This is a genomic window from Coprococcus sp. AF102-57 (genome assembly GCF_027686195.1).
Taxonomy (GTDB): Bacteria; Bacillota; Clostridia; order Lachnospirales; family Lachnospiraceae; genus Allocoprococcus; species Allocoprococcus comes.
On sequence record NZ_JAQCSY010000008.1, the window covers coordinates 57,672 to 115,342 of the forward strand.

48 protein-coding genes, 2 pseudogenes and 2 riboswitches (2 of these 52 cut by a window edge) are annotated in these 57,671 nt (G+C 42.4%); of the genes and pseudogenes, 49 read left to right on the plus strand and 1 reads right to left on the minus strand.

The genetic code is table 11. From position 1 onward, the window contains the following. From PGZ10_RS07065 to PGZ10_RS07150, 18 genes are all read left to right on the plus strand, one after another. On the plus strand, positions 1–97 hold the end of the coding sequence (locus PGZ10_RS07065; RefSeq protein WP_118217602.1) for a tyrosine-type recombinase/integrase. The gene continues 743 nt to the left of window position 1, outside the view; the window shows 97 of its 840 coding nt (coding positions 744–840); its start codon lies off the left edge, out of view; it ends in the stop codon at positions 95–97. A 234-nt stretch (positions 98–331) separates the two neighbouring features. Further along, entirely contained in the window at positions 332–532 is a 201-nt protein-coding gene (locus PGZ10_RS07070; RefSeq protein ID WP_055158251.1) for a hypothetical protein, read from the plus strand. A gap of 218 nt (positions 533–750) precedes the next feature. Continuing rightward, on the plus strand, positions 751–2,004 hold the full coding sequence (locus PGZ10_RS07075; protein WP_055158263.1) for a Y-family DNA polymerase: 1,254 nt from the start codon (positions 751–753) through the stop codon (positions 2,002–2,004). A gap of 125 nt (positions 2,005–2,129) precedes the next feature. Continuing rightward, the gene (locus tag PGZ10_RS07080) at positions 2,130–3,341 is read left to right on the plus strand and encodes a carboxylate--amine ligase (RefSeq protein WP_055297612.1); all 1,212 of its coding nucleotides are present in this window, start codon (positions 2,130–2,132) and stop codon (positions 3,339–3,341) included. A 25-nt stretch (positions 3,342–3,366) separates the two neighbouring features. Further along, positions 3,367–4,071, plus strand: a complete 705-nt coding sequence (locus tag PGZ10_RS07085; protein WP_008370818.1) for an aspartate/glutamate racemase family protein — start codon at positions 3,367–3,369, stop codon at positions 4,069–4,071. A gap of 33 nt (positions 4,072–4,104) precedes the next feature. After that, complete coding sequence (locus PGZ10_RS07090) at positions 4,105–5,622, plus strand: Mur ligase family protein (protein ID WP_008370817.1); 1,518 nt, start codon at positions 4,105–4,107, stop codon at positions 5,620–5,622. A gap of 153 nt (positions 5,623–5,775) precedes the next feature. After that, positions 5,776–7,332 (plus strand): UDP-N-acetylmuramoyl-L-alanyl-D-glutamate--2,6-diaminopimelate ligase, encoded by a 1,557-nt coding sequence (locus tag PGZ10_RS07095; protein ID WP_270540984.1) that lies wholly within the window; start codon positions 5,776–5,778, stop codon positions 7,330–7,332. Then, a complete protein-coding gene (gene priA, locus PGZ10_RS07100) occupies positions 7,311–9,539 on the plus strand; it encodes a replication restart helicase PriA (RefSeq protein WP_270540985.1) in 2,229 nt (742 codons plus the stop codon). Before PGZ10_RS07095 ends, priA begins: the two co-directional genes overlap by 22 nt. Before the next feature lie 24 nt (positions 9,540–9,563). Continuing rightward, positions 9,564–10,034 carry a peptide deformylase gene (gene def / locus PGZ10_RS07105; protein ID WP_008370813.1) on the plus strand — a complete coding sequence of 157 codons (471 nt, stop codon included), beginning with the start codon at positions 9,564–9,566 and terminating at the stop codon, positions 10,032–10,034. 25 nt (positions 10,035–10,059) lie between these two features. Continuing rightward, the gene (gene fmt, locus PGZ10_RS07110) at positions 10,060–10,998 is read left to right on the plus strand and encodes a methionyl-tRNA formyltransferase (RefSeq protein ID WP_270540986.1); all 939 of its coding nucleotides are present in this window, start codon (positions 10,060–10,062) and stop codon (positions 10,996–10,998) included. Between the two features lie 337 nt (positions 10,999–11,335). Then, on the plus strand, positions 11,336–12,046 hold the full coding sequence (locus tag PGZ10_RS07115) for a zinc metallopeptidase (protein WP_008372155.1): 711 nt from the start codon (positions 11,336–11,338) through the stop codon (positions 12,044–12,046). After that, the gene (gene rsmB / locus PGZ10_RS07120) at positions 12,033–13,337 is read left to right on the plus strand and encodes a 16S rRNA (cytosine(967)-C(5))-methyltransferase RsmB (protein WP_270540987.1); all 1,305 of its coding nucleotides are present in this window, start codon (positions 12,033–12,035) and stop codon (positions 13,335–13,337) included. Before PGZ10_RS07115 ends, rsmB begins: the two co-directional genes overlap by 14 nt. Then, positions 13,337–14,374, plus strand: coding sequence for a 23S rRNA (adenine(2503)-C(2))-methyltransferase RlmN (rlmN, locus tag PGZ10_RS07125; RefSeq protein WP_055157425.1), 1,038 nt, complete (start codon positions 13,337–13,339; stop codon positions 14,372–14,374). The genes rsmB and rlmN overlap by 1 nt, the downstream gene beginning before the upstream one ends. A 3-nt stretch (positions 14,375–14,377) precedes the next feature. After that, positions 14,378–15,121: a Stp1/IreP family PP2C-type Ser/Thr phosphatase gene (locus PGZ10_RS07130; RefSeq protein ID WP_117822698.1), complete on the plus strand. Its 744-nt coding sequence runs from the start codon at positions 14,378–14,380 to the stop codon at positions 15,119–15,121. Continuing rightward, positions 15,115–17,217, plus strand: a complete 2,103-nt coding sequence (pknB, locus tag PGZ10_RS07135) for a Stk1 family PASTA domain-containing Ser/Thr kinase (RefSeq protein WP_117822700.1) — start codon at positions 15,115–15,117, stop codon at positions 17,215–17,217. Before PGZ10_RS07130 ends, pknB begins: the two co-directional genes overlap by 7 nt. Before the next feature lie 12 nt (positions 17,218–17,229). Then, positions 17,230–18,117, plus strand: coding sequence for a ribosome small subunit-dependent GTPase A (rsgA, locus tag PGZ10_RS07140; protein ID WP_008372146.1), 888 nt, complete (start codon positions 17,230–17,232; stop codon positions 18,115–18,117). A 1-nt stretch (position 18,118) separates the two neighbouring features. After that, positions 18,119–18,781, plus strand: a complete 663-nt coding sequence (rpe, locus tag PGZ10_RS07145) for a ribulose-phosphate 3-epimerase (protein ID WP_173826088.1) — start codon at positions 18,119–18,121, stop codon at positions 18,779–18,781. Continuing rightward, complete coding sequence (locus tag PGZ10_RS07150) at positions 18,774–19,424, plus strand: thiamine diphosphokinase (protein ID WP_008372144.1); 651 nt, start codon at positions 18,774–18,776, stop codon at positions 19,422–19,424. The genes rpe and PGZ10_RS07150 overlap by 8 nt, the downstream gene beginning before the upstream one ends. Before the next feature lie 223 nt (positions 19,425–19,647). Here PGZ10_RS07150 and PGZ10_RS16805 read toward each other — a convergent pair. Next, positions 19,648–19,857 (minus strand): annotated as a pseudogene (locus PGZ10_RS16805) (helix-turn-helix domain-containing protein); the annotation flags it as partial. Between PGZ10_RS16805 and PGZ10_RS07160 the strand changes: the two are divergent. The 31 genes and pseudogenes from PGZ10_RS07160 to PGZ10_RS07310 all read left to right on the plus strand — a co-directional run. After that, positions 19,857–20,099: pseudogene (locus PGZ10_RS07160) on the plus strand (helix-turn-helix transcriptional regulator); the annotation flags it as partial. The pseudogenes PGZ10_RS16805 and PGZ10_RS07160 sit on opposite strands and share 1 nt — an antisense overlap. 636 nt (positions 20,100–20,735) lie before the next feature. Then, positions 20,736–21,647: an ABC transporter ATP-binding protein gene (locus PGZ10_RS07165; RefSeq protein ID WP_270540988.1), complete on the plus strand. Its 912-nt coding sequence runs from the start codon at positions 20,736–20,738 to the stop codon at positions 21,645–21,647. Beyond that, positions 21,647–22,549, plus strand: coding sequence for an ABC transporter permease (locus PGZ10_RS07170; protein ID WP_117822708.1), 903 nt, complete (start codon positions 21,647–21,649; stop codon positions 22,547–22,549). Before PGZ10_RS07165 ends, PGZ10_RS07170 begins: the two co-directional genes overlap by 1 nt. 137 nt (positions 22,550–22,686) lie before the next feature. Then, positions 22,687–23,301: a TetR/AcrR family transcriptional regulator gene (locus PGZ10_RS07175; protein WP_270540990.1), complete on the plus strand. Its 615-nt coding sequence runs from the start codon at positions 22,687–22,689 to the stop codon at positions 23,299–23,301. A gap of 97 nt (positions 23,302–23,398) precedes the next feature. Beyond that, a complete protein-coding gene (locus tag PGZ10_RS07180; RefSeq protein WP_270205306.1) occupies positions 23,399–23,524 on the plus strand; it encodes a hypothetical protein in 126 nt (41 codons plus the stop codon). Between the two features lie 194 nt (positions 23,525–23,718). After that, positions 23,719–24,372 carry a response regulator transcription factor gene (locus tag PGZ10_RS07185; RefSeq protein ID WP_270540992.1) on the plus strand — a complete coding sequence of 218 codons (654 nt, stop codon included), beginning with the start codon at positions 23,719–23,721 and terminating at the stop codon, positions 24,370–24,372. Position 24,373: 1 nt separating this feature from the next. Further along, the gene (locus PGZ10_RS07190) at positions 24,374–25,294 is read left to right on the plus strand and encodes a sensor histidine kinase (RefSeq protein WP_270540993.1); all 921 of its coding nucleotides are present in this window, start codon (positions 24,374–24,376) and stop codon (positions 25,292–25,294) included. Positions 25,295–25,394: 100 nt separating this feature from the next. Beyond that, positions 25,395–26,078: an ABC transporter ATP-binding protein gene (locus tag PGZ10_RS07195; protein ID WP_117835562.1), complete on the plus strand. Its 684-nt coding sequence runs from the start codon at positions 25,395–25,397 to the stop codon at positions 26,076–26,078. Continuing rightward, positions 26,072–28,831, plus strand: coding sequence for an ABC transporter permease (locus PGZ10_RS07200; RefSeq protein WP_270540994.1), 2,760 nt, complete (start codon positions 26,072–26,074; stop codon positions 28,829–28,831). Before PGZ10_RS07195 ends, PGZ10_RS07200 begins: the two co-directional genes overlap by 7 nt. Positions 28,832–29,332: 501 nt before the next feature. Beyond that, a complete protein-coding gene (gene ychF / locus PGZ10_RS07205; RefSeq protein WP_022220674.1) occupies positions 29,333–30,433 on the plus strand; it encodes a redox-regulated ATPase YchF in 1,101 nt (366 codons plus the stop codon). Positions 30,434–30,697: 264 nt separating this feature from the next. Then, complete coding sequence (gene nifJ / locus PGZ10_RS07210; RefSeq protein ID WP_270246011.1) at positions 30,698–34,237, plus strand: pyruvate:ferredoxin (flavodoxin) oxidoreductase; 3,540 nt, start codon at positions 30,698–30,700, stop codon at positions 34,235–34,237. Positions 34,238–34,330: 93 nt separating this feature from the next. After that, entirely contained in the window at positions 34,331–34,504 is a 174-nt protein-coding gene (locus tag PGZ10_RS16810; RefSeq protein ID WP_334304019.1) for a hypothetical protein, read from the plus strand. Between the two features lie 62 nt (positions 34,505–34,566). Further along, positions 34,567–34,734, plus strand: a riboswitch (Lysine riboswitch). A 139-nt stretch (positions 34,735–34,873) separates the two neighbouring features. Further along, positions 34,874–36,472, plus strand: coding sequence for a Na+/H+ antiporter NhaC family protein (locus PGZ10_RS07220; protein ID WP_442872450.1), 1,599 nt, complete (start codon positions 34,874–34,876; stop codon positions 36,470–36,472). Positions 36,473–36,746: 274 nt separating this feature from the next. Continuing rightward, positions 36,747–39,671: an insulinase family protein gene (locus PGZ10_RS07225; RefSeq protein ID WP_270540995.1), complete on the plus strand. Its 2,925-nt coding sequence runs from the start codon at positions 36,747–36,749 to the stop codon at positions 39,669–39,671. A gap of 11 nt (positions 39,672–39,682) precedes the next feature. Further along, positions 39,683–40,579: a GTPase Era gene (era, locus tag PGZ10_RS07230; protein ID WP_117555625.1), complete on the plus strand. Its 897-nt coding sequence runs from the start codon at positions 39,683–39,685 to the stop codon at positions 40,577–40,579. Positions 40,580–40,695: 116 nt separating this feature from the next. Next, positions 40,696–40,866: a hypothetical protein gene (locus PGZ10_RS07235; RefSeq protein ID WP_173699385.1), complete on the plus strand. Its 171-nt coding sequence runs from the start codon at positions 40,696–40,698 to the stop codon at positions 40,864–40,866. After that, positions 40,811–41,563, plus strand: coding sequence for a DNA repair protein RecO (gene recO, locus PGZ10_RS07240; RefSeq protein WP_270540996.1), 753 nt, complete (start codon positions 40,811–40,813; stop codon positions 41,561–41,563). The genes PGZ10_RS07235 and recO overlap by 56 nt, the downstream gene beginning before the upstream one ends. A 178-nt stretch (positions 41,564–41,741) precedes the next feature. Then, a complete protein-coding gene (locus PGZ10_RS07245) occupies positions 41,742–43,133 on the plus strand; it encodes a glycine--tRNA ligase (protein WP_118217585.1) in 1,392 nt (463 codons plus the stop codon). Positions 43,134–43,626: 493 nt separating this feature from the next. Beyond that, a riboswitch (glycine riboswitch) is annotated at positions 43,627–43,739 on the plus strand. Positions 43,740–44,003: 264 nt separating this feature from the next. Continuing rightward, a complete protein-coding gene (gene glyA, locus PGZ10_RS07250; protein ID WP_270540998.1) occupies positions 44,004–45,251 on the plus strand; it encodes a serine hydroxymethyltransferase in 1,248 nt (415 codons plus the stop codon). Positions 45,252–45,266: 15 nt separating this feature from the next. Further along, positions 45,267–46,355, plus strand: a complete 1,089-nt coding sequence (gene gcvT / locus PGZ10_RS07255) for a glycine cleavage system aminomethyltransferase GcvT (protein ID WP_270540999.1) — start codon at positions 45,267–45,269, stop codon at positions 46,353–46,355. Between the two features lie 256 nt (positions 46,356–46,611). Beyond that, positions 46,612–46,989 carry a glycine cleavage system protein GcvH gene (gene gcvH, locus PGZ10_RS07260; RefSeq protein WP_117555635.1) on the plus strand — a complete coding sequence of 126 codons (378 nt, stop codon included), beginning with the start codon at positions 46,612–46,614 and terminating at the stop codon, positions 46,987–46,989. A 24-nt stretch (positions 46,990–47,013) separates the two neighbouring features. Further along, positions 47,014–48,327: an aminomethyl-transferring glycine dehydrogenase subunit GcvPA gene (gene gcvPA, locus PGZ10_RS07265; RefSeq protein WP_270541000.1), complete on the plus strand. Its 1,314-nt coding sequence runs from the start codon at positions 47,014–47,016 to the stop codon at positions 48,325–48,327. Next, positions 48,327–49,757, plus strand: coding sequence for an aminomethyl-transferring glycine dehydrogenase subunit GcvPB (gcvPB, locus tag PGZ10_RS07270; RefSeq protein ID WP_270541001.1), 1,431 nt, complete (start codon positions 48,327–48,329; stop codon positions 49,755–49,757). Before gcvPA ends, gcvPB begins: the two co-directional genes overlap by 1 nt. Before the next feature lie 30 nt (positions 49,758–49,787). Next, positions 49,788–50,786 carry a lipoate--protein ligase gene (locus PGZ10_RS07275; protein WP_270541004.1) on the plus strand — a complete coding sequence of 333 codons (999 nt, stop codon included), beginning with the start codon at positions 49,788–49,790 and terminating at the stop codon, positions 50,784–50,786. 14 nt (positions 50,787–50,800) lie between these two features. Continuing rightward, positions 50,801–52,204: a dihydrolipoyl dehydrogenase gene (gene lpdA, locus PGZ10_RS07280; RefSeq protein ID WP_270541005.1), complete on the plus strand. Its 1,404-nt coding sequence runs from the start codon at positions 50,801–50,803 to the stop codon at positions 52,202–52,204. 80 nt (positions 52,205–52,284) lie between these two features. Then, positions 52,285–53,610 carry a bifunctional folylpolyglutamate synthase/dihydrofolate synthase gene (locus PGZ10_RS07285; protein ID WP_270541006.1) on the plus strand — a complete coding sequence of 442 codons (1,326 nt, stop codon included), beginning with the start codon at positions 52,285–52,287 and terminating at the stop codon, positions 53,608–53,610. Beyond that, the gene (gene folE / locus PGZ10_RS07290; protein ID WP_008372045.1) at positions 53,604–54,158 is read left to right on the plus strand and encodes a GTP cyclohydrolase I FolE; all 555 of its coding nucleotides are present in this window, start codon (positions 53,604–53,606) and stop codon (positions 54,156–54,158) included. The genes PGZ10_RS07285 and folE overlap by 7 nt, the downstream gene beginning before the upstream one ends. A 4-nt stretch (positions 54,159–54,162) precedes the next feature. Continuing rightward, positions 54,163–54,699 (plus strand): HD domain-containing protein, encoded by a 537-nt coding sequence (locus PGZ10_RS07295; protein ID WP_227084685.1) that lies wholly within the window; start codon positions 54,163–54,165, stop codon positions 54,697–54,699. Between the two features lie 16 nt (positions 54,700–54,715). Next, entirely contained in the window at positions 54,716–55,525 is an 810-nt protein-coding gene (gene folP, locus PGZ10_RS07300) for a dihydropteroate synthase (protein ID WP_173699319.1), read from the plus strand. A gap of 13 nt (positions 55,526–55,538) precedes the next feature. Continuing rightward, positions 55,539–56,360, plus strand: a complete 822-nt coding sequence (folK, locus tag PGZ10_RS07305) for a 2-amino-4-hydroxy-6-hydroxymethyldihydropteridine diphosphokinase (protein ID WP_008372039.1) — start codon at positions 55,539–55,541, stop codon at positions 56,358–56,360. Between the two features lie 71 nt (positions 56,361–56,431). Further along, positions 56,432–57,671: the 5' portion of an aminopeptidase gene (locus PGZ10_RS07310; protein ID WP_022220665.1), read on the plus strand. It continues 161 nt past the right edge of the window; 1,240 of the gene's 1,401 nt are visible here — the first part of the coding sequence; its start codon is at positions 56,432–56,434; its stop codon lies beyond the right edge, outside the window.

Here is a 57,671-nt window from a genome sequence, read left to right on the forward strand (position 1 = left end):
GGGACACAGCAGTATCGAGGTGACAAGGATTTATGCTTCGGATGGAATTATGGAATGGAAAAAGAGCATGGAAATGTTAGAGATGCTTGTAGAATGACGACATAATGTTAATTATGTTGTAGTTTTCGATATAGGTATTTTGACTCGAAAATATGAAAATAAAAAGGAAAAAATAAATGTTTTACATAATTAAAGTGAAAGGACTGTTTTGTATTTTTGTAACGATTTTTAATGTTGACAGTCTTTGTAATACAGACTAGAATATAGTTGGACTGAGTTTGGACGATTTATATTACAACATAATTAACATTATGTAGAAAAGAGGGAACATATGGAAAGAGATATATTTGATGATATGATAAAGAGAGTGGAATGTTCATATGTATCCGATCTGAGATACAACAAAAAAATAGTAGAATCCAAGCTGAAAACGATGGATTTAAGTTTATATGATGAGAAGCAGCTGGAAGAATTTGCACAATATGTATTTAACTGTGGATGGAGTGAAATTGGCGGTAAGCTTGATAAATAAAAGATAAAATAATGAAAATGGATGCGGGATATGATAAAATGAATATCATATTCCGTATTTTTTGTGTATACGATGAGCCAAGTGCAGATTTGTGCTTGCACAAGGATCTGCATTTGTCGAATGTACATCACCTGGCTGTTAAGCGAGATGGTGTACAAAGTATACAAATCGAGCAGGAGTCAGCCTGCTCGATTATTTAGAGAGAGGAGACAGCAGGAATGTCACACATCATTTTCCATATAGATGTCAATTCAGCCTACCTTAGTTGGACGGCAGTAGAACAACTGAAAAATGGTGCCGATGTGGACATCCGTACGATTCCCGCGATCATCGGCGGTGACAGAGAATCACGCCATGGGATCGTATTGGCGAAATCTCCTTCGGCAAAGAAATTCGGCATCCGGACGGGAGAGCCGGTGGTAAATGCGTTCCGCAAGTGTCCGAATCTTCATATGGATCCGCCAAATCACAGGATGTACAGGGAGTATAGCCGGAGACTGATGGATTTCCTGAAAACCTATACACCGGAAATCGAGCAGGTCAGTGTGGACGAGTGCTATATGGATTTTACCGGAATCGCACAGCGTTTTTCTTCGCCGGTGGAGGCTGCGTATGAAATCAAAGCCCGGGTTTATGAAAAGTTTGGGTTTACCGTGAATGTGGGAATTTCGACAAACAAGCTTCTGGCAAAAATGGCATCAGACTTTGAAAAACCAAACCGTGTCCACACTCTTTTCCCGGAAGAGGTCAAGGAAAAAATGTGGCCGCTTCCGGTGAGTGAGCTTTTTATGGCAGGGAAGTCCAGTGTGGCGATTCTGGAAAAGCTGGAAATCCGGACAATTGGTGAGCTTGCGCAGACAGATCCGAAGCTTCTGGAATTCCATTTGAAAAGTCATGGGAGAACGCTGTGGGAATTTGCGAATGGAATCGGTGATGCAAAGGTGCAATCCGAGGAGACCGCAGCAAAGGGTGTCGGTAATTCCACCACACTTCCAAAAGATGTGGAAAAGGCAGAGGATGCAAAAAAGGTTCTATTTTCTCTGGCAGAAAGTGTGGGAAAGAGACTAAGGAAAGCAGGGCAGAAAGCCAATATGGTTAGTGTGGAAATCCGCTACAGTGATTTTCAGAATGTATCTCACCAGAAGCAGCTTGGCAGAGCATCCGGTGCAGATCAGGTGATCTACGAGGCGGCCTGCAGTCTGTTCGATGAGTTGTGGAACGGTGAGCCGATCAGATTGCTTGGTGTTCGCACAGCGAAGCTTGTGGATGAAGATGAACCGGAGCAGTTAAGCCTGTTTGACCTGCAATTCGAGGTGAAATCTGAGAAGCCGAAGAAGAGCATGGAAAAGCTGAAAAAGCTCAGTGCGGCAATGGGAGAGATCCGCGGAAAGTATGGGGCGGATGCGGTGATACGAGGCAGTGTTCTGGAGCAGAGAGAAAAAGAGAAGAAATATGAAAAGAAACAGTTCTGAAAATTTTCCGGGAAACTTTCAGAGCTTTCAGAGCTGTTTCCGTGTCTTGACACCTAAAGAATCCCTGGAGTATAATGAGATGATATGTAGAAATATAAGGGGATAGAAAGGAGCTTCTTTAAACAATGGAATTTAAAGACAGAGAATTTATTCCGGTACTGCTTGGTGGAGATATCAATACTTACAGTGTTGCCCGCGCATTTTATGAGCAGTATCAGGTGAAGACATATATATTTGGAAAGTTTGCAACAGGACCGAGTTACGGAAGTAAGATCATCGAATATCATCCGAATCCGAAGATTGATACGGACGATTATTTTCTTCAGACAGTCAATGGATTTGCAAAAAAGCATAAAGACAAAAAGATTATGCTCATCGGATGTGGTGACAGTTATGTGGCGCTGATCAGTAAGCATAAGGCAGAGCTTGAGAAAAATATTATCGCACCATATATCGATTTTGATCTGATGAACAGTCTGCAGCAGAAAGAGACTTTCTACAAGTTGTGCGAAAAGCATGGGGTAGATTATCCGGGAACGATTATTTACGATCAGTCCATGGGACTGGATTTTGAGATGAATTTCCCGTACCCGGTAATTTTAAAGCCGTCTGACAGTATTTCTTACTGGGAGCATCCGTTTGCAACCCAGAATAAGATCTACACGATCAAGGACAGAAAAGAACTGGAAAAAGTAATTCGGGATATCTATGGGGCAGGTTATACAGATAAACTGATCATCCAAGATATGATTCCGGGAAATGATGAATATATGCGTGTTCTGACTTCTTATTCTGACCGGAATGGAAAAGTTAAAATGATGTGTCTGGGACATGTACTCCTGGAAGAACACACACCACACGGACTTGGAAATCATGCAGTTATCATCACAGAGCCAAACGAAGAGCTGATGATGAAGGTGAAGAATCTGCTGGAAGATTTGCACTATGTAGGATTCTCCAACTTTGATATCAAGTATGACAGGCGTGATGGCAAATACCGTTTCTTCGAGATCAACACCCGCCAGGGACGAAGTAATTATTATGTGACAGGATCTGGATTCAATGTTGCAAAATATGTAGTAGAAGAATATGTTTACGGAAAAGAACTGCCGCTTGAATTTGCAAAAGAAGAACATCTCTGGATGACAGTACCGAAGGCAGTTGCTTTCAAATATATCAAAGAAGAAGCAAACCGTGAGAAGATGAGACGCCTTCTTAAGGAAAAGAAGATGGTCAATCCGGTATTTAAGAGAGGTGATTTTAAACCAAGACGTTATCTTGCTATGGTGAAGAATCATCTCAGACAGTTTGGTAACTTTAAGAAATATTACAGCTAAGAGAAGCTGAAACAGGGAGAATGATATGCTGAAAAAATTAGGTGTTATCGGCGGAATGGGACCGGAGGCGACAAGTTTTTATTATGCAAGAGTGATCGCGAGGACAAAGGCGGAGAGTGATCAGGAGCATATCAACATGATCATTTTAAGTCATGCGACAATGCCGGACAGGACACAGGCAATCCTTACAGGAAATAAGCTTCCGTTTCTGAAAGCAATCACACAGGACGCAAGAGATCTGGAGATGCTGGGAGTGGAAAATATTGCGATTCCGTGCAATACCTCGCACTATTTCCTGGAAGATATCCAGAAATCTACAAGTGTTCCGATCATCAATATGGTAGAGGAGAGTGTCAGATATGTAGTAGAGGCTCATCCAAAAGTGAAGAAGATCGGGATCATGGGAACAGATGGAACGATGCAGGCAAAGACTTACCACCGAGCCTGCGAAAAATTTGGAATCACACCGGTAGTTCCGGGAGAAGCCTGCCAGAAAGATGTGATGTCGCTGATCTATGATGATATCAAAAAAGGAAAGCCGGGAGACAAGAACAAATTTGACCGTGCCTATAATGATCTGAAGGCAAAAGGCTGTGATGCAGTAATTCTTGCATGCACAGAGATTTCGGTATTCAAAGAATATTATCAGGTACCGGCAGACTGCATGGATGCAATGGATGTTCTGGTAAGAGAATCCATCATCAGATCCGGCGCAGAGTACCGGGAATAATACCGGAAAGAATATAAGGGAGATAAATACCAGATGGAAAAATACACATTACAGGAGTACGCAAATCTGTTACAGAACCTGCGTATGATGAAAGAATTTTATTCAAATGGGGAAGAAGAAAAAAACGTAGGATATCTGACCTATGATTCCAGAGAGGTGACGGAAGGGACATTGTTTATTTGTAAAGGTGCGGCATTTAAGGCTGAGTATCTGGATGCAGCGATCGAAAAAGGTGCGATTGCTTATGTCAGCGAAGTAAAATATGAAACGAAAGAAGATGTTCCATATTTTCTGGTAGACGATATCCGTAAGGCGATGCCTCCACTTGCAGAGAAGTTCAATAATGCACCGTGGAAGAAACTGACGATCACCGGAATCGGCGGAACAAAAGGAAAATCCACTTCTGCTTACTATATGAAAGCAATCGTGGATGATTATATGGAAGCAACCGGTGGAAAGGAAAGTGCAGTCCTTTCTTCAATCGATATTTATGACGGAGTGATCAAGAAAGAATCCCATATTACTACGCCGGAGTCGGTAGAATTGCAGGAGCATCTGCGCCATGCCGTAGAAAGTGGTATTACATTTGCCGAGATGGAAGTATCTTCACAGGCGTTAAAATACAATCGTGTCGATAACATGCAGTTTGATGTGGGAATTTTTCTGAATATTTCAGAGGACCATATCAGTCCGATCGAGCATCCGGATTTTGAAGACTATTTTTCGTCTAAACTGAAAATTTTCGGAAAATCACGTTACGGAGTTGTGAACATGGATGCAGATTTTGCAGACCGTATTCTGAAAGAGTCAAAGGTCTGTGAGAAGGTGCTGACGTTCAGTACAAAGAATCCGGAAGCGGATGTTTATGGTTATGAGATCCAGAAAGACGGACATGAAACGGTATTTATGGTAAAGACAGAGCTGTTTGATGAAGAATTCCGTCTGACGATGCCGGGACTTTTCAATGTGGAAAATGCACTGGCTGTCATTGCGGCATCCATTCTTCTTGAAATCCCGAAGGAGTATATGCACAGCGGTCTTTTGAGGGCAAGATCCAGCGGACGTATGGAGCTTTATGGAAGTGCAGATAAGAATCTGATCGCTGTTGTGGATTATGCACACAACAAGCTTAGTTTTGAAAAGCTGTTCTCTTCAATAAAAGATGAATATCCGGATTATAATATCGTATCGATCTTCGGATGCCCCGGAAAGAAAGCATTTATCCGGAGAAGAGACCTTGGAACGGTAGCGGGTCAGTATGCGAAAAAGGTTTATCTGACAGCGGAAGATCCGGGATATGAGCCGGTAGAGCAGATTTCCAAAGAAATCGCACAGTATGTGGAAGCACAAAACTGTCCGTATGCCATGATCGAGGATCGGGGAGAAGCAATCAAAGCAGCGATGGATGAAGCAGAGGGAAAGACTATTTTCCTGATTACCGGAAAAGGAAATGAGACAAGACAGAAATATGGCTGTGAGTATCTGGACTGCAAATCAGATACACAGTATGTTAAAGAATATCTTGCCGAGTATGATAAAAAGCATCAATAGAAACTGAGAGATGGGTGGGGGTTCCTGCAAACGCACAGGATGCGTGAAAACGAAAGCAGGAAATCCACCCATTTTATATATTTTCATATCCGGTGTGACGTTTGAGGGGAAACAGCATATTCTGAAAACAAAGAGTCCAAAAAGAGGAGCCTTATGAAGCTTTCGGTTCTGTTTAAAAGGATTCAGCATGCGGTGATCCAAATGCCGGAATTAGAAGAAGAGATGGAAATCCGGGGGATTACCTGTAATTCCCAAAAGGCAGAAGAAGACAGTCTGTTTGTCTGCATTCAGGGAAACCAGGCAGATGGACATGATTATATAGAAGAAGCCTGCAACCTTGGGGCATCCTGCATTCTGATAGAAAAACTGGTATCTGGGGGAAGGATGCTGAAGTTTCCGGAAAATATTGCCGTCGTTCTGGTAAAAGATACACGGGAAGCTCTTGCCGGGATCAGTAGGATCTGGTTTGGAAGTCCTGCTGATAAGTTGAAAGTGATTGGCGTGACCGGCACAAAGGGGAAAAGTACGGTGGCAGTGATGATCCGGGAGATGCTGGAAAGTCTTGGTCAAAAATGCGGACTGATCGGTACGATCGGTCACCATCTTGGAAATGAAGTGGTAACTTCGCAAAATACGACCCCGGATGCCTTTACCATTCAGTCGTATTTTGCTAAAATGGTAGAAGCAGGTTGCCACTATGCGGTGATGGAGGTATCTTCACAGGGAATAAAGCAGCATCGGATCGATGGAATCTGGTTTGAAATTGCGGTATTCACTAATTTCGGGGAGGATCACATCGGACCAGGCGAGCATGCAAGTCTTGGGGAATACCGATATTACAAATCATGTCTTTTTGAACAGTGCAGGATTGGAATAGGGAATCTGGATGATGCACAGTGCAGCTATATGTTCCAGAGAAAATGTTGCACGAAATACGGATTTACCTGTCGGGAAGAAGAAGGGCAGGAAAGAGGATTTAGAAACAGTCATGTACTGACGGCAGAAAAAATCAGTTTTCTGATGGAAGGTGGAGAACTTAAAACGGTATTTTATGCAGATGATAGAAAATATGAGCTTGCCCTTCCTGGAAAATTTAATGTGTACAATGCACTGGCTGCTTTACAGACAGTGAGCTGTCTTGGATTTGAAAGAGAAGAAGCAGGAGACGTGTTAAAGCATCTGGTGGTAAGAGGCAGGATGGAACGGGTAGATGCAGGAGAAAATATCCTGTGTTACATTGATTACGCGCATAATGCCATGAGTCTTGCAAAAGTGCTTAAAATGCTGAGAATTTACGAACCAGAACGTATTTTACTGGTGTTTGGATGTGGAGGCAACCGTGCCGGAAGCAGAAGAAGCGGGATGGGAAGAGTGGCAGGAGAGCTTGCGAATCTGACGATCATCACTTCAGATAATCCGAGATGGGAAGAGCCGGCAAAGATTATGGCAGACGTTGAAGAAGGCATCAAAGAAACTTCCGGAGCCTATCGGATGATCCAGGATCGGGAAGAGGCAGTATTCTTTGCGGTAGAAATGGCAAGACAAGGGGATATCCTTCTGATTGCGGGAAAGGGACATGAAAATTACCAGGAGATCCAGGGAGTCAGGTATCCGATGGATGACCGGGAACTGGTGCGAAAAGCCGTCAGGCTGGCTGCACAAAAGAGACAGAAAAAGGAACAGACAGAATGTACGCAGACATTATTATAGATATTACACATGAAAAACTGGATAAAGTATTTCAGTACCGTGTACCGGAAGAACTGGAAGGAGATTTACGGACCGGTGCAGGCGTCATTGTGCCGTTTGGACGTGGCAACCGGGAAACGAAAGGGTACATTGTCGGTTTTTCGGAAACATGTGATTATGATGCGGAAAAAATAAAAAATATTCTGCGCACGGATACATCGAGTGTGATGATTGAGGCAAGGCTGGTCGCACTTGCTGCGTGGATGAAAGAAAATTATGGCGGTACGATGATCCAGGCATTGAAGACGGTGCTTCCGATCAAGCGTACCGAGCAGCAGAAGAAACAGCGGATTTTAAAAAGATGTATTTCCAGAGAAGCAGGCGAAAAGAAGCTGGAAGAATATCTTCACAAGAACCAGAAAGCGCGGGCAAGACTGATGGCAGCACTTTTGGATGATGAAGAGGTAGAATATTCCCTGATCAGTCAGAAGCTGAATATCACGCTGACGGTGGTGAGAGCGCTTGAAGAGCAGGGGGTTCTGAAAATTAAAAATCATAAGATTTACCGGAATCCGGTTAAAGAAAAAGAGCAGCAGCGGCATTTTATTACTTACACGGAGGAGCAGGAAAGAGCAATCCGGACGTTTGAAAACGATTATAAAAAAGGAATCCGAAAGACCTATCTTTTATACGGTGTGACCGGAAGCGGCAAGACAGAAGTCTATATGGAAATGATCCGGCAGGTGGTAAAGGAAAAGCGGCAGGCAATCGTGCTGATCCCGGAGATCGCATTGACTTACCAGACGGTGATGCGCTTTTACAGGACATTTGGGGAACGCGTTTCCATCATGAATTCCAGACTTTCAGCGGGAGAGCGGTATGACCAGATGATGCGGGCGAAAAAAGGAGAGATTGATGTGATGATCGGTCCAAGATCTGCGCTTTTTACCCCGTTTCCGAGTCTTGGACTGATCGTGATCGATGAGGAACATGAGGCAGCTTATAAAAGTGAACAGGTTCCCCGGTATCATGCGCGGGAGACGGCAATCGAACGCGCAAGCCTGGAAGGGGCAAGTGTGGTACTGGGATCGGCAACCCCTTCCATGGAAGCATTTTACCGGTGCGAGTTGGGAGAGTATACGTTGCTGGAATTAAAGAGGCGGACTGCAAAAGCAGAGCTCCCGGAGGTCTACACGGTGGATATGCGTGAAGAACTGCAAAAAGGGAACCGTTCTATTTTAAGTGACAGGCTCCATGAGCTGATGGAAGACCGTCTGAAAAAGAAAGAACAGATCATTTTGTTTCTGAATCGAAGAGGGTATGCCGGATTCCTTTCTTGCAGGTCCTGCGGATATGTAGTAAAATGTCCTCATTGTGATGTTTCACTGGCAGCGCACAATAATGGGAAAATGGTGTGCCACTACTGTGGCTACGAAGAAACGGTTGCAAAAAAATGCCCGTCCTGTGGCTCCCCTCATATCGGAGGTTTCCGCGCAGGAACACAGCAGATTGAAGAACTGGTAAAAAAGGAATTTCCGCAGGCAAGGGTACTTCGGATGGATCTGGATACTACAAGATCCAAAGAAGGACATGAAAAGATTTTATCTGCATTTGCAAATGAAGAGGCAGATATTCTTGTCGGAACGCAGATGATCGTAAAAGGACATGATTTTCCAAATGTGACCCTGGTTGGCGTGCTTGCTGCGGATATGTCCTTATACTCGGATGATTTCCGGTCAGCAGAGAGGACATTCGAGCTTCTGACGCAGGCTGCGGGAAGGGCCGGAAGAGGGGCAAAAAAAGGAGAAGTCGTGATTCAGACCTACAGCCCGGAGCATTATAGTATCCAGACGGCAGCACGTCAGGATTATCAGGCATTTTATACAGAAGAGATGAATTACAGGGAACTGATGGGGTATCCGCCGGCAGAGCATCTGATGGCGGTACTGGTAGCCTGTGAGGATGAAGCACTTCTGGAAAAAGGAATGCATTATCTCAAATTATATGCAATGCGGATCACGAAGAACCGCAAGGTACAGGTGATCGGTCCGGCAGCTCCGGCAGTCGGAAAGGTCAAGGATGTGTACCGGAAAGTTTTGTATCTGAAGCAGGAATCCTATGAGATCCTGATTGAAATGAAAGATAAAATGGAACAATATATTGAATTGAACCGGGGATTTGCAAAGATGCGGATTCAGTTTGATTTTGATCCGATGAGTGGATTTTAAAAGAAAAGGCAGGAGGAAGAACAAATGGCAATTAGAAAAATCAGAGAAATAGGCGATGAAGTACTGACAAAGGTGTGTAAGGAAGTAACAAAGATGACACCAAGAACAACAGAACTGATCGATGATATGTTAGAGACCATGTACGAGGCAATGGGGGTAGGTCTTGCTGCACCACAGGTTGGAATTCTCAAAAGAATCGTTGTTATCGATATCGGAGAAGGTCCGGTTGTCATGATCAACCCACGCATCGTAGAGAGCAGCGGAGAACAGACCGGGGAAGAAGGATGCCTTAGTGTACCAGGTAAATCCGGTATTGTTACCCGTCCGAATTATGTAAAAGCAGTAGCACTTGATGAAGATATGAAAGAATACGAGATCGAAGGCGAAGGACTGATGGCAAGAGCAATCTGTCACGAACTGGAGCATCTGGACGGTCATCTTTATGTAGAAAAAGTAGAAGGCGAACTTCACAGCACAGAATACGAAGAAGCCTAGGCTGGAAGCGGGAGGTTAAGATAAGATGAAGATAATATTTATGGGAACTCCTGATTTCTCAGTCGGAACACTGGAAGCACTGGTAGAAGCAGGACATGAAGTAGTGCTCGCTGTCACACAGCCGGACAAGCCAAAGGGCAGAGGCAAAGAAATGCAGTTCACTCCGGTAAAAGAATGTGCACTTGCACATAATATTCCGGTCTATCAGCCAAAGAAGATCCGGGAACCTGAATGTATCGAAGAATTGAAAAAATATCAGGCAGATGTCTGCGTAGTCGTGGCATTTGGACAGATCCTTCCAAAAGAGATTCTGGAAATGACACCGTACGGATGTATCAATGTCCATGCATCCCTTCTGCCGAAATACCGCGGTGCTGCACCGATCCAATGGGCGGTCATCAATGGAGAAAAAGTATCCGGTGTCACAACGATGCAGATGGATGAAGGACTTGACACGGGTGATATGCTGGAAAAAGTAGAAATCACATTAGATAAAAAAGAAACAGGAGGAAGCCTTTTCGATAAACTTTCCGCAAAAGGAGCCGCACTCTGCGTCCATACCCTTGCAGAACTGGAAAAAGGAACTATTACTCCACAAAAACAGGGCGAAAGCACCACCGAATACGCAAAAATGCTCAACAAAAAATCCGGTGAGATCGACTGGACGAAAACAGCAGTAGAAATCGAACGCCTAATCCGCGGCTTAAATCCATGGCCAAGTGCCTACACCCAGTGGCAGGGCAAAATCATGAAAATCTGGGAAGCAGAAGTAGAAGATGTGGTAGAAACCATAGATACTCATGAGTCCGGAACGATCACAGAAGTCACAAAACACGGCTTCAAAGTTCAGACCGGCAAAGGCAGACTAGCCATCAAGTCCCTCCAGATCCCAGGCAAAAAACGCATGGAAGCCGATGCCTTCCTACGCGGATACCACATAGAAACAGGAACAAAATTAGGCTAGAGTTTACTTTTAGAATTTGAGCTTTGCAAATTTAACAAATATTTTTCAACCTAACATATCTGGCGCAAAAAAACGCAAAGCGTTTTTCGCGCCCTTTGGCGCATTTGTCCCATCGTGCACCGCACGATAGGACAAACAGCCGACACCCATTGAAAAATGTAGCCCGGAAGCGAAAGATATTCGCTAAGCAGGTCATCGAAAACGTCGGCACTTAATAAGGCTGAGCGTTAGCGAAAGCCGAATTTAGTACCGCTACGTTTCCGGACTAAGCGCGAGCGGGCCTGCGTGCGAATATCTTTCGCTTCCGGGCGGACCCTTATTCAACAAGGAGGCAAACATGTACTACCCATATTATTTTGATCCAACTTATTTCCTTGTCATCATCGGCGTCATCATCTGCGCCCTTGCATCCGCCAAAGTGAATTCCACCTACGCCAGGTACGATCAGGTCCGCAACCACGCCGGGATCACCGGTGCGATGGCTGCGGAGCAGATTCTCAGGATGGAAGGGATTTATGATGTACAGGTGATGAGAGTAAGTGGAAAACTGACCGATCATTACGATCCGGCGAACCATGTACTGCGGCTTTCAGATTCCACCTACGGTTCGACATCGGTTGCGGCACTTGGAGTTGCAGCACATGAATGTGGACACGCGATCCAGCATGCAAGGCATTATGTACCGCTGACAATACGCGGAGCACTTGTTCCGGTGGCGAATTTTGGATCCGGGATTTCATGGCCGCTGATCATAATGGGATTATTTATTAGAGGAGAAATGTCTACATTGTTTATCAATCTTGGGATCCTGATGTTTTCATTGGCAGTGCTGTTCCAGATCATCACGCTTCCGGTAGAGTTTAATGCATCGGGAAGAGCACTTAAAATCCTGAAAAATTCAGGCATGCTATATGAATCAGAAGTACGTGAGGCAAGAAGTGTTCTTACAGCGGCAGCGCTTACCTATGTGGCGAGTGCAGCATCTGCACTTCTGCAGCTTTTAAGAATACTGATCCTGACAGGAGGAAGAAGAAATGACGACGAATAACCAGGGAGTAGGTACAAGAGAACTTGCACTGATGATCCTGCTGGAAATCGAGCGTGGAGAGAAAAGTCATATTGTGCTCAGACAGGTGCTGGAAAAATATCAGTATCTGTCCAAGCAGGACCGTGCATTTCTGACCAGGCTTGCAGAAGGGACAACAGAGCGGAGGATAGAACTGGACTATATTATCAACCAGTTTTCAAAAGTAAAGACAGAAAAAATGAAACCGGTGATCCGCAATATCCTGCGCTGTGCGGTCTATCAGATCAAATACATGGATCAGGTTCCGGATTCGGCAGCATGCAATGAAGCAGTCAACCTTGCTATCCGGAAAGGCTTTAAGAATCTGCGGGGATTTGTAAATGGGGTACTCAGAAATATCGCGCGAAACATTGATAAGATTGCGTATCCGGAGAATGCAGAAGAATTTCTGTCAGTAAAGTATTCTATGCCACAGTGGATCATCCGTATGTGGGTGAGAGATTATGGAGAAGAGAAGACGAAAGAAATCCTGGAAGGTTTTTATAAAGAACGTGCAACAACAATCCGGATCAATGGAAATGCAACCACCAAAAAAGAGCTGATCAGAGAACTGACAGGAGAAGGCATTCAGGTAAAAGAACATCCGCTTCTTGCGTCTGCGCTCCTGATCTCAGGCTATGATTATCTGGCAGCAATTCCGGCGTTCCGGGAAGGAAAATTCCAGGTACAGGATGCAGCTTCGATCATGGTAGCGGAGCAGGCAGGAATCAAAGAAGGAGATTACATACTGGATGTGTGTGCGGCACCGGGAGGAAAAGCGCTCCATGCGGCACAGATCCTGAACGGGACAGGTATGGTAGAGGCAAGGGATCTGACAGAGATGAAGGTAGAGCTGATTCGGGAAAATATTTCACGGATGGGATTTGAAAATATCCGTGCAGTGCAGCAGGATGCAACCTGCTTCGATGCGGACTCTGAGGAAAAAGCAGATGTTCTGATCGCGGATCTTCCGTGTTCCGGCCTTGGTGTTCTTGCGAAGAAGACCGATCTGAAGTATAAGATGAACCCGGAGACGGAGAATGAAGTTGCAGCACTTCAGAGAGAGATCCTGGATGCGGTTTGCCGATATGTGAAGCCGGAGGGAACACTGATGTACAGCACCTGTACGATCAGCAGGACAGAGAACGAGGAAAACGCCGGATGGTTTGCCGAAAAACATCCGGAATTTGACATGGAATGGGAGAAACAGATTTTCCCGTCTGATATAACCGATGGTTTCTATATTGCTAAATTTATCCGGAGGGGCAGATAATGGAAAAAAAAGATATCGCTTCGTATTCATTTGAAGAGTTACAGGAAGAAATGCTGGCGATTGGAGAAAAAGGATTCCGCAGTCGACAGATTTATTCCTGGATCCATGAAAAGCTGGTGGATGATTTTGAAGAAATGACCAATCTTCCAAAAACTTTACGCCAGAAACTGGAAGCAGCATACGAAATACGAAGAGTCGAAATGGAAAAAAGACAGATTTCAAAGATTGATGGGACCAATAAATTCCTGTTTTGTCTGAAAGACGGGAATATGGTAGAAAGTGTTTTGATGAAATATAAACATGGCAATTCGGTATGCATATCCTCGCAGGTTGGCTGCCGGATGGGATGCCGTTTCTGTGCATCAACACTGGACGGGCTGGAACGAAACCTGACACCGTCAGAGATGTTAAGACAGGTTTACCAGATCCAGAAGATCACTGGCGAGAGAGTTTCTAATATTGTGATCATGGGAACCGGAGAACCGCTGGATAATTATGACAATTTTCTGAAATTTATTCACATGGTCAGTGATGAGCACGGGCTCAATATCAGCCAGAGAAATATCACGGCGTCTACCTGTGGAATTGTACCGAACATCCGGAGACTTGCAGAAGAAAAGCTGCAGATCACGCTGGCACTTTCCCTGCACGGTTCCAACCAGGAAAAGAGAAGATCGCTGATGCCGGTGGCAAATAAATACGAGCTTCATGAGGTCCTGGAAGCGTGTGATTATTACTTTGAAAAAACCGGACGGAGGATCACTTTTGAGTACAGTCTGGTTCACGGCGTAAACGATACACCGGAGGATGCAAAAGAGCTGATGGGAATCTTAAAAGACAGAAACTGCCATTTAAACCTGATTCCGGTGAACCCGATCAAGGAGAGAAACTACGAAAAACCGGACAAAAAAAGTGCCGAGAATTTCAAAAATAAACTTGAAAAAAACGGGATAAATGTTACTATAAGAAGAGAAATGGGCTCAGATATAGACGGAGCCTGTGGACAGTTACGGCGCAAGACGATGCAAGGAGTATAAAATATGAAAATATTTTCTATGACAGATGTTGGAAGAAAACGTGAAATGAACCAGGATTACGTGTTTGCCACAGATGAGTCACTAGGTACGCTGCCGAATCTTCTGGTAGTAGCCGATGGAATGGGTGGACACAAGGCAGGCGATTTTGCGTCAAAATATACGGTGGAAGTTCTGAAAGAAGAACTGAAGCATACATTAAAGGATGGACCGGAAGAGATTTTAAAAGATGCGGCTCAGACAGCGAACCACAAGCTGATCGAGAAAGCAGATGAAGACATTAATCTGGAGGGGATGGGAACCACTCTGGTTGCGGCAACTGTGATCGATCATACACTTTATTTTATAAATGTAGGTGACAGCCGTCTGTATCTTCTGAATAAGGATATCAGGCAGCTTTCCAGAGACCATTCCCTGGTAGAAGAGATGGTTCGTCTGGGAGGAATCAATGAGGAAGAGGCAAGACATCATCCAGATAAGAATATCATTACCAGAGCAATTGGAGTAAAAGAGGATGTAGAGGCGGATTTTTATGAATTCAGCCTCAAAAAGGGAGATATCATCCTGATGTGTTCCGATGGACTCAGTAATATGATAGAGGATGAAGAAATTTTTGCGATAGTTAAAGGGGCAAGAGATATCGTAGAAGCCGGTCAGAATCTGATTGACCGGGCGAATGAGAACGGGGGCAATGACAATATCAGTGTTGTTCTTGCAGAACCGTTTTCTGATGAGGTGAGTATATGGTAAAAGACGGGATTTATTTAAGTGGCCGTTATCAGGTTCTGAGCAAGATCGGAGCCGGTGGAATGGCGGATGTATATAAGGCGAAGGACTGTATGCTGAACAGATATGTCGCAGTGAAAGTCCTGAAAAAAGAATACAGGGAAGATGAAAACTTTGTAAAGAAATTCCGGTCAGAAGCACAGGCAGCAGCAGGGCTTCTGAACCCGAATATTGTCAATGTATATGATGTAGGGGAGGATCGAGGACTCTATTATATGGTCATGGAGCTGGTAGAAGGAATCACTCTGAAAGAATATGTGCATAAAAAAGGAAAGCTTTCTTCCAAGGAAGCGATCAGTATTGCAATTCAGATGTGTACCGGTATTGAGGCAGCTCACAATCATCACATCATACACAGAGATATCAAACCGCAGAATATTATCATTTCCAAAGAAGGAAAGGTAAAGGTTACGGATTTTGGTATTGCAAAGGCGACAACATCGCAGACAGTCAGCACCAGTGCAATGGGATCGGTACACTATGTATCTCCGGAGCAGGCACGGGGTGGCTATTGTGATGAGAAGAGTGATATCTATTCTGCAGGTATCACCATGTATGAGATGGTGACCGGAAGGGTTCCTTTCGATGGCGATTCTACTGTTTCGGTTGCAATGAAGCATTTACAGGAGAATATTACCCCGCCTTCTGAGTATACACCGGATTTATATCCGGCGCTGGAGAAGATTATTCTCAAGTGTACACAGAAGAGCGCGGAAAGACGTTACCAGAGTGCCGGAGAACTGATCCAGGATCTGAAGAGGGCGTTGGTCGATCCGAGTGGCGAATTTGTAGATATGGTTCCGATCCGGAGTATGGGAGATACGGTGATGATCTCGCCGGAGCGGATGGCACGTATGAAAAAGCGTCAGGGCGATGGTTATGATGACGAAGAGTATGATGATGGCTATGACGATGAAGAATATGACGAAAATGATGACTATGATGAGGATGACGAAGAGGATAATTATAACGGGGGCAGACGCGGTAACAGTAAAAATGGCGTAGATCCGAAGATGAACAAGATGATGAAGATCCTCATGGTTGCAGTTGCAGTGATCGTTGCATTTGCACTGATTTTCCTGATCGGCAAAGCAGCAGGCGTGTTTGGTAAGCGTTCAGACAGTCAGATTTCAGTTTCCAATGAGATTGAAGTGCCAAATCTGGTCGGACAGCCGCAGAATGTTGCAGAGACGATGTGCGAAAAGAAGCAGCTGAAGCTGGAAGTAGAATCCGAGAAAGCATCAGATAAGGCAGCAGGTACGATTGTTGAGCAGAAGACAAAAGCAGGAAAGAAAGTCAAGAAAAATACGGTGATCAAGGTTGTAATAAGTTCAGGACCGGAAAAGATCACGATCCAGAGTGTAGAGGGAATGGATGAAGATGCAGCCAAGAAAGCACTGATCAAACAGGGCTTTACGAGCAAGAACATTACTGTTACCAGTGAATACAGCAGTGATGTTGAAAGTGGAAAAGCAACAAGGACTGATCCGGCAGAGGGAACAGAGGTATCTGCTGACTCTAAAATCACACTGTACATCAGTAAAGGTGAAAAACAGCCGGATAAGGTATCAGTTCCGCCAATTGTGGGAATGTATGTAAATGATGCGGTATCTACACTGAACGCAAACAGACTGTCCGATGGCGGAACGAGCAGTGAAGAATATTCGGATGATTATGCAGAAGGTATGATTATTCGTCAGAGCAAAGATGCCGGAACGAAGGTGAATGAAGGAACAAGTATAAGTTATGTTGTCAGCAAAGGACCAAAGCCTGCAGATCAGGTGAAGGTACCAACTCTGACAGGAAAGACACTAGGAGATGCAATTTCAGCACTGAATGCCAGAAATCTGACTTATACAGAAGTTGATATTGACAGTGCAGAACCATCTGGAAAAGTTGTAAAAGTTGATCCGGGAGAAGGTACATCGGTAGATGTAGGAACTGCGATCACACTGTATGTAAGCAATGGCTCACAGGCAAGCAGTGGATCCGACAGTAACAATTCGGGCAGCAATAATTCCGGTAACAACTCAAATAACGGCAACAATACAGGAAATTAAAAGGACTGTTTTATGCAGGGAAGAATTATAAAAGGGATTGCAGGATTCTACTACGTTTATGACGTAGTAGAATCTGTCATTTATGAATGTAAAGCAAAAGGAATTTTCCGTAAGGAGAAGATTAAACCACTGGTCGGAGATCTGGTAGAATATGAGATCTTAGATGCAGAAGAGAAGACCGGTAATATCATCCGGATCCTTCCAAGGAAGAATGAACTGATCAGACCGGCAGTGGCAAATATTGATCAGGCACTGGTTGTATTTGCAGTGAAGAAGCCGGATCCGCATTTTAATCTGCTGGACAGGTTTCTGGTTATGATGGAGCGGCAGGAGATTCCGGTTATTATCTGTTTCAACAAGAAGGATATTGCAGATGAGCCGGAAATCGAGTCTCTGGAGAAGACTTATGAGGCTTGTGGGTACCGTGTGATCTTTGCAAGTGCCAGAGAAGGAGAAAATATTCTGGAGATTAAAGAGGCACTAAAAGGAAAGACAACAACTGTTGCCGGACCTTCAGGAGTTGGAAAATCCTCTCTGATCAACTGTCTTCAGGAAAATGTCAATATGGAGACCGGAAGTATCAGCAGAAAGATCGAGCGGGGAAAACATACTACCCGCCATTCAGAACTGATCCCGATCGACGAGGATTCCTATATCATGGATACACCGGGATTTTCGTCACTGTATACCAATGATTTTGGCAAGGAAGAATTGAAATATTATTTTCCGGAGTTTGATCAGTATCAGGGAGGCTGCAGGTTTCAGGGGTGTAATCACATCAGTGAACCGGGGTGTCTGGTAAAAGAGGCTCTGGAAGAGGGAAAAGTGCATCCGGTGCGGTATGAAGATTATTGTGAGATGTATCGGGAACTAGAACAGAAGGAAAAAAGGAGGTACTAAAATGGAATATAAATTATCACCATCTATTTTATCGGCAGATTTTTGTAATCTGGAAGAAGGTATTCGCCAGACAGAGGAAAATGGAGCGGTATATTTACATTTTGATGTGATGGATGGCGTGTTCGTACCGAGTATTTCTTTTGGAATGCCTGTGCTTGCATCAATCAAACCGGCGGTAAAGCAGGTGATAGATACGCATCTGATGATCACGGAACCAATCCGTTATGTGGAAGCATTTGCAGAGGCAGGAGCGGATATTCTTACTGTACATTATGAAGCATGTAAGGATATACGTGCGACTCTGGACAAGATCAAAGCGTGTGGCATGAAGACAGGACTGGCAATTTCACCGGATACACCGGTGGAGGTCCTGAAGGAATTCCTTGGTGAAGTGGATATGTTCCTTGTGATGACAGTCCATCCGGGATTTGGCGGACAAAAGCTGATTTCTGAGACGCTGGATAAGGTCAGAACACTTAGGGCAATGCTGAATGAACGTGGACTTGAGACTGATATCCAGGTTGACGGAGGAATTTATGCATTCAATGTGAAAGAAGCACTGGATGCGGGAGCAAATGTGATTGTTGCGGGATCAGCTGTATTCAAAGGGAATGCAGGAGAAAACACAAGAGAATTGATGGAGATTTTAAAGAATTATGAGTAAGACAGTCATTATCAGTGGGGGAATGCTTGACGAGGGATTTGCAGAGAAGGTTCTTGAAGCAAATCCGGAGGCTTATATTATCGCAGTAGATAAGGGGCTTGAGTATCTGTATAACCATAAGATTGAGCCTCAGTATATTGTTGGGGATTTTGACAGTATTGATCCAAAGGTGATTGATTACTATCGCAAGGAGACGAATATTCCGATCCGGGAATATAATCCGGTTAAGGATGCGACGGATACAGAGATTGCTCTTCGGCTGGGAATTACACTGGGAAGCAAAGAGATGATCCTTCTTGGGGCAACCGGTGGAAGAATCGATCATTTGTGGGCGAATGTCCAGACACTTAGTGTGGCATGTGATGCCGGAGTAAATGCCTGCATTCTGGATGAGAAAAATAAAATCTGGGTAACGAATAAATCCTGTGTGCTGAAAAAGTCAGAAGCATACGGACCATATCTTTCTGTATTTTCTTTGGAAGGCGAGATTTATGATTTCAGTTTGGAGGGTACGAAATGGCCGCTCAATCATCATGATCTGATGCCGTGCGACAGTCTGACGGTGAGCAACCAGTTTGTGGATGATGAAGTGAAGATCAGTTTTGTAAATGGTCGGATTGTTATTATGGAAACGAAAGACTGATAAGAGATGTATAAGAAGAGAAAAGCCAGATATCACTCGAAAATGATATCTGGTTTTTTTGCGTAAAAGGTACTAGGTGTCTGAGATGAGTACTTTTTTGATTATAAAGCCGGATTTTGAAAAAAATCACGAATCTGAAAAAGGGTTGGACACAATCCGGCAACATGCTGCAGGGAGTGCATCCTCTTTTGGAGGGGAAACTGGATTTATGATATTGTGGATTTTAGAACTTGTTTCTTATCTTTCGGTACTCTCTTGGGGAATATCCTTTCAGCTTGTGGAAAAGCCGGCTGAAATAAAGCTGATTATCATACCCGACGATTTTAGAAATTTCATTGATGGAATAGGTTGTTGTTTCAAGTAACATCTGGGCATTGTTAATTCGGATTCCCACAATAAACTGCATTGGTGTAGAACCTGTGTATTTTTTGAAGCAAATATGTTTTATCCAGACTCTTTTCCAAAACATTCCATAGAAACTTTAATCAATCTCTTAACGATGTAAGGCTGAACTATGCATGCCAGCGTTTGGAAAATACGAGTGATTCTATTACAAACATTTGTCTGGATAGTGGATTTGAAAGTCAGAGAACATTTAACCGAGTATTTAAAGAAAGATATAAAATATCACCGAGTGACTACCGGAGTACATGTCTGAAAGATATGTTGTCATAACATATAGATTAATAAATTCAATAAAAATCTGATTATCAGTCTGAAATAAGTATCTCTGGGTGGTATTTATAATATGGGGTAGTGGTTAATTATTATGTCATATGCTTCTAAATGTAATGTTTTGAGGGGAGACATGAGCAATAGGAGAAGTGGTATTTGCATCAATGGATCCAACAAAAAGAATTAAACAATAAGAATGAACAAAGTGTTGTAATCATCATACTGGTTGCAACACTTTGTTTTCGACATTTTTTGAGAATTGTGGGATACCACATATCCGGTCACCGCCATGCTCCGATTTGATTTCTATACCAAAAATCAGATCGGAGGAAAGATAATGGCTTATAACAAAACAAGTGAAGAACGAAAACGGCAAGCGAAAAAATTATATTTTTTATTCATATGATCCGATGATTTATGTTTCGGATGCTCATCCGATAGAAGTGATAGAAGATTAGAAAAAGATTGACAAGTTACCAATTGGTTACTACAATATAAGTAACCGAATGGTAACTACCAAGGGGCATGGACAATTTTTGCATTCATATTACTTTTTAATATATGGATTTTAACAAAAAAGATAAATCCAACATATGCTGTAGCATTTAAGGAAAAATGAAAATATAAGGAGAAGATATGGAATCAGATATCATTAAAATCAGCCACTTGAATAAAAGCTTTGGTGAAGTAAAAGCGGTAAATGATTTGAGCTTTCGTGTGAAAAAAGGAGAATTGTTTGCATTTCTAGGAGTAAACGGTGCAGGGAAAAGTACAACCATTTCTATTCTTTGTGGACTGCTGAAAAAAGACAGTGGAACGGTTCAGGTAAACGGAATAGAAACTGACAAAGCCGGCGCACAGATAAAAAGGATGCTTGGTGTTGTATTTCAGGATAGCGTACTTGATAAACCACTTACGGTGAAAGAGAACCTAATGAGCAGAGCTGCTTTGTACGGCATTACAGGAAATGCCTTTGATAAGAGATTACAGGAGCTGGTCGAGATTTTGGATTTTGACGAGTTTTTAAACAGACCTGTAGGTAAGCTGTCGGGAGGGCAGAGAAGGAGGATTGATATTGCCCGTGCATTATTGCACAGACCGGAAATTTTGATTCTTGACGAGCCTACAACAGGGCTTGATCCACAGACAAGGCAATTAATCTGGAATGTTATCGAGAAGCTTCAGAAAAATGAAAATATGACAGTATTTCTAACCACCCATTATATGGAAGAGGCTGCTAATGCCGGGTATGTTGTGATTCTCGACAAAGGAAGTATCGCAGCGGAAGGTACACCGTTTGAACTTAAAAATGATTATGTACAGGATATAGTATCTGTTTATGGTGTTTCCGAAGATGAAATAAAGTCATTGAACAGAGAATATAAAAAAATACGTGACGGATATCAGATAAAAGTAAGAAATACGAAGGAAGCTACGGAGCTTATTGTAGAACATCAGGACCTATTCAGGGATTATGAAGTAGTAAAAGGCGGAATGGATGATGTATTTCTTGCAGTCACAGGGAAAAAGCTAGGAGGTGAGCATTGATGAGAACAGTATTGGCATTAATGAACAGGAACAGGAAACTGTTTTTTAAAGATAAAGGTATGTTGTTTACATCAATGATCACCCCCGTCATTCTGATTGTTCTGTATGCTACGTTTCTTGCAAAAGTTTTCAGAGATTCTTTTACAGCAGCGATTCCGGATATGATCACGATTTCGGATAAGCTCATTAATGGAACCGTGGCAGCACAACTGACAGCATCACTTATGGCAGTGAGCTGTATCACTGTAACATTTTGTGTGAATCTGACTATGGTGCAGGACAAGGCAAATGGAACCAGGAAGGATTTTAATGTTTCGCCTGTCAGCAAGGGAAAAATATATTTGGGATATTTTCTGTCAACAGTAGCTAATTCATTGATGGTCAATGCACTTGCGTTTGTATTATGTCTGGGATATCTGCTTAAAATGGGATGGTATCTGAATGCAGTAGATGTATTATGGGTTTTATTTGATATGATATTGCTCGTCCTGTTTGGAAGTACGCTTTCAAGTATCATTAGCTTTCCGTTGACAACACAGGGACAGCTTTCGGCTGTAGGTACAATTGTCAGCGCAGGATATGGTTTTATATGTGGTGCTTATATGCCGATTTCAAATTTTGGATCAGGTCTTCAGAAGGCACTGTCTTATCTCCCGAGTACATATGCCACTTCATTGATTAAGAATCATATGCTTCACGGAGTATTCATGGAGATGGAGAGAAAACATTATCCGGATGAAATGGTTGAAGCGATAAGAGCCACTCTTGATTGCAATCCGGTATTTCATGGAAATGTGGTAGGTGTAAATCAGATGATCGGTATTATGATGGGAAGTATAGCTGTATTCGGAATTATTTATTATTTTGTTACATTGCTGCCAGATGGTGAAGGCGGACGATAGAAAATATTATTTTCGGCAGATAGACAAAGCCTTTTTCATTTCACCAATCGTTGATATGGAAAAAAACACTAATTTATAATTTACTTGACAAGTTACCAAAAGGTAACTTAATAACAGATTTAAATTAGGAGATAGACATGGAAAGCAAAGAAAAGAACACAAAGGAAAAAATATTGGAAGAAGCTTTGAAGTTATTTGCACAGAGTGGATATATAGGAACATCCATGAATGATATTGCTTCAAAACTTGGAGTAACCAAGGCTGCATTGTATAAGCATTATAAAAGCAAGCAGGAGATATTGGACAGTATTATTGAAAAAATGAATGAATTGGATATTGAGAGAGTAAAGCAGTATGAAATGCCGGAGGGTGAGCTGGAAAAGGTTACAGCCGAGTATAAAGAAACGGCATTTGATAAGATTAAGCAGTTCACAAAGGTGCAGTTTCTTCATTGGACGGAGGAAGAATTTTCAAGCTGTTTTCGTAAGATGTTGGCATTGGAACAGTACAGGGAGCCACAGATGGCACAGCTATATCAGAATTATCTTGCAAGCGGACCATTAACTTATATGGAAGCTTTGTTTTCAGGAATGCTGGGCAAAGAAGGAAAAGCCAGACAGACAGCACTTGATTTTTATGGACCTATTTTTTTGCTTTATAGCATATATGATGGAGCAGAAGACAAAAGTCAAGTGATAAAGTTACTGGAAGAGCATATGGATCATTTCTTACAGGAAATGCAGATAAGTTGAAAGGGTGAAACGATTTGAACGATGAATCAGAGCGTCAGGAATGGATTGTAGCGTTACAGTTTTGCACTGCGTCGTTTATATGGAGGAGGAAAAAAGGATGAAACTTATTGCACCAATAGCAAAGTCACAGCATATGCGTGAGATATGGTTTCATGTGATGTCTGGTGGAGTGATGCTAAAGATTGTAGTTATGGAGATCGCAAGAATTACACAGATGTTTTAGTAGAAAACATATTGACTTTGTGAATGAAATTGGGTAATATATGCACATAGAACAAAAACTTTCGAGGTTTTTATCAGAAATGGTGCTTGCACCAAGTCTGGGTTTGAAAAAAGTCCGTTACAATATGCAGAGGTGTTATGTATATTGTAATGGGCTTTTTTTGTATTATATTCTAGAAAAATCAGGAGGTGTGTATGGTAATAGGAATTATAGAAGATGACAATTTGTTGAGAAAAGCTTTGGAGACATCTTTGCAAAATCAAGGTTATACAACGATTCTTGCTGGTTCAAGAAAAGAAGCAATTAAAAATATAGATAGATCTGTAGATTTGTTGATCGTAGATATTGGATTACCGGATGGAGATGGAATAAGTCTATATCAAGAGCTTCAAAAAAATGGAAGAATCCCAGCAATTTTTTTAACTGCAAAAGATGATGAAAAAGATATGTTAAAAGCATTTGATATAGGAGCAGATGATTATGTGGTGAAACCATTTTCAATAAAAGTATTGTTAAAACGTATTGAAGTTGTTTTGAAGAGAAAGTCAAATGAAAATACTTTTATGTGCGGACAAGTCATTTTGTATTCTGATAGAAAACAGGTTTTTGTTGGAGAGACGGAAATATTTTTGACGGTCAAAGAGTATCAGCTTTTAGAATATCTTATTATGAATCAGAATCAGGTTCTTACAAAAGAGATGATAATGGAAAATATATGGGGGATTGATAGTGAATTTATTGATTCCAATACAATAAGCGTCATGATCAGCAGATTGAAAAAGAAACTAAATGATTCATCGAATGTTATCAGTAATGTATTTGGAATGGGATATAGAATGGGTGAGTAGCATGGCTGTAGTAATTTTCACAGTACTTTTAGTAGGTTTCATACTTGGAGGAAGCACTGTATATTTAGTTGAAAATCATTTTAGAACAAAGGAAATGAACAAAATATATAAACTGACCGAATCTTTAATAAATGGCAATGACTTAGATGATTCTGATATAGGGAAGGAAACGCTTTATTCTAAAACAGCCAATCAGTTAATCCGTTTACAGGAAATGTTAGAAGGAAGAAGAAAAGAGGCCGAAAAAAGTCGATATGAGATACAAAAATTGATTTCTGAGATTGCGCATCAACTACGGACACCGCTGTCAAATATAAAAAATTATACAGAATTGCTGCAAGAATCATTGAATGAAACGCAAGAAGTATTGAATGCAGAATACATGAAAGACTTGCGAGCGAGTGAAGAACAATTATGTTTTTTAGTGGAGAGCTTTATAAAAACTGCTCGATTAGAGCAAGGAATCATACAAGTTCACATGCAAAAAGAAAATCTTGTCGAAACAATTCTAAATGCATTAGGGCAAATACAAAAAAAGGCAGAAGATAAAGGTATTTTTTTTCATGTAGAATTGCCAGAGAAAATCATTTGCGAACATGATAAAAACTGGATGTGTGAGGCGTTTTATAATGTATTTGATAATGCAGTCAAATATAGCAAAAGCAACAGTACGATCGATATCACAATGAAACAAACGGAAATGTTTTATAAGATCCAAATAAGAGATTATGGAATCGGGATAAAAGACGGAGAAGAAAACAAAATTTTCCAAAGATTTTATCGAGGCGAACAGGCAAGAGGTCAGGAAGGATGCGGAATTGGTTTGTATCTTTCCAGAGAGATTGTTCTATTGCAAAAAGGAATTATGAAAGCAACACAAATGAAGCCCGGGTTGCTCATAGAAGTGAATCTTCCGGTATAGATATTTCATATGCAGTCTGTAAGAAGTTTGTAAGATGTACCATGTAAAATAGATTATGGCTGATTTAGAGGTAGCATCTGCGAAAGGAGTTTATAGAAAAATGGATATGATCAAAGCCGTGAATCTAAAAAAATATTATACATCCGATACATATGAAGTGCGTGCTTTAGATGGTGTGTCGTTGACTGTGGAGGATGGTGAATTTATAGCAGTTGTCGGTACGTCCGGATGCGGAAAGACAACACTTATGAACATCTTAGGAGGTCTTGATACTCCGGATTTTGGAGGTGTCTGGATCAGAAATACAAGTTTAAAAGATCTTAACAAGGAAGAAAGAACGATATTCAGAAGAAGAAATATCGGATTTGTATTTCAACAATATAATTTGATACCTTCTCTTAGTATACGTGAAAATATTGTCCTCCCAATGAGACTGGATGGCAAGGAAATCGATGTGGATTTTTTCAATGAGATTGTAGAATCGCTTGGATTAAAAGATAAATTAGAACGTTTTCCATCAACACTGTCCGGCGGGCAGCAACAGCGAGTTTCTATAGCGCGGGCATTATTAACGAAACCGGCAATTGTCCTGGCGGATGAACCGACCGGAAATCTGGATTCTGTTACAAGTATGGAAGTCGTAGAATTATTGAAATCCTGTGCCGCCAGATTCCATCAGACGACATTGATCGTGACTCATCAAGAGGAAGTAGCACAGATGGCAGACAGAGTAATACGTATGTCCGATGGAAAAATCTATACAAGAGATTGTAACGATTGTTAGGAGGTATCACTATGTTTCGTAAGAACATTCCAAATAACAATAAAGACATAATCCGATTCCTGGCTAAAAATTTTGCAGGCACAAAAAAGATAAGAAATACGATTTTATTTTGCTCAGTAGTAATCGGTATTGTTGCTATAACCATGGTCTTCGGAATCTCCTTTGGGAAAATACAGGCAGAAGAAATAAGATTAACCAGAGAAAATGGAACTGCTTCTTCGGGCAGAATAGAAGATGGAACAGAAGAACAATATGCAAAATTAAAACAACTGGATTATATAAAACAGGTTGGGAAAAGCATTTTTGTAGGTGAAGCTACAGACATTTCAGAGGATAATGCAAAAACGATATGCAACGTAGTATGGGCTGACTCAGAAAGCTGGAACAATTTTTTGAAGCCTGCATATACCAATGTGATTGGAAGCTACCCACAGAAAAAGGATGAAATTCTATTGTCGGAGCGGGCATTGAAAAAACTTGGTATTTCTGAACCAGACCAGGGAATGGAAATAAACTTAGATGTATACAAAGGTGTGTTCGAACATTCGAAAGAAACATTCAAACTATGTGGCTGGTATACGGACTCTGGAAATGAACTGGCAACCGGATATATTTCACATGACAAAATTAATGAGTTAAACCTGGAAAAGGGTTCCTATACTTTACTTTTCAGTCAGAGCAATCATTTAAGCAGAAGCAAAATAGAAGAAAAATTATATCAGACATTACCGATGAAGAGCGCAGAACAGAAGATATACGTTTCTGATACAGCACAATATACTGCTGTTTCTAAATTATCAGGTGGATATGAGCTGGTGATATTGGGAACGCTAGGTATTTTGTGTGGAATATATTTTCTTGTGCGTAATGTTCTTTGGATATCCATGAGTGAAGATATTCAAAATCTCGGACTGCTTCACACAATTGGAGCTACAGAAAGACAAATCACGAAAATTTACCGGAAGCAAATGAGGTCACTTATGTTAAAAGGTTCTGTCTTGGGAAGCTTGCTCTCTGTAGTGATTTTAGTCTTAATGATACCGGAAATATTAGGGGTTCATTTTTATCAGGAAATGGGAGGAAACACAATACTTTCCTTTTTCAGACCGTGGATTCTTTTGCTTTCTGTTGTATTTGTAAATGGAATTTTGTGGATGGCATCAGAAGAAATTATTAGAAAAATAACGAAGCTGTCTTGTATTGAGAGTGCCACTTATGATGGAAATATGGGTGACAGAAAAGAAAAACATCCTGGAAAACTGGTGTTGAAACGTTCTGAGGCAGGAGAAATGTTTTATATTGCATGGGAAAATATAACACGATATAAAGTACGATTTATAATTACAAGTCTTTCTATATTTTTGGGAGTCCTGTCTTTTATTTTAATGAACGTACTTACAAATGGATGTGATTATAAGTATCTGCTCGAGAAACGTCCTGATTTTTTGCTGGCAGGAGAGTTTAGCGAATTCGGGAAAAGCCAGGGGTGTGGGGAAGAATATAAAACCAGAGAAATCGATGTGGATCCTTTGTTAACACAGGGAGACGGTGTAGAACTGTTGTATGACAATGATTATGATGAATTTGCACCAATTTCTCAAGAGTTAGAGAAAAAACTACACAAGATAGATGGTATCGATTGGGAGAACTCCAATCTGATTGAAGGAGCCTATGTAACTACGGTTATATCTAAGAAGGGAATTCGTCCTTATGACGAGGGGCTTTCGAATCTTACAGATGACAATATGGTGGAAGGATTTAGCTGGGACACTGTACAAGTTATAGATGAAAATCAAATCTTGTCACTTAAGAAATACGTGCAGGATAATCAACTCAATATTGATATGGAATCTTTGGAAGAGGGAAATGGCGTGCTGATCATACATGATCATATGCTGACTCCGGAACAGCAAAAACTTGCAGATGAAGCAATTGGTGAACCGGTATATTTTAAAACTTTGATTTCAAGGGAAGATGCGATTCGTAGAAAAGAACTAAGCAATTTCAAGAGCGAAGAGGAACAAGAGAAAGACGAATTTCCTCAAAAAGAATCAGAAACATTTACCCTATGTGGGTATTTAGACCGGCAGAGCGATAATTTTCCGGAAATACATCAATCCTGGCATGGAGAAGGCAGCTTATATTATTTTATCAGCGAGAAAGGTTTTCAAAAGATACCGACTGAGAAAAAGATATTAACAATGGAATTAACTGCTGATCCGGAAAAAGAACCTTATGTGAAAGCACAGATTGGCGAGCTGATATCTGAGGAAAATAAGAAACGATCCGAAATGACAGAAGTATCAATGGATGAAGGAACCGGCGAAGCAGGAGTTTTTGTCATCTGCAAATCAGATCTGATGCAGCAAAAAGAAACATATATGAGAGGAAATAGAATTCTCTTAGGTGCTGTAAGTATCATATTATTCATTGCGGGATTGACCAATTATTGTAATGTTGTATTTACCGGGATGTACGCACGGAGAAAAGAATTTGATATTATGAAAAGTATTGGGATGACCGATAAGCAAATGAAATTAATGTTCTTTGGAGAAGGCGGTTATTATTTTATGTGTGTGATGGGAATGTTGCTTACTGCAGGAATGGCCACTTTGGTTGGAGTAAAGATTTATATGGAAAATAAATTGTCATATTTTACATTTCATTGGCCGATTCATGTTACGGTAGGTGTAACGTTTTCTTTAGTGCTTATTAATGTTATGGTTACACATTTTATATACAAGAAGAGATAGAAGTGACACGGTGACTATTTATGAACTATGACAGGTCTTGGAATACAGTATTGTCATTTTGACAATTTTGTATTACTTACGAGTAGCAGACTTGATACAAAGAATGAGCGTGTGTATTGCGGATAGAAGTGTATGCTACGCACGTTAAACCATAAGGAAAGGATTTTATGAACAAACAGGAGATGAGATGAAAATGAATATTCACAAAAATAAGATGCTATGGTATAATACAAGGTACTGTATTAGGGTTTCTTATGAGAGAAGCTGAAATATGGGGAAAAATTTAAAAGGCAAAGAACCTGGCAAGGGAATATCCCAAGAAAGTACGGGATTGTATTCAGCCAGATTTGTAGAATTCAGATTCGCAGAAGTAAAGAAAAGAATAAGAGGATTTCAGAAATTTCAACAGAATGGGAAGAATTGATGTTACTGGCCCACTTGCAAAAATAAGTATGCTGAAATCCCTTGAAATTAAAGGATTTATAGGAGGAATATAGAAAAATGAAACTTGGTATCGTAGGATTACCTAATGTGGGAAAAAGTACTTTATTTAATTCACTGACAAAAGCAGGAGCAGAATCAGCCAACTACCCATTCTGTACCATTGATCCAAATGTGGGTGTTGTTACTGTACCGGATGAACGTCTGAATGTGCTTGGTGAGATGTATCACACCAAAAAGATCATCCCAGCAGCGATTGAGTTTGTAGATATCGCAGGTCTTGTAAAAGGTGCATCCAAAGGAGAAGGTCTTGGAAACCAGTTTCTTGCAAATATCCGTGAGGTTGATGCAATTGTTCATGTAGTACGTTGTTTCGAGGACAGCAATATTGTCCATGTAGACGGAAGTATCGATCCGCTGCGTGACATTGAGACGATCAATCTGGAGCTGATCTTTTCAGACCTTGAGATCCTGGAAAGAAGAATTTCCAAAGCAGTCAGAGCAGCAAGAAATGACAAGACGATCGCAAAAGAACTGGCACTGATGGAAAGAATTAAAGCCCATCTGGAAGATGGAAAGATGGCAAAGAGCTTTGATGATATCAATGACGAAGATGAGCAGCAGTGGCTGGAAAGCTATAATCTTCTGACCTACAAACCGGTTATTTTTGCTGCAAATGTGGCAGAAGATGATCTTGCAGATGACGGTGCAAGTAATGCAGGAGTACAGGCAGTCCGTGAGTATGCAAAAAGAGAGGACTGCGAAGTATTCGTTGTATGTGCGGAAATTGAGCAGGAGATCGCGGAACTTGATGATGATGAAAAGAGCATGTTCCTGGAAGAACTGGGACTTAAGGAATCTGGTCTTGAAAAGCTGATCAAGGCAAGTTACAGCCTTCTTGGACTGATCAGTTACCTGACAGCAGGAGAACCGGAAGTCCGTGCATGGACAATCAAAAAAGGAACGAAAGCACCACAGGCAGCAGGAAAGATCCATTCTGATTTTGAAAGAGGATTCATCCGCGCTGAAATCGTATCCTATGATGACTTGATGGCATGTGGCACTTATAACGCTGCAAAAGAAAAAGGTCTGGTAAGACTGGAAGGTAAGGATTATGTTGTACAGGACGGAGATATTATCCTGTTTAGATTTAACGTATAATATTTGTTAAAAAAGTAATTGATAATGTATGGCGAGAGACGGACAGATGTCCGTCTCTTTTATGAAACGAGATAGCTTAACCTTACTACAGTTTGCATAAAATAACCTCTTGAAATGCAGGGTTTGTACGTCAAAAGGAACAATCAGAACAGTAAAATGACTGGACTTTTCATATATGAACAGCTATAATAATATCGAACGAAAGTGTAGAAAAATTTTAACACAAGTAAAAGTTTTGACACAATCTAAGGAGGAACAAAGAAAATGGCAAGATCAATGAAGACCATGGATGGTAACCATGCAGCTGCTCATGCTTCTTATGCTTATACAGAAGTTGCTGCTATTTACCCGATCACACCTTCATCTGTAATGGCTGAAGCCACAGACGAATGGGCAACACAAGGAAGAAAGAATATTTTTGGTCAGACTGTTCAGGTAACAGAAATGCAGTCTGAAGCAGGTGCAGCAGGTACTGTACACGGCTCACTGTCAGCAGGTGCGCTTACTACTACTTACACAGCTTCCCAGGGCTTACTTCTTATGATTCCTAACTTATATAAAATTGCTGGTGAACAGCTTCCGGGTGTATTCAACGTATCTGCCCGTGCAGTAGCTTCACACGCTCTTAATATTTTTGGTGATCATTCAGATGTTTACGCCTGTCGTCAGACTGGATGCGCAATGCTCTGTGAATCCAGCGTACAGGAAGTTATGGACCTGACACCGGTTGCACACTGTGCAGCACTGAAAGGTAAGATTCCATTCATTAACTTCTTCGATGGTTTCCGTACATCACACGAAATCCAGAAGATCGAAACATGGGATTACGAAGATCTGGAAGATCTCGTAGACAAGGATGCAATCAAGGAATTCCGTGCACATGCACTGAACCCGAACCATCCATGTGAAAGAGGATCAGCTCAGAACCCGGATACATTCTTCCAGGCTCGTGAAGCATGTAACCCATACTACGATGCTATGCCGGCAATCGTACAGGAATACATGGACAAAGTTAACGCTAAGATCGGAACAAACTACAAACTGTTCAACTACCATGGTGCAGAGGACGCTGAAAGCGTAATCATCGCTATGGGATCTGTTTGCGACACAATCGATGAAACAATCGATTACTTACTTGCTCAGGGCAAGAAGGTTGGTGTTGTTAAAGTTCGCCTTTACAGACCATTCTGCGCACAGGCACTTGTAGATGCAATTCCGGATTCCGTTAAGTACATTAACGTTCTTGACAGAACAAAAGAACCAGGATCTCTTGGAGAACCTCTGTACCTTGACGTTGTTGCAGCTCTTAAAGGAACAAAATTCGATGCTGTTAAGATCAACTCAGGACGTTACGGACTTGGTTCTAAAGATACAACACCGGCTCAGGTTGTTGCTGTATTTGAAAATGAAGCAAAAGCTAAATTCACAATCGGTATCGTTGATGATGTAACAGGACTTTCTCTTGAAGTAGGTGCTCCACTGGTTACAACACCGGAAGGAACAATCAACTGTAAGTTCTGGGGACTTGGAGCTGACGGAACAGTCGGAGCTAACAAGAACTCTATCAAGATCATCGGTGATAACACAGATATGTATGCACAGGCTTACTTTGATTATGACTCAAAGAAATCCGGTGGTGTTACAATGTCTCACCTCCGTTTCGGTAAGAAACCAATTAAATCTACTTACCTGATTCACAAAGCAAACTTTGTTGCATGCCATAACCCGTCATATATCAACAAATACAACATGGTTCAGGAACTTGTAGATGGTGGTACATTCCTTCTTAACTGCCCATGGACAGTAGAAGAACTGGACAAACATCTTCCAGGACAGGTAAAAGCATTCATCGCTAACCATGACATCAAATTCTACACAATCGATGGTATCAAGATTGGTAAAGAAATCGGACTTGGCGGACGTATCAATACAGTTCTTCAGTCTGCATTCTTCAAACTGGCTAACATCATTCCGGAAGAAGAAGCTATCGACCTTATGAAGAAAGCTGCAAAAGCTACATACGGCAAGAAGGGTGATAAGATCGTACAGATGAACTACGATGCTATCGATGCCGGAGCTAAACAGGTTAACGCTGTTGAAGTACCGGAAAGCTGGAAGAACTGCGAAGACGAAGGTCTGTTCACACCAGAAGTTAAGGGTGGAAGAGAAGATGCAGTAGCATTCGTTAAGAACATCCAGTCTAAAGTTAATGCTCAGGAAGGTAACACACTGCCTGTATCTGCATTCAAAGACTATGTAGATGGATCTACACCGTCAGGAACAGCTGCATACGAAAAACGTGGTATCGCTGTAGATATCCCGATCTGGCAGTCAGAGACATGTATCCAGTGTAACCGTTGTGCATATGTATGTCCGCACGCTGCAATCCGTCCGGTAGCTCTTACAGAAGAAGAACTTGCAAAAGCACCAGAAGGACTGAAAGCAATCGACATGATCGGTATGCCGGGAATGAAGTTCACAATGACTGTATCAGCTTATGACTGTACAGGATGTGGTTCTTGTGCAAATGTCTGCCCAGGTAAGAAGGGTGAAAAAGCTCTTGTTATGGGTAACATGGAAGAGAACGCAGGAGAACAGGTATACTTTGACTTTGGTACAGAAATCGAAGTAAAACCAGAAGTTGTTGCTAAATTTAAAGAAAATACAGTAAAAGGATCTCAGTTCAAACAGCCACTGCTTGAGTTCTCAGGAGCTTGTGCTGGATGTGGAGAGACTCCATACGCTAAACTTATCACACAGTTATTCGGTGACAGAATGTACATCGCTAATGCAACAGGTTGCTCATCTATCTGGGGTAACTCATCACCGTCTACACCTTACACAGTAAACTCTAAGGGACAGGGACCGGCTTGGTCTAACTCACTGTTCGAAGATGCTGCTGAGTTCGGTTATGGTATGTTACTTGCTCAGAAAGCAATCAGAGAAGGTCTGAAAGCGAAAGTAGAAGAAGTTGCTGCATCAGATAAAGCCAGCGAAGAAGCAAAAGCTGCTTGCAACGAATGGCTTGAAACATACGGATGCGGAGCTACTAACGGAACAGCTACAGACAAACTTGTTGCTGCATTAGAAGGATGCGAGTGCCCGACATGCAAAGATATCGTAGAAAAGAAAGACTTCCTTGCTAAGAAATCCCAGTGGATCTTCGGTGGTGACGGATGGGCTTACGATATCGGATTCGGTGGTGTTGACCACGTACTTGCAAGTGGAAAAGACATCAACGTAATGGTATTCGATACAGAAGTTTACTCTAATACAGGTGGACAGTCTTCTAAGTCTACTAAGACTGGTGCTATCGCTCAGTTCGCAGCAGGCGGAAAAGAAACTAAGAAGAAAGACCTTGCTTCTATCGCAATGAGCTACGGTTACGTATACGTTGCACAGATCGCTATGGGTGCTGACTTCAACCAGACTGTAAAAGCTATCGCAGAAGCTGAAGCATATCCGGGACCATCCCTGATCATCGCTTACGCTCCATGTATCAACCATGGTATCAAGAAAGGTATGAGCAAAGCTCAGACAGAAGAACAGCTTGCAGTTGAATGTGGATACTGGAACAACTTCCGTTTCAATCCAGAAGCAGAAGGATCTAAGTTCACTCTTGACAGCAAGGCACCAGATCTTGCCGGATACGAAGAATTCCTTAACGGTGAAGTTCGTTACAACGCTCTTGCCAGATTCAATCCTGAAAAGGCTAAAGTTCTGTTTGCTAAGAACGAAGAAGAAGCAAAAGCTAGATATGCATATCTGCAGAAACTCGTTACACTGTACGGTTCTGAAGAATAAGATTGACTTTAATGAGGAGTCAGGGACGAAAGTCTCTGGCTCCTTTTTGGTTTTGGGGATTCAAAAGGGGACGCGTACACAAAAGAACTTGCGCTGCACACCGCCTGCAAATGTGTTGTAGGTCCACAGAATGTCAAAGACTATCTTGCATTTGACAAGGTACTCGCATGCGGCGGAACCTGGATGGTAAAGGATGCTCTGATAAATGGCGGAGAATTTGAAAAGATCAAAGAAATGACAAAAGAAGCGGTAGATATTGTAAAATAGAAATTATCTCTTGCAAAAATGAAAATTTTGTAGTATGGTTGATAAAGAAAATGATGAATATTCAGCTTGATAGAGGCGCGGGATTTATCAGTACCTTCTGAAAGATGCGGCAGGGAAGCCGACAGAAGAGAAAGGAAATACCGCCGAAGGAGCCGGAACCCCAACCCCGGTTTCTGGGACGATGCAGAAGATGCAGCGTACTGTCACACACGTGGAGCGCTATCGGAAGAACATTTAAGGAAGACTTTACATGCCATGAATGCGTTTTGCCGGTGCAAGCGTTATTCATGGCATTTTTATGTTTTAAAACAGGAGGTATTTTAATTGAGAGAAAAAATGAGAAAGTTAAGCAGTCTGCTCGCAGCTGTAATGATCTGCGTAATGGCAAGTCCCCTTGTCACCTTTGCAGCAGACGCGGAGGAGTATGTACCGAAGATGTACGCCAGCATCTGGTCACTGGTTCCACCGGTGGTTGCGATTGCACTGGCACTGATCACAAAAGAAGTGTACAGCTCATTATTTGTAGGAATTTTAGTAGGTGGAATATTCTATTCCGGATTTTCCTTTGAAGGAACCATCACCCATATTTTTCAGGAAGGGATCGTAGCTGTTCTTTCTGACAGCTATAATGTGGGAATCCTGATCTTCCTGGTTATCTTAGGAACCATGGTCTGCCTGATGAATAAGGCAGGAGGATCTGCCGCATTTGGTGAATGGGCAAGTACCCATATCAAGAGCCGTGTAGGTGCACAGCTGGCAACAATCATTCTTGGTGTGCTGATCTTTATCGATGACTATTTTAACTGTCTGACAGTCGGAAGCGTGATGCGTCCGGTAACGGATGCGCAGAATGTTTCCAGAGCAAAGCTTGCGTATCTGATCGATGCGACAGCAGCTCCGGTATGTATCATTGCACCGATTTCATCCTGGGCAGCAGCCGTTACGGGTTTTGTAGAAGGTGAAGATGGATTTTCAATATTTATCCGTGCAATTCCATATAACTTCTATGCAATCCTTACCATCCTGATGATGATCGCAATGGTTGTGATGAAGGTTGAGTATGGTCCGATGAAGGTTCATGAAGATAATGCGAAAAAAGGTGATATTTACACCACACCGGACAGACCGTATGCAAATACGGAGGAAGAGGCAGTGGATAACTGTAAAGGAAAAGTAATGGATCTTCTGATCCCGATCATTTCACTGATCATCTGCTGTGTGATCGGAATGATCTACACCGGTGGGTTCTTTGACGGAGTTGGTTTTGTAGAAGCATTTTCTGGAAGTGATGCTTCCCAGGGACTGGTGTATGGAAGCTTCTTTGCTTTTGTGATCACAATCGTGCTGTATCTGGTAAGACGTGTGCTGAAATTCGATGAGTGTATGGCATGTCTCCCGGACGGATTTAAGGCGATGGTTCCGGCAATCCTGATTCTTGTTTTTGCATGGACGCTGAAATCTATGACCGACAGTCTTGGAGCGGCAGAATATGTAGCAGGCATTGTAGCCGGAAGTGCGGAAGGTATGGTAAATCTTCTTCCGGCAATCATCTTCCTTGTGGGATGCTTTCTTGCATTTGCAACCGGTACAAGTTGGGGAACATTCGGAATCCTGATCCCGATCGTGGTACATGCATTTGAAGGAAAGAATGAGACGATGATGATCATTGCTATCTCCGCATGTATGGCCGGAGCAGTTTGTGGTGACCACTGTTCACCGATTTCGGATACAACGATCATGGCATCTGCTGGTGCACAGTGCAATCATATTAATCATGTCAATACACAGCTTCCATATGCGGCAAGCTGCGCGGCGATTTCGTTTATCACTTATATTATTGCCGGATTCGTACAGAGTGCATGGATCGCACTTCCGGCAGGAATCATCATGATGCTTGTCTTTGTGACATTCATGAAATTTTCACAGAAAGAGCAGACAACAGCTTTTTCACAGAAGAAAGAAGCATAACAGAGAAAATGAGGAATGGCTTTCGTAGCTGTTCCTTATTTTATTTACGCGAGCAACGAATCAAAGTCCGTGCTTGCACGAGACCTTGGCGACTGCCGCGATAACTTGAGAAACTCGCGGAGCGTGTTTCTAATAGTTGACGGAAAAATCATAAAGAACTGGGAAGGTACATCGGATTATGGAAAACATTTCCCACCAAGACCTTGTATCAAATCAAAGAAATGTGTACAATGTTATTTATGAGACTAACTACAGAACTTGGAGGAAATCATATATGGATTTAACAAAGCTTACAGCATATGAGATCATTGAGCACAGACCTCTTCCGGATCTGAAATCGGAAGGAGCGCTTTTAAGACATAAAAAGAGCGGTGCGAGGGTGCTTCTGATCTCCAATGATGATGAAAATAAAGTATTTAATATCGGATTCCGCACACCGACCACGAACAGTACCGGAGTGCCACATATCATGGAACATACTGTTCTGTGTGGCTCGGAAAAGTTTCCGACCAAGGATCCGTTTGTGGAACTGGTAAAAGGATCTTTGAACACCTTTTTGAATGCGATGACTTATCCGGACAAGACCGTATATCCGGTTGCAAGCTGTAATGAAAAGGATTTTCAGAATCTGATGGACGTGTATATGGACGCAGTCCTGCATCCGAATATTTACAAACACGAAGAGATTTTCCGGCAGGAGGGCTGGAACTATCATCTGGAGGAAGCAGACGGGGAGCTTTCTTATAACGGAGTTGTTTATAATGAGATGAAGGGGGCTTTTTCTTCACCGGATGGTGTTCTGGACCGTATGATCCTGAATTCTCTGTTCCCGGATACGACTTATGCAAATGAGTCCGGCGGAGATCCGGATGTGATTCCGGAACTGACTTATGAAGAATATCTGAATTTCCATAGAACCTATTATCATCCGTCCAACAGTTATATTTACCTCTATGGCAATATGGATATGGAAGAGAAATTAAACTGGCTGGATCAGGAATATCTGTCTGCTTACGATAAAAAAGAAGTAGATTCCGAGATCCATCTGCAGAAGCCGTTTGAAAAAATGCATGATATCACAAAGCCGTATTCGATCGCAAGTAATGAATCGACAGAAGATAATACCTATCTTTCCTACAATAAGATCATTGGGACTTCTCTGGATGAAAAGCTGTATCTGGCATTCCAGATCCTGGATTATGCACTGCTTTCTGCTCCGGGAGCACCGATCACAAAAGCACTTCTGGAAGCAGGAATCGGAAAAGACATCAGCGGATCTTATGACAGCAGCACCTATCAGCCGATTTTCTCGATCGTGGCAAAGAATGCGAATGAAGAGCAGAAGGCAGAATTTGTAAAAGTGATCGAAGATACATTAAAAGGTATTGTAGAAAACGGAATGGACAAAAAGGCACTGGAAGCGGGAATCAATTACCATGAATTCCGTTACCGTGAAGCAGACTTCGGAGGCTATCCGAAGGGACTGATGTACGGTCTGCAGATATTTGACAGCTGGCTTTATGATGAAACAAAGCCGTTTATCCATGTGGAGGCGCTGGGCACCTTTGCATTCTTAAAAGAGCAGATCAGTACCGGGTATTTTGAAAAGCTGATTCAGACATACCTTTTGGATAATCAGCATGGAGCACTGGTTACGATCGTGCCGGAACCGGGACGTACAGCCAGACTGGATGCAGAATTAAAAGAAAAACTGCAGGCATACAAAGAAAGCCTTAGCAGGGAAGAAATCGAAAAGCTGGTTACAGATACGAAGCATTTACAGGAGTATCAGGAAGAACCGTCAAGTCAGGAGGATTTGGAGAAGATTCCGATGCTGACAAGGGAGGATATTTCCAGAGAGATCGCACCGATTTACAATGAAGAGATGAAGATTGCAGATATCCCGACTGTCTTCCATGAGATTGAAACGAACGGAATCGGTTATCTGGATCTGATGTTTGACCTTTCCGATGTGCCGGAGAAAGATCTCCCGATGGTAGGACTTCTGCAGGCAGTTCTCGGAATCATTGACACCGAGCATTATGAATATGGAGAACTTTTCAACGAGATCAACAGACATACCGGAGGAATCGGAACTTCACTGGAGCTTTATCCGGATGTGACGAAGGTCAAAGAAAAAGAATTCAGGGCAACTTTTGAAATCAAGGCAAAAGCGCTTTACGGACAGATTCCATTTGCCATCCGTATGATGAAAGAGATCCTGACAGCTTCGAAGCTGGACGATGAAAAACGTCTGAAAGAAATCCTTTCTATGACAAAGACCAGATTGCAGGATCGTTTCCTGTCTGCAGGACATTCTGCAGCAGCACTCCGGGCAATGTCTTATAAGTCACCGATTTCAAAATTCAAAGATACGACGAATGGAATCGGATATTATCAGAACATCCGTGAGATGGAAGAACATTTCGAGGAGAAGAAGGAAGAGATTACAAATGGATTAAAAGCTTTATCTGAACTGCTTTTTAGAAAAGGCAATATGATGATCAGTTACACAGCCTCAAGAGAGGGACTTGCCGTTTTGGAAGAGGAGATCGGAAGCTTAAAAGAAGTCCTTTATCCGGAGAGGATGCCACAGAGCCGGTGCATCCTGCACTGTGAGAAGAAGAATGAAGGCTTTAAGACTTCTTCAAAAGTACAGTTTGCGGCAAAGGCAGGCAACTTTATTGATGCAGGAGAAGAATATAACGGGGCACTGCAGATCCTGAAAGTGATCATGAGTTATGAGTATCTCTGGATCAATATCCGCGTAAAAGGTGGTGCGTATGGCTGCATGAGTAACTTCAACCGCATTGGTGAGGGCTATTTTGTATCTTACCGTGACCCGAATCTTGGAAGAACCCTGGAAATCTATGACGGAGTTCCGGAATATCTGGAGAACTTCACGGTCAGCGAACGCGATATGACAAAATATATTATCGGAACGATCAGCAACATTGATCAGCCGATGACTCCGGCAACCAAGGGAGACCGTTCCATGAACCTTTATATGAATCATGTCAGTGCAGAGATGATCAGAAAAGAAAGAGAACAGATCCTTACAGCAAACCAGGAGGATATCCGCGCACTTGCAGGTGTGGCACGTGCAGTGCTTGCAAATGATCAGATCTGTGTGATCGGAAATGAAGCAAAGATAGAAGAAGAAAAAGAACTGTTTATGACAGTTGAGAATTTATTTTAGAAGGAGAATGCATGAGAGCAGATTTTAAATCAGGATTTGTAACGTTGATCGGCAGGCCGAATGTGGGGAAATCCACACTTATGAATTATCTGATCGGTCAGAAGATCGCTATTACATCGAATAAACCACAGACCACCAGAAACCGGATCCAGACGGTACTTACGACCGATGAAGGACAGATTGTATTTGTTGATACACCGGGAATCCATAAGGCGAAAAACAAGCTTGGGACCTACATGGTAAATGTGGCAGAGCGCACCTTAAATGAAGTGGATGTGGTACTGTGGCTGGTTGAACCAAGTACCTTTATAGGAGCCGGAGAGCAGCACATTGTGCAGCAGCTTGGGAAGGTGACGACACCGGTCGTGCTGGTCATCAACAAGGCAGATACCGTGAAGAAGGAAGACATTCTTCCGTGTATTGCAAAATACAACGAAGTATACCAGTTTGCAGATATCGTTCCGGTATCTGCAAGAACCGGTGAAAATACAGACGAGCTTTTAAAGGTCATCATGAAATATCTTCCGTATGGACCGCAGTTTTATGATGAAGATACCATTACCGACCAGCCGGAAAGGCAGATCGTGGCAGAGCTGATCCGTGAGAAAGCACTACACTGCCTGAATGAGGAGATTCCACATGGAATTGCGGTATCGATCGAGAAGATGAAAGCACGCAAAAAAGTGATGGATATTGAGGCAACGATCATCTGTGAACGTGATTCCCATAAAGGAATCATCATTGGCAAGCAGGGATCCATGCTGAAAAAGATCGGCAGTACGGCGAGATATGAGATCGAGCAGATGCTCGGATGTAAGGTAAATCTCCAACTTTGGGTAAAAGTAAAGAAAGACTGGAGAGACAGTGATTTCCTGATCAAGAACTTCGGATACCGAGAAGACGAGTAAAAAATGTCAAGGTGTTTCTCTGAAAAACAGCTGGCAGATATTACGCAGTATAGCATCTGAAAATATGGGAGAACCTAATCTTAAAAGGCATAAGAAAAAGATGAGGTGACCGAAGGATGAATCAGGAATACTGGGATCAGTTTGCAAGGACAGGACGGGTGGAGGATTATCTCTCCTACCGGGAAAAGGAAGTCTGTAAAGCGAAAACGGAGAAATACGGGGACAAATGCAGTGAATCAGTTAACAACAATGACAGGGATGATTCTGTCGGCAGCACCGATCGGTGAATATGATAAAAGAGTCGTGATCCTGACAAAAGAAAAAGGAAAAATATCAGCGTTTGCAAAAGGGGCAAGACGACCGAACAGTCCGCTTGCAGGGGCATGTACGCCTTGTAATTTCGGAAAATTCATGCTGTATGAGGGAAGAAATTCCAACACTCTCCAGTCGGCAGAGATCGAGAATTATTTTGCAGAGCTCCGAACGGATGTGGAAGCGGCATACTATGCATTTTATTTTCTCGAATTTGCAGATTTTTATACAAGGGAAGCCAATGACGAGCGGGAAATGCTGAAGCTTCTTTATCAGACGATGCGCGTGCTGACGAAAAAGATCATTCCATTTGAGCTGGTACGCTACATATTTGAACTGAAGGCACTCAGTGTCAGCGGGGAAGGACCGCAGGTATTTCAGTGTGTCAGATGCGGGAACAGGGAACGTCCCTGTGTGTTCAGTGTGAAGGAGGGCGGTCTGGTCTGCAGTGAATGCGGTCAGAATATCTATGACGGAATGCGGCTGAATACGTCTACCCTTTATGCCATGCAGTTCATTGTCGGGACACCGGTGGAAAAGCTCTATACCTTTACCTTAAGCGATGAGGTTTTAAAGGAACTGGGAAAGGTAATGGAGCGTTATCTGGATGTATACGTGGATCACAGATTCAAGTCGCTTGAGATTCTGGAGCAGCTCACAGGGCTGAAATAACCGGAAAATTGTATATTAGATTAGAAAATAAAGACAAATCTGGCGAAAATTAGCAGGATAAGCTTGCAAAACCTATATGCAATAGGTATAATAGGTGAATCAGAGAGGAATAAATGTTATCGCGATAAGTAGCTTTGTTCTTCTAACGAAAAATAAAAAGAATGCGAGGATTAGTGTTATGGTAGAAAAGACAATGGACAAAATTGTAGCTTTGGCAAAATCAAGAGGCTTTGTATATCCGGGGTCTGAAATCTACGGTGGGCTTGCAAATACATGGGATTATGGTAACCTGGGTGTTGAACTTAAGAACAACGTAAAGAGAGCATGGTGGAAGAAATTTGTACAGGAGAACCCGTACAACGTAGGTGTTGACTGTGCAATCCTGATGAATCCGCAGACATGGATCGCTTCCGGACATCTGGGAGGATTCAGTGATCCGCTGATGGACTGTAAGGAATGTCACGAACGTTTCCGTGCAGATAAGATCATTGAAGATTATGCACATGAGCATGGAATTGATATTCCGGACAGCATTGACGGATGGTCACATGAAGAGATGGAAGGATTTATTAAAGAACATGAAGTTCCGTGCCCGACTTGTGGAAAACATAATTTCACAGAGATCCGTGAATTTAACCTGATGTTCAAAACTTTCCAGGGTGTAACAGAAGATGCAAAGAACGTTGTTTACCTTCGTCCTGAGACTGCACAGGGAATCTTCGTAAACTTTAAGAATGTACAGAGAACTTCAAGAAAGAAACTTCCATTTGGTATTGGTCAGATCGGTAAATCATTCCGTAACGAGATCACACCGGGTAACTTTACATTCCGTACCCGTGAGTTCGAACAGATGGAACTTGAATTCTTCTGCAAACCGGATACAGACCTTGAATGGTTTGCTTACTGGAAGAAATTCTGCCTCGACTGGCTGTTCTCTCTTGGCCTTAAGGATGAGGAAATACGTTACAGAGATCATGACAAAGAAGAGCTTTCTTTCTACAGCAAGGCTACAACAGACGTAGAATTCCTCTTCCCGTTTGGATGGGGCGAGCTGTGGGGAATCGCAGACAGAACAGATTATGACCTGACACAGCATCAGAATGTATCAGGACAGGATCTGACTTACTTTGATGATGAGACTAATGAAAAATATATCCCATACGTAATCGAACCATCACTTGGAGCTGACCGTGTGGTACTTGCGTTCCTTTGCGCAGCATATGATGAGGAAGAACTGGAAGATGGTTCTACACGTACTGTGATGCATTTCCATCCGGAACTTGCACCAGTTAAGATTGGTGTGCTTCCGCTTTCCAAGAAGCTGAACGAAGGCGCTGAGAAGGTTTATGCTATGCTTAGCAAATACTACAACTGCGAATTCGATGACAGAGGAAATATCGGTAAGAGATATCGCCGTCAGGATGAGATCGGAACACCGTTCTGTGTAACTTATGACTTCGATTCGGAAGAAGACGGAGCAGTTACTGTTCGTGACCGTGATACGATGCAGCAGGAAAGAATTAAAATTGAAGATCTCAAAGCATACTTTGAGAAGAAATTTGAGTGGTAGAGATTTGAAAAGATCCGGATTTCCCATGTTTGGGAAGTCCGGATCTTTTTGTGCAAAAAAGTTTGTTGGGGAAGTTGTGAGACAAATGGGACAAATATAAGTGCTCAAATTCCGTTGTGCCAACCATTTTGAGGAGCCTCTGAAAGCGAAAAATATGTCAGCAGAGGCTTCCATAATTTCTGAGTCTCCTCGCCATGGCACAACAATCGAATTTGAACACTTATATTTGTCCCATTTGTCATTCAACTTTACTAGTGGAAACTATTTTGTGGCAGAGGAAATGCTGGCAAGTGTGATGGGATTCTGAGAAAAAATTTGATTTGTGAAATTAGACAAAGAAAATCGATGATATAGTTAAAAAATAGTCAATAAAAACAATGCCTATAGGGAAAAACTATTAAATATTCTGACAAATAATAAACAATAAAGAAAATTATTTAACGCTTGACTAATTGTGAAGACAATTATATAATGAGATTAACGTTAAGGTTGGAAGATGAATATGTGAGATACTTGTTGTACAGACGGCGCGCACCGTTATTTAATGTATAGCATGAGCCGAAGGGGCAGGCAGAAACTCTCAGGCAAAAGGAACATATTCGGACAACACTCTGGAGAACAATATATATGTATTGTACCGAAGAAGTAGTCTGGACTATATAGCGCAAAAGTCTGGGTGATCTTTCAGGTGAACGGACAGAGGCAGACAAAAAAGATTTCAATGACGAAAACTTTTTTGCCTGTTTTTTTTGTACCCTAAAAAGTGGAATATTCGGAAAAATACAGATATAAACGATAAAATTCTGAATTTAGCACACCGAAAAGGGAGCAAAAAAGACAAGGTAGTTGGTTCTAAGGAGGTAAAAGAGAATGAACAGAATTGAAGATGTAACAAATTACATTACTGAATGTGATGAAGAAGTAGGGAAAGCGCTGCAGGTAGAACTTGGCCGTCAGCGTAGAAACCTTGAACTGATCGCATCAGAGAATATCGTAAGCCCAGCAGTTATGCTTGCGATGGGAACTGTACCGACAAACAAGTATGCAGAAGGTTATCCGGGAAAACGTTATTATGGCGGATGCGAGGATGTAGATATTCTTGAAAATCTTGCAATCGAACGTGCAAAGAAATTATTTGGATGTGACCATGTATGTGTACAGCCACATTCAGGAGCAAATGCGAATACAGCTGTATATCAGGCGCTGATCAAACCAGGCGATACAGTTATGGGACTGAACCTGGCACACGGCGGACATCTTACACATGGTTCACCGGTAAACCTTTCCGGTATCCTTTACAATTTCGTACCTTACAATGTCAATGATGACGGTGTTCTGGATTACGATGAGATCAGAAAGCTTGCACATGAATGCAAACCGAAGATGATCGTAGCAGGAGCTTCGGCTTATCCGAGAGAGATCCGTTTTGATATTTTTGCAGATATCGCAAAAGAAGTTGGAGCTTATCTTTTCGTAGATATGGCACACATTGCAGGTCTTGTTGCAGCAGGACTTCACCAGAGCCCGGTTCCTTATGCTGATGTAGTTACAACAACAACACATAAGACACTCAGAGGACCTCGTGGTGGAATGATCATGTGCAAAGAAGAATATGCAAAAGCGATCAACAAAGCAATCTTCCCGGGAACACAGGGCGGACCTCTGATGCACATTATCGTAGCAAAAGCTGTATGCTTTGGAGAAGCATTAAAACCGGAATTCAAAACCTATCAGGAACAGGTTGTCAAGAATGCAAAAGCACTTGCAGAAGCCATGGTTGAAGAAGGATTCAACCTTGTCAGTGGTGGAACAGACAACCATCTGATTTTGGTAGATCTTCAGAACATGAACATCACAGGAAAAGAACTTCAGAACAGACTGGATGAAGTTTACATCACAGTTAATAAGAATGCAGTTCCGAATGATCCTGCAAGCCCGTTTGTGACCAGTGGAGTTCGTATCGGAACACCGGCTGTTACAACAAGAGGTCTGAAAGAAGAAGATATGAAGACCATCGCAAAACTGATCAAGATGACGATTACAGACTTTGATACCAAAGCAGATGAAATCCGTGCCGAAGTTACAAAGATCTGCGATAAATATCCACTTTATGAATAACAGGAGGAAAAAATAATGGAATTAAAAACACCCCTTTATGACGCTCATGTAAAAGCAGGTGGAAAGATCGTGCCGTTTGCCGGATACCTTCTTCCGGTTCAGTATGAGACAGGCGTGATCAAAGAGCATATGGCAGTACGTACACAGGCAGGACTTTTTGATGTATCTCATATGGGCGAAATCCTTTGTGAAGGAAAAGATGCTCTTGTCAATCTGCAGCACATCCTTACAAACGATTTTACAAATATGGTAGACGGACAGGCAAGATACAGCCTGATGTGTAACGAGAACGGTGGAACTGTAGATGACCTGATCGTATACAAAAGATCAGATGATCACTATTTTATCGTAGTAAATGCAGCAAACAAGGATAAGGATTATCAGTGGATGCTCGCACATCAGTCAGGAGAGGTTACATTTACAGATGTATCCGACCAGTATGGACAGATCGCTCTTCAGGGACCGAAGGCGATGGAAATCTTAAGAAAACTTACAACAGAAGAAAATATTCCAAAGAAATATTATCATGCAGTATTTGGCGCAGAAGTTGCCGGAATGCCTTGCATCGTATCCAAGACAGGATATACCGGTGAAAATGGTGTAGAGATCTACCTGGCAAGTGATCTGGCAGAAAAGATGTGGGAGACACTTCTTGAAGCAGGAAAAGAAGAGGGACTAATCCCTTGTGGACTTGGTGCTCGTGATACACTTCGTATGGAAGCAGCAATGCCTCTTTACGGACATGAGATGGATGATGAAGTATCACCTCTTGAAACAGGTCTGAACTTCGGTGTTAAGATGAAGAAAGACGAATTCATCGGAAAGAAAGCCATGGAAGACAGAGGAACACCAAAGATCGAAAGAATTGGTCTTAAAGTAACAGGAAGAGGAATCATCCGTGAACATCAGGATCTGTATGCTGGAGATCAGAAGATCGGACATACAACATCCGGAACGCATTGCCCTTATCTTGGATATCCGATCGCCATGGCACTTGTTGATGCCGGAAGCGTAGCAATTGGCGACAAGGTAGAAGCAGATGTACGTGGAAGAAGAGTGGAAGCAGAAGTTGTGCAGCTTCCGTTCTATAAGAGAGCAAAATAAAAGAAAATGTAACTGTTCAGAGCCAAGCAAAATTTCATAAAACAGGTGTAAAATGCTTGCATTTGTAAGACTGCTTTTGAAATTTTATTTGGCGGATACGCCACACCGACGAAATGCGTAGCATTTTGGAGGTTGGCTCTGAACAGTTACAAGAAAATAATAACGAAAATAGATTAACAGTCCGGTCGCAGAAAAAAGCGATAGAGAGTGTTTGGAAAAGGCGACCGGCAGTTGAAAAGAAAAGGAGATTAAAATCATGGAAGTAAGAGCAGAATTAAAATATACAAAATCACACGAATGGGTAAAAGAAGAAGGCGGAGTCTGGACAATTGGTCTTACGGATTATGCACAGTCAGCACTCGGTGATCTCGTATTTGTAAATCTTCCGGAAGCCGGAGACAGTGTAGAGGCAGGAGAAGTATTTGGAGATGTTGAATCTGTAAAAGCGGTATCAGATGTATATTCACCGGTAACTGGAGAAGTTGAAGAAATCAACGAAGAACTTCTTGACGCACCAGAAACGATCAATAGCGCTCCGTATGATGCATGGTTTATCAAAGTAAAAGATGTATCCGGAACAGAGGAACTTCTTTCAGCAGAAGAATATGAGGCATTTGTAGCAAGCGAAGAATAATCAGGGAAAGGCGGTGAACCATTCATGGGAAGCTATGTACCGAATACAAAAGAACAGCGTCAGGAAATGCTGAAAGAAATCGGTTTTCAGACAATTGATGATCTGTTCGCACATATTCCGGCAGAAGTAAAGATCCAGGGCGGTCTTAATATTCCGGAAGGAAAAACAGAATTAGAAGTACGTCGTGATATGGAAAATATTGCTGCAAAGAATCAGGTCTTTAAGACGATTTTCCGCGGTGCAGGCGCTTACCGGCATTTTATTCCGGCAACAGTAAAGAGCGTGATTTCAAAAGAAAATTTGTTAACTGCATATACTCCTTATCAGGCAGAGATCAGCCAGGGAATCCTGCAGTCGATCTTTGAATATCAGACCATGATCTGTGATCTGACAGGAATGGATATTTCCAATGCCTGCGTATACGATGGCGCAGAAGCATCCGCAGAAGGTGTGGCAATGTGCCGTGACAGAAAACGCAGCAAAGCACTTGTTTCAGCTACCGTGAATCCATATGTCCTTGAGACGATCAAAACATACTGCTTCGGAAATGAAATGGAAGTAGAAGTAATTCCGGAAAAAGACGGACTTACAGATATTGAATATCTGAAGGAACATGTAGATGCACAGACAGTATGTGTACTGATCCAGCATCCGAACTATTACGGTAATCTGGAAGAAGCAGCCGAGATTGGTGAGATCACACATGGAGCCGGTGCGAAATATGTGATGAATGTCAATCCGATTTCTCTCGGTGTAGTAAAGACACCGGCAGAATATGGAGCTGATGTGGCAGTTGGCGAAGGACAGCCACTTGGACTTTCTATTGCATTCGGCGGACCATATCTTGGATTTATGGCTGCAACACAGAAGATGATGAGAAATCTTCCGGGACGTATCGTCGGACAGACAGAAGACCACAATGGAAAGAAAGGTTATGTACTTACTCTTCAGGCAAGAGAACAGCATATCCGTCGTGAAAAAGCATCCAGCAATATCTGCTCAAACCAGGCACTCTGCGCACTTGCAGTAGGCGTTTATCTGGCAACAATGGGCAATGAAGGGATTAAGAAAGCAGCAACACTTTCAACCTCAAAAGCACATTATCTTTCAGCAGAACTTGCAAAAGTTGGATACCAGACCGAGAACAAAGGAGAATTTTTCCATGAATTCGTAACTGTATCAGATGTTCCGGCCGCAAAAGCACTTGCAGCACTTGAGGAAAAAGGAATCCTTGGAGGATTTCCGCTTGACGAACACAGAATTCTGTGGTGCTGTACAGAAGTGAATACCAAAGAAGAGATGGATGCAGTTGTTCAGATTCTGAAGGAGGTGCAGTAATGTTAATATTTGAAAAAAGCAGACCTGGAAGAGGTTGCGATTTACTGCCAGAATGCGATGTAGAAGTAACACTTCCACAGGAAAAAGATAAAAGAGAGAAAAAACTTCATCTGCCAGAGCTTTCTGAGATTGAACTGAGCAGACATTATACAGAGCTTGCAAAGAAATCACATGGTGTGAATGATGGTTTCTATCCACTCGGATCTTGTACAATGAAATACAATCCGAAGATCAATGAAGATATGGCAGCACTTCCGGGATTCACAGAGATCCATCCGCTGCAGCCGGCACATACGGTACAGGGATGCCTGGAAGTCATCAAGGAATCAGAAAATCTGCTTTGCGAGATCACAGGTATGGATCGTATGACATTCCAGCCGGCAGCCGGTGCTCACGGAGAGTTTACAGGGCTCCTTTTGATCAAAGCATATCATAAGAGCCGTGGAGACGAAAAGAGAAAGAAAATCATCGTTCCGGACTCTGCACATGGAACCAACCCGGCAAGTGCGGCAATGGCAGGATTCCAGGTAGTCAGCATTGAATCTGCACCGGATGGTGGTGTTGATCTTGAAAAATTACAGGAAATATGCGGAGAGGATACAGCAGGACTTATGCTTACCAATCCAAATACGGTAGGACTTTTCGATAAGAATATTCTGAAGATCACGGAGATCGTTCATAACTGTGGCGGACTTTGCTACTATGACGGAGCAAACTTAAATGCAGTTATGGGAACTGTTCGCCCTGGAGATATGGGATTTGATGTGATCCATCTGAATCTTCACAAAACCTTCTCAACTCCGCACGGTGGCGGTGGTCCTGGAAGCGGACCTGTTGGATGCAAGAGCATGCTGGTTCCGTTCCTTCCGTCTTATGTAGTAGATGGAGAAGAAGAATTGAAATTTGTAAAAGAACCACAGAGCATCGGTGAGATGAAGAGCTTCTATGGAAACTTTACAGTCATCGTAAAAGCACTTACCTATGTGAAGACACTGGGACGCGAAGGTATTCCGGAAGCGAGCCAGAATGCAGTTCTGAATGCAAATTACATGATGAACAAACTGAAAGACCTTTATACAATGGCGTATGACGAGGTATGTATGCATGAATTCGTAATGAGTCTTGCAGATCTGAAAAAGAAAACAGGAATTTCTGCAATGGATATTGCAAAAGGACTTCTTGATAACGGTATACATCCACCGACAATGTACTTCCCGCTGATCGTTGAGGAAGCACTGATGGTAGAGCCGACAGAGACAGAGTCCAAAGAAACTCTGGATGAAGCAGTAGAAGTATTACGCAAACTGTATGAAATTGCAGAAACAGATGCCGAACAGCTTCATCAGGCCCCTGTTACGACACCGGTTACAAGAATGGATGAGGTTGGAGCAGCAAGACATCCATATCTGCGATACGAATGGCAGGACTAATAAGTTATAGCTTAAAGCGAGGGAAAAACTATGATTGAAAAGATTACTTATATTGAAAGCAATCAGTTCAGTCCATATAGAAATCTTGCAGTGGAGGAGTATTTGCTCCTCCACTGCGAGGATAAAGAATGTATTCTTTATTTGTGGCAGAATCAGAATACAGTTGTTATCGGACGGAATCAAAATGCTTGGAAAGAATGTAGAACAACAAAGCTGGAAGAAGAAGGTGGTCATCTTGCCAGGCGCCTGTCAGGTGGTGGAGCTGTGTACCATGATCTGGGAAATATGAACTTCACATTTCTGATCAGTAAAGAAGAATATGATCTGAACCGGCAACTGCAGGTAATCATAGGAGCGATGGGGATCCTTGGATTGAAGGCTGAAAAATCCGGGCGTAACGATATCCTGATCGATGGAAAGAAATTCTCGGGAAATGCGTTTTATGAGCAGGAAAAACATTGCTATCACCATGGCACGATCATGGTAGGAGTAAACATGGAAACCTTATCCAGATATCTGACTGTATCAAAGGATAAACTGAAATCAAAGGGGGTTGATTCGGTAAAATCCAGAGTGACAAATTTAAGAGATTATCTTCCGGAGCTTACAATGGAAGACCTGAAGGTGGCACTTAAGCAGTCATTTGAAAAGGTATACGGATTAAAGGTACGTGATAAAAAAATAGAAGACCTTGATACCGGAGTAATTGCAGAAAGAGAGAAATTTTTCTCTTCATGGAACTGGCTCTATGGCAGAAAAATTGATTTTCAGTATGAGCTTTCCCACCGTTTTGGATGGGGAGGAATTACACTTCAGTTTGCAGTAGAATCAGGAAAGATCAAGGATGCAATTGCATGGTCGGATGCACTGAATCCGGATTTCATACATACACTTCCGAAGTATCTGAAAGGACTGAAGTACAGAAAGGAAAGTATCTGTACGGAATTGGGGCTGTTCTGGTCAGATGATCCACAGGAAGAAGAGATGATGAAAGACATTATCGAATGGATTCAGGGCGAGGAACTGTAGGAGGATGAAATAAAATGAGCGAGAAGTTTGATGTAGTAGTAATTGGAGCCGGTCCGGGAGGATATGTGGCAGCAATCAAATCTGCGAAGCTTGGAATGAAGACCGCAGTGATCGAAGAGAGAGAAGTCGGGGGAACATGCCTGAACAGAGGATGTATTCCGGCAAAAGCAATGATTCATGCATCGACATTATATCGTGAAATCAAAGAAGCGGACCGCTTCGGAATTTCAGCATCAGATGTTACTTATGATTTTGAAAAAATACTGGAATATAAGGAGCAGACAACCGGACAGCTTGTTCAGGGAGTAGAACAGCTTCTGCAGGCAAACGGCGTAACAAGATATTATGGAAAAGGCACACTTTTTGAGGGGAAAAAAGTTAAGATTACAGGAAATGAAGAACAGTTTGTCGAAGCAGAGAATGTCATTCTGGCTTCTGGTTCCAAACCACTGATTCTTCCAATACCAGGAATGGATCTTCCGAGAGTTCTGACAAGTGATGAACTCTTCAAGATGAGAGAAGTTCCAAAGAGTCTGGTTATCATCGGTGGCGGTGTGATCAGTGTAGAATTTGCTACCGTATATTCCGCACTTGGATCTAAGGTTACCATTCTTGAAGCAATGCCGCGTCTGGTTCCAAATATGGATAAAGAGATTGCACAGAACCTGAAACTGATCCTGAAGAAACGTGGCGTAGAAAGCCATACATCAGCAGCAGTACAGGGTGTGCATATGGAAGGGGATACTTGTGTATGTACTTTCGTTGAAAAAGAAAAAGAACAGACTGTAGAAGCAGAATATGTTCTGTGTGCAGTCGGAAGATGCCCGAATACCGACGGATTATTTGCAGAAGGTGCTGCTCCGGATATGGAAAGAGGACGTGTTCTTGTAAATGATAAATTCGAAAGCAGTATTCCGGGAGTCTATGCGATCGGTGATCTGATCTTTGGCGCACAGCTTGCCCATGCAGCAAGTGCACAGGGAATCGTTGTTGCAGAACAGCTGGCGGGAAAAGAACCTTCTGTGAATCTGGATGTGGTTCCGGGATGTGTTTATACAGATCCGGAAATCGCATCAGCAGGTATTACCGAAGATGCAGCCAAAGAACAGGGAATCAAAGTGAAGACTGGTAAATTTATCATGAGTGCCAATGGTAAATCGCTTATTACAAAAGAAGAAAGAGGATTTATCAAGATCGTGGCAGATGAAGAGACAGATGTGATTCTCGGAGCACAGATGATGTGTGCAAGAGCCACAGACATGATCGGTGAATTTGTAACTGCGATCGCAAACAAAATGACGGTTGCACAGCTTTTGAAGGGAATGCGTGCACATCCGACGTATAATGAAGGAATCGGAGAAGCCCTGGAAGAAGCAGAGGGTGGAGCGATCCACGTTGTACCAAAGAAAAAGAAATAGAACTGTACAGCAGTAAGGGAATATGATAAAATATTCAGATATCAGCATATGCTGAAAAGTACAAAAAGGAAAATTAAATCATGTTATACGAAGAAGCAAGGGTATATTTGGATCATGTATCGAAATACGGAAGTGTACTTGGCTTAGATAGTATAAAGGGCTTATTGGGTGAGCTTGGAAATCCGCAGAAAGATTTGAAATTTATACATATAGCCGGGACTAATGGAAAAGGATCGATTCTCGCCGGACTCTCCGGTATCCTGCAGCAGGCTGGATACCGGACCGGAAGATACTGTTCTCCGACCGTGATGGGATATATGGAACGATTTCAGGTTGATGGCCAATGGATGGCGGAGGACGAGCTCGCCCCTTTTGTATCTCAGGTGAAAGAGGCAGCAGAAAAAGTAGAAGAAAAAACGGATCTCACCGTAACTGTTTTCGAGATAGAAACAGCGATCGCATTTCTCTATTTCAGAGAAAAACAGTGTGATTATGTCGTTCTGGAAGCCGGAATGGGTGGGCTTCTTGATGCGACAAATGTAATAGATACAACTGTTTTGAGTATTTTTGCATCGATCAGTATGGATCATATCGGAGTGTTGGGAAACACATTAGAAGAGATAGCAGAAAATAAAGCCGGAATTATAAAACCATCATGTCTGGCAGTTGTCACGTCGCCACAGCAGATGTCTGTGACCGATATCCTCCAGAAAAAGGCCGGAGAGTGCGGATGCCGGCTTGTGGTGTCGCATCCGGAAAAGGCTGTGATTTCTGAAGAAACGATGGATGGACAGATTTTTTCTTATGGAGAATATAAAGACATCCGTCTTCGCCTGGCTGGCAGATATCAGATTGACAATGCAGTGACAGTATTGGAATCTGTGGATGCGTTAAGAAGGAGCGGTGTTCCGATTCCGGAAGAAGCTGTAAGAAAGGGATTGGCGGGAGTGACATGGCCTGGACGGTTTCAGGTACTTGAAAAAGAACCGACCGTGATCGCCGACGGAGCGCATAACAGGGATGCCGCAAGAAGACTTGCGGAAAATGTGAGAACCTATCTGACGGACAGAAAGATTGTCGGTGTGATGGGGGTTTTTAAAGATAAAGAATATGAACAAATCGCAGAGATCATGGCTCCGTATCTTTCAAAGGTGTATACGATCGATCTTCCAAATGGGGAGAGAAATCTGGGAAAAGAGAGATTATGTGAAGTATTAAAGGCCAAGAACGTACAGTCAGAACCGGCAGAGAACATTGCAGATGCGCTTGAAAAAGCAAAAGCAGAATGTGGGAAAGAAGATGTTGTTCTGGTGTTTGGTTCCTTATCTTATCTGGGAGAAGTGATAAGACTTGAACGGGAAACAAACGTGTTTGAAAGAAAAAAGGAAGAGAGAACATTATGGTAGATCATAAAAAAGTAGAACAGGCAATCCGCCTTTTACTGGAAGGAATCGGTGAAGATCCGGATAGGGAAGGACTGGCTGAGACACCGGACCGGATTGCAAGAATGTATGAAGAAATCTGTGGCGGAATGAATGAGGATGCAGCGGAACACCTGAAAAAGACATTTACAGCAGAAAACAATGAGATGGTTGTGGAAAAAGATATTACGTTTTATTCCATGTGTGAACATCATATGCTGCCATTTTACGGAAAGGTTCATATTGCCTATATTCCGGATGGAAAGGTAGTGGGACTTAGCAAGCTTGCACGGACTGTGGAAGTGTTTGCCAGAAGACTTCAGCTGCAGGAGCAGATGACAGCACAGATCGCGGATGCCCTGATGGAGAATCTTCATCCAAAGGGAGTAATGGTACTTGCTGAGGCAGAGCATATGTGTATGACCATGCGTGGAATCAAGAAGCCGGGAAGCAAGACGGTCAGTGTTGTTACAAGAGGTGCATTTGAAGAAAATGAAAAGCTGCAGAACATGTTTTTCCGTATGATAGGTTAGTGCGATGGAAATAAAACGAAAACTGGAAGAGCAGAGGAGGATGCAGAGAATCTGGAAAATATATGAGCATCCTCTTTTTATAGAAGGACTGGTAAAGAATAAAGATGCAGAAAAGGAAAGAATATTCTGCCATCATGATATGAACCATTTTCTGGACGTGGCACGTCTGATGTATATTTTTTCGATGGAGCGTGGATATGCCTTTGGAAAAGAAGAGATTTATGCGACGGCATTACTTCATGATATTGGGAAATGGCAGCAGTATAAGGCGGGAGTTCCTCATGAGATAGCGAGTGCTGAAATTGCAAAAAGGATTCTGGAAGAGACTGGATTTACAAAGGAGGAGTCGGACAGGATTCTTTTTGCAATTTTAAGTCACCGGGGCAATGCAGAAGAGACAGAAAATGCAGGGCAGGATAAGTGGCAGCTTGCAGAAATCCTTTATGATGCAGATAAGATTTCCCGTGCGTGTTATACGTGTCCGGCTGAGAAGGACTGTAACTGGAGCGGAGAAAAGAAGAATCAGAAAATCATCTGGTAGAAAACGAGGAAACAAAATGAAAATTGGGAATAAAGAATTTGACACAGCAAAGCATACTTATATTATGGGAATCCTGAATGTAACACCGGATTCTTTTTCGGACGGGGGAAAGTGGAACGGTTATGATGCGGCAATGCGTCATGCAGAAGAGCTTTTAGAAGGCGGAACCGATATCCTGGATATCGGAGGAGAGTCCACAAGACCAGGACACCAGCAGATTACGTCAGAAGAAGAAATTACAAGAACTGCGCCGGTTATCGAGGCTGTCAAAAAGAATTTTGATGTGCCGGTTTCGATTGATACTTATAAGAGTGATGTGGCAGAGGCAGCACTTCAGGCAGGGGCAGATCTGGTAAATGATATCTGGGGATTCCAGTACGATGAAAAGATGGCAGGTCTTGTGAAAAAATATGATGCGGCATGCTGTCTGATGCATAATAAAAATGAGGCGGTGTACAAGAATTTCCTGAAGGATATGTATGCAGAATTGCAGAAGTGTGTAGATACAGCGAAAGCGGCTGGGATTGAAGATGACCGGATCATGCTGGATCCGGGGGTTGGATTTGGAAAGACCTACGAGATGAACCTGGATGTGATGAAGCATCTGGATCTTTTTAACGGACTTGGATATCCGATGCTTCTTGGAACTTCCAGAAAATCCATGATCGGCCTGACACTGGATCTGCCGGTATCAGAAAGAGAAGAAGGAACTCTTGTCACAACCGTGATGGCAGTACAGAGTCATTATGGATTTGTGCGCGTTCATGATGCTGAGAAAAACCGCAGAGCGATCAAGATGACAGAAGTGATTTTGGCAAGAGAGTAAGCAGGAGAAAAAGATGGATCAGATAAAAATTGAAAACCTGGAAATATTTGCAAATCATGGGGTGTATCCGGAAGAAAACAGACTGGGACAGAAGTTTCTGGTTTCCTGCATTTTATATGTGGATACACGCAAGGCGGGAAAAACAGATGACTTGGAAGCGTCTGTGAATTACGGAACCATTTCCCATCTGATAAAAGAAAAGATGGAAGAGAAGAATTACAGGCTGATCGAAGCAGTAGCAGAGCAGCTTGCAGAAGAGATCTTATTATTTGATGAGAAGATCCGGAAAGTCATGGTGGAAGTAAAGAAACCATGGGCACCGGTAGGACTGCCGCTTGAGACGGTTTCCGTGAAGATTGAACGTTGCTGGAATGAAGCGTTTATCGCACTCGGATCGAATATGGGTGACAAGAAAAAATACATTGAGAATGCGGTAGAAGAGCTGAAAAATGAAAAACTTTGCAGAGTCCTAAAGGTATCGAAACTGATCGGAACCGAGCCATATGGCGTGACGGATCAGGATGAATTCCTGAACGGGGCTCTGAAAATGGAAACACTGCTTACCCCGCATGAGCTTCTGGAGCTGTTACACCGAATTGAGCAGGAAGCCGGAAGAAAGCGGATCCGCAGATGGGGACCGAGAACACTGGATCTGGACATCATTTTCTATGGGGATCAGATCATTGAAGAGGATGATTTATGTATACCACATATCGATATGCAGAACAGGGAATTTGTGCTTGGACCAATGTGTGAGATCGCACCGCATAAACGGCATCCGGTTTTGAAGGAAACGATGACGGAAATGCTTGTAAAGTTAAAGGGTAATAATTGACTTCTTATCGGGAGAGGATTATACTAAAAATATTGTGGGGAATCCCAACTGAATTGAAGAGAGGTATAGAAATGGAAGAAAAAAAGAATCTCTGGAGCTCTTATGATGAAGCTGCCAAAAAAGAACTTCATGAAATCAATGAAAAGTACAAAGCCTGCCTGGATGCCGGAAAGACAGAGCGTGAATGCGTAAAGCTTGCGGTTGAGATGGCGAAAGAAGCAGGATATCAGGATATCAAAGATGTTCTGAAAGAAGGAAAGAGCCTGAAAGCAGGAGATAAAGTATATGCGGTATGCATGGAAAAAATGCTTGCCATGTTCCGTATGGGCGAAGAACCGCTTTCAAACGGTATGAATATCCTTGGAGCTCATATCGATTCACCACGTATTGATGTGAAACAGAATCCATTATATGAAAGTGAAGGAATGGCTTATCTGGATACACATTACTATGGTGGAATCAAAAAATACCAGTGGGTAACAGGACCGATGGCACTTCATGGTGTTGTTGCGAAAAAAGATGGAAGCGTAGAAGAGATCAGCATTGGGGAAAAAGAGTCTGATCCGGTATTTGTTATTACAGACCTTCTTGTTCATCTTGCAGCAAACCAGATGTCAAAGAAAGCAAGTGAAGTGATTGAAGGAGAAAAGCTGGATCTTCTGATTGGAAACAGTCCGCTTGATAAAGCGGAGGGACTTGATGAAGAAGAAAAAGAAACGATCAAGGCTAACGTACTTCATATTTTAAAAGAGAACTATGGAATCGAAGAAGAGGATTTTGCATCGGCTGAGCTGGAAATTGTTCCGGCCGGAAAGGCAAGAGACTGTGGATTTGACCGCAGCATGATCCTTTCTTATGGACAGGATGACAGAGTCTGCGCATTTACTTCTCTGTTCGCTATGCTGGATGTGGAAAATGCAAAGCGTACAGGATGCTGTCTGTTAGTAGATAAAGAAGAGATCGGAAGCGTCGGAGCAACTGGAATGCATTCTCGTTTCTTTGAAAATACAGTAGCAGAGCTTGTTGCACTTACAGAAGGTGAATCTGAACTGAAGGTACGTCGTGCACTTGCTAATTCAAGAATGCTTTCTTCTGACGTAAGCGCTGCTTATGATCCGATGTTTGCAGAAGCATTTGAAAAGAGAAGTGCCGCATTCTTTACAAAGGGACTTGCATTCAACAAGTTTACAGGAAGCCGCGGAAAGAGCGGATCCAATGATGCAAATGCAGAATATCTTGCAAGACTGCGCAAGGTGATGGACGATGCAGGCGTTACTTACCAGTTTGCAGAACTTGGTAAAGTTGATGTAG

Coding starts and splice junctions, on each gene's coding strand:
- lpdA (WP_270541005.1), top strand. CDS start 50,801: ATGAGCGAGAAGTTTGATGTAGTAGTAATTGGAGCCGGTCCGGGAGGA.
- ychF (WP_022220674.1), top strand. CDS start 29,333: ATGAAACTTGGTATCGTAGGATTACCTAATGTGGGAAAAAGTACTTTA.
- gcvPA (WP_270541000.1), top strand. CDS start 47,014: ATGGGAAGCTATGTACCGAATACAAAAGAACAGCGTCAGGAAATGCTG.
- def (WP_008370813.1), top strand. CDS start 9,564: ATGGCAATTAGAAAAATCAGAGAAATAGGCGATGAAGTACTGACAAAG.
- rsgA (WP_008372146.1), top strand. CDS start 17,230: ATGCAGGGAAGAATTATAAAAGGGATTGCAGGATTCTACTACGTTTAT.
- PGZ10_RS07170 (WP_117822708.1), top strand. CDS start 21,647: ATGAGAACAGTATTGGCATTAATGAACAGGAACAGGAAACTGTTTTTT.
- priA (WP_270540985.1), top strand. CDS start 7,311: ATGTACGCAGACATTATTATAGATATTACACATGAAAAACTGGATAAA.
- rsmB (WP_270540987.1), top strand. CDS start 12,033: ATGACGACGAATAACCAGGGAGTAGGTACAAGAGAACTTGCACTGATG.
- PGZ10_RS07225 (WP_270540995.1), top strand. CDS start 36,747: ATGGATTTAACAAAGCTTACAGCATATGAGATCATTGAGCACAGACCT.
- folP (WP_173699319.1), top strand. CDS start 54,716: ATGAAAATTGGGAATAAAGAATTTGACACAGCAAAGCATACTTATATT.
- fmt (WP_270540986.1), top strand. CDS start 10,060: ATGAAGATAATATTTATGGGAACTCCTGATTTCTCAGTCGGAACACTG.
- PGZ10_RS07115 (WP_008372155.1), top strand. CDS start 11,336: ATGTACTACCCATATTATTTTGATCCAACTTATTTCCTTGTCATCATC.
- PGZ10_RS07165 (WP_270540988.1), top strand. CDS start 20,736: ATGGAATCAGATATCATTAAAATCAGCCACTTGAATAAAAGCTTTGGT.
- gcvPB (WP_270541001.1), top strand. CDS start 48,327: ATGTTAATATTTGAAAAAAGCAGACCTGGAAGAGGTTGCGATTTACTG.
- era (WP_117555625.1), top strand. CDS start 39,683: ATGAGAGCAGATTTTAAATCAGGATTTGTAACGTTGATCGGCAGGCCG.
- PGZ10_RS07185 (WP_270540992.1), top strand. CDS start 23,719: ATGGTAATAGGAATTATAGAAGATGACAATTTGTTGAGAAAAGCTTTG.
- folE (WP_008372045.1), top strand. CDS start 53,604: ATGGTAGATCATAAAAAAGTAGAACAGGCAATCCGCCTTTTACTGGAA.
- PGZ10_RS07195 (WP_117835562.1), top strand. CDS start 25,395: ATGGATATGATCAAAGCCGTGAATCTAAAAAAATATTATACATCCGAT.
- PGZ10_RS07090 (WP_008370817.1), top strand. CDS start 4,105: ATGGAAAAATACACATTACAGGAGTACGCAAATCTGTTACAGAACCTG.
- PGZ10_RS07220 (WP_442872450.1), top strand. CDS start 34,874: ATGATCTGCGTAATGGCAAGTCCCCTTGTCACCTTTGCAGCAGACGCG.
- PGZ10_RS07075 (WP_055158263.1), top strand. CDS start 751: ATGTCACACATCATTTTCCATATAGATGTCAATTCAGCCTACCTTAGT.
- PGZ10_RS07180 (WP_270205306.1), top strand. CDS start 23,399: ATGAAACTTATTGCACCAATAGCAAAGTCACAGCATATGCGTGAGATA.
- folK (WP_008372039.1), top strand. CDS start 55,539: ATGGATCAGATAAAAATTGAAAACCTGGAAATATTTGCAAATCATGGG.
- PGZ10_RS07070 (WP_055158251.1), top strand. CDS start 332: ATGGAAAGAGATATATTTGATGATATGATAAAGAGAGTGGAATGTTCA.
- nifJ (WP_270246011.1), top strand. CDS start 30,698: ATGGCAAGATCAATGAAGACCATGGATGGTAACCATGCAGCTGCTCAT.
- gcvH (WP_117555635.1), top strand. CDS start 46,612: ATGGAAGTAAGAGCAGAATTAAAATATACAAAATCACACGAATGGGTA.
- PGZ10_RS07245 (WP_118217585.1), top strand. CDS start 41,742: ATGGTAGAAAAGACAATGGACAAAATTGTAGCTTTGGCAAAATCAAGA.
- PGZ10_RS07085 (WP_008370818.1), top strand. CDS start 3,367: ATGCTGAAAAAATTAGGTGTTATCGGCGGAATGGGACCGGAGGCGACA.
- rlmN (WP_055157425.1), top strand. CDS start 13,337: ATGGAAAAAAAAGATATCGCTTCGTATTCATTTGAAGAGTTACAGGAA.
- PGZ10_RS07080 (WP_055297612.1), top strand. CDS start 2,130: ATGGAATTTAAAGACAGAGAATTTATTCCGGTACTGCTTGGTGGAGAT.
- PGZ10_RS07235 (WP_173699385.1), top strand. CDS start 40,696: ATGAATCAGGAATACTGGGATCAGTTTGCAAGGACAGGACGGGTGGAG.
- gcvT (WP_270540999.1), top strand. CDS start 45,267: ATGGAATTAAAAACACCCCTTTATGACGCTCATGTAAAAGCAGGTGGA.
- PGZ10_RS07175 (WP_270540990.1), top strand. CDS start 22,687: ATGGAAAGCAAAGAAAAGAACACAAAGGAAAAAATATTGGAAGAAGCT.
- pknB (WP_117822700.1), top strand. CDS start 15,115: ATGGTAAAAGACGGGATTTATTTAAGTGGCCGTTATCAGGTTCTGAGC.
- PGZ10_RS07095 (WP_270540984.1), top strand. CDS start 5,776: ATGAAGCTTTCGGTTCTGTTTAAAAGGATTCAGCATGCGGTGATCCAA.
- PGZ10_RS07295 (WP_227084685.1), top strand. CDS start 54,163: ATGGAAATAAAACGAAAACTGGAAGAGCAGAGGAGGATGCAGAGAATC.
- PGZ10_RS07190 (WP_270540993.1), top strand. CDS start 24,374: ATGGCTGTAGTAATTTTCACAGTACTTTTAGTAGGTTTCATACTTGGA.
- PGZ10_RS07150 (WP_008372144.1), top strand. CDS start 18,774: ATGAGTAAGACAGTCATTATCAGTGGGGGAATGCTTGACGAGGGATTT.
- rpe (WP_173826088.1), top strand. CDS start 18,119: ATGGAATATAAATTATCACCATCTATTTTATCGGCAGATTTTTGTAAT.
- PGZ10_RS07130 (WP_117822698.1), top strand. CDS start 14,378: ATGAAAATATTTTCTATGACAGATGTTGGAAGAAAACGTGAAATGAAC.
- PGZ10_RS07285 (WP_270541006.1), top strand. CDS start 52,285: ATGTTATACGAAGAAGCAAGGGTATATTTGGATCATGTATCGAAATAC.
- glyA (WP_270540998.1), top strand. CDS start 44,004: ATGAACAGAATTGAAGATGTAACAAATTACATTACTGAATGTGATGAA.
- PGZ10_RS07275 (WP_270541004.1), top strand. CDS start 49,788: ATGATTGAAAAGATTACTTATATTGAAAGCAATCAGTTCAGTCCATAT.